This is a genomic window from Pseudarthrobacter sp. NPDC058329 (assembly GCF_042879835.1).
Taxonomy (GTDB): Bacteria; Actinomycetota; Actinomycetes; order Actinomycetales; family Micrococcaceae; genus Arthrobacter.
In genome coordinates this window covers 1-56,009 of sequence record NZ_JBHVZR010000019.1, presented here as the reverse complement: position 1 = coordinate 56,009, position 56,009 = coordinate 1, and the positions used below count along the sequence as shown (strand labels likewise).

At 66.0% G+C, this 56,009-nt stretch carries 49 protein-coding genes; 31 read left to right on the top strand and 18 right to left on the bottom strand.

Annotation, left to right across the window (positions count from 1 at the left end):
* Positions 1-113: 113 nt before the first annotated feature.
* On the bottom strand, positions 114-1,331 hold the full coding sequence (locus ACFVYC_RS19345; RefSeq protein ID WP_387553305.1) for an MFS transporter: 1,218 nt from the start codon (positions 1,329-1,331) through the stop codon (positions 114-116).
* A gap of 186 nt (positions 1,332-1,517) precedes the next feature.
* On the opposite strand from ACFVYC_RS19345, the gene ACFVYC_RS19340 reads away from it, so the two are divergent.
* Positions 1,518-2,900 (top strand): amidase, encoded by a 1,383-nt coding sequence (locus ACFVYC_RS19340; protein WP_387553303.1) that lies wholly within the window; start codon positions 1,518-1,520, stop codon positions 2,898-2,900.
* A gap of 90 nt (positions 2,901-2,990) precedes the next feature.
* Here the strand turns inward: ACFVYC_RS19340 and ACFVYC_RS19335 are convergent, their stop codons facing one another.
* Positions 2,991-3,764, bottom strand: coding sequence for a DeoR/GlpR family DNA-binding transcription regulator (locus ACFVYC_RS19335; RefSeq protein ID WP_387553301.1), 774 nt, complete (start codon positions 3,762-3,764; stop codon positions 2,991-2,993).
* 70 nt (positions 3,765-3,834) lie between these two features.
* A complete protein-coding gene (gene pdxA / locus ACFVYC_RS19330) occupies positions 3,835-6,198 on the bottom strand; it encodes a 4-hydroxythreonine-4-phosphate dehydrogenase PdxA (RefSeq protein ID WP_387553299.1) in 2,364 nt (787 codons plus the stop codon).
* Positions 6,199-6,340: 142 nt separating this feature from the next.
* Between pdxA and ACFVYC_RS19325 the strand changes: the two genes are divergently transcribed.
* The 11 genes from ACFVYC_RS19325 (at position 6,341) to ACFVYC_RS19275 (ending at position 18,785) form a co-directional block, all read left to right on the top strand.
* Positions 6,341-7,981, top strand: a complete 1,641-nt coding sequence (locus tag ACFVYC_RS19325; RefSeq protein ID WP_387553366.1) for an ABC transporter substrate-binding protein — start codon at positions 6,341-6,343, stop codon at positions 7,979-7,981.
* Positions 7,982-7,984: 3 nt separating this feature from the next.
* Positions 7,985-8,920, top strand: a complete 936-nt coding sequence (locus ACFVYC_RS19320) for an ABC transporter permease (RefSeq protein ID WP_387553297.1) — start codon at positions 7,985-7,987, stop codon at positions 8,918-8,920.
* A complete protein-coding gene (locus ACFVYC_RS19315; protein WP_387553295.1) occupies positions 8,917-9,849 on the top strand; it encodes an ABC transporter permease in 933 nt (310 codons plus the stop codon). The genes ACFVYC_RS19320 and ACFVYC_RS19315 overlap by 4 nt, the downstream gene beginning before the upstream one ends.
* A 1-nt stretch (position 9,850) precedes the next feature.
* The gene (locus ACFVYC_RS19310; protein WP_387553293.1) at positions 9,851-10,795 is read left to right on the top strand and encodes an ABC transporter ATP-binding protein; all 945 of its coding nucleotides are present in this window, start codon (positions 9,851-9,853) and stop codon (positions 10,793-10,795) included.
* Positions 10,788-11,618 (top strand): ATP-binding cassette domain-containing protein, encoded by an 831-nt coding sequence (locus ACFVYC_RS19305; RefSeq protein ID WP_104045890.1) that lies wholly within the window; start codon positions 10,788-10,790, stop codon positions 11,616-11,618. Before ACFVYC_RS19310 ends, ACFVYC_RS19305 begins: the two co-directional genes overlap by 8 nt.
* A gap of 36 nt (positions 11,619-11,654) precedes the next feature.
* Positions 11,655-12,644, top strand: a complete 990-nt coding sequence (locus ACFVYC_RS19300; RefSeq protein ID WP_387553291.1) for an aldo/keto reductase — start codon at positions 11,655-11,657, stop codon at positions 12,642-12,644.
* A gap of 56 nt (positions 12,645-12,700) precedes the next feature.
* The gene (locus tag ACFVYC_RS19295; RefSeq protein WP_387553289.1) at positions 12,701-13,492 is read left to right on the top strand and encodes an HpcH/HpaI aldolase/citrate lyase family protein; all 792 of its coding nucleotides are present in this window, start codon (positions 12,701-12,703) and stop codon (positions 13,490-13,492) included.
* Between the two features lie 5 nt (positions 13,493-13,497).
* Entirely contained in the window at positions 13,498-14,742 is a 1,245-nt protein-coding gene (locus ACFVYC_RS19290; RefSeq protein ID WP_387553287.1) for an exo-alpha-sialidase, read from the top strand.
* On the top strand, positions 14,739-15,419 hold the full coding sequence (locus ACFVYC_RS19285; protein ID WP_387553284.1) for an SDR family NAD(P)-dependent oxidoreductase: 681 nt from the start codon (positions 14,739-14,741) through the stop codon (positions 15,417-15,419). Before ACFVYC_RS19290 ends, ACFVYC_RS19285 begins: the two co-directional genes overlap by 4 nt.
* Before the next feature lie 204 nt (positions 15,420-15,623).
* Complete coding sequence (locus ACFVYC_RS19280; protein WP_387553282.1) at positions 15,624-16,862, top strand: S8 family serine peptidase; 1,239 nt, start codon at positions 15,624-15,626, stop codon at positions 16,860-16,862.
* Between the two features lie 156 nt (positions 16,863-17,018).
* Entirely contained in the window at positions 17,019-18,785 is a 1,767-nt protein-coding gene (locus ACFVYC_RS19275) for a gamma-glutamyltransferase family protein (RefSeq protein WP_387553364.1), read from the top strand.
* A 54-nt stretch (positions 18,786-18,839) separates the two neighbouring features.
* Here ACFVYC_RS19275 and ACFVYC_RS19270 read toward each other — a convergent pair whose 3' ends face one another.
* Both ACFVYC_RS19270 and ACFVYC_RS19265 read right to left on the bottom strand, forming a co-directional pair.
* Positions 18,840-19,118 carry a hypothetical protein gene (locus tag ACFVYC_RS19270; RefSeq protein WP_387553280.1) on the bottom strand — a complete coding sequence of 93 codons (279 nt, stop codon included), beginning with the start codon at positions 19,116-19,118 and terminating at the stop codon, positions 18,840-18,842.
* Positions 19,119-19,266: 148 nt separating this feature from the next.
* Entirely contained in the window at positions 19,267-20,205 is a 939-nt protein-coding gene (locus ACFVYC_RS19265) for a LysR substrate-binding domain-containing protein (protein WP_387553278.1), read from the bottom strand.
* A 239-nt stretch (positions 20,206-20,444) separates the two neighbouring features.
* Here ACFVYC_RS19265 and ACFVYC_RS19260 point away from each other — a divergent pair, with 239 nt between their 5' ends.
* Together ACFVYC_RS19260 and ACFVYC_RS19255 are read left to right on the top strand one after the other, a co-directional pair.
* Positions 20,445-21,563, top strand: coding sequence for a PrpF domain-containing protein (locus ACFVYC_RS19260; protein ID WP_387553276.1), 1,119 nt, complete (start codon positions 20,445-20,447; stop codon positions 21,561-21,563).
* A 12-nt stretch (positions 21,564-21,575) separates the two neighbouring features.
* Positions 21,576-23,021, top strand: a complete 1,446-nt coding sequence (locus ACFVYC_RS19255; RefSeq protein ID WP_387553274.1) for an SLC13 family permease — start codon at positions 21,576-21,578, stop codon at positions 23,019-23,021.
* A gap of 94 nt (positions 23,022-23,115) precedes the next feature.
* On the opposite strand, the gene ACFVYC_RS19250 is transcribed toward ACFVYC_RS19255, so the two are convergent.
* Positions 23,116-23,568: a DUF4383 domain-containing protein gene (locus ACFVYC_RS19250; RefSeq protein ID WP_387553272.1), complete on the bottom strand. Its 453-nt coding sequence runs from the start codon at positions 23,566-23,568 to the stop codon at positions 23,116-23,118.
* A 663-nt stretch (positions 23,569-24,231) separates the two neighbouring features.
* Between ACFVYC_RS19250 and ACFVYC_RS19245 the strand changes: the two genes are divergently transcribed.
* Complete coding sequence (locus ACFVYC_RS19245; protein WP_066274236.1) at positions 24,232-24,435, top strand: cold-shock protein; 204 nt, start codon at positions 24,232-24,234, stop codon at positions 24,433-24,435.
* Positions 24,436-24,487: 52 nt separating this feature from the next.
* On the opposite strand, the gene ACFVYC_RS19240 is transcribed toward ACFVYC_RS19245, so the two are convergent.
* Both ACFVYC_RS19240 and ACFVYC_RS19235 read right to left on the bottom strand, forming a co-directional pair.
* The gene (locus ACFVYC_RS19240; protein ID WP_387553269.1) at positions 24,488-26,341 is read right to left on the bottom strand and encodes an SARP family transcriptional regulator; all 1,854 of its coding nucleotides are present in this window, start codon (positions 26,339-26,341) and stop codon (positions 24,488-24,490) included.
* 544 nt (positions 26,342-26,885) lie between these two features.
* A complete protein-coding gene (locus ACFVYC_RS19235; protein WP_387553267.1) occupies positions 26,886-27,620 on the bottom strand; it encodes a FadR/GntR family transcriptional regulator in 735 nt (244 codons plus the stop codon).
* Between the two features lie 192 nt (positions 27,621-27,812).
* Between ACFVYC_RS19235 and ACFVYC_RS19230 the strand changes: the two genes are divergently transcribed.
* Together ACFVYC_RS19230 and ACFVYC_RS19225 are read left to right on the top strand one after the other, a co-directional pair.
* Positions 27,813-28,349: a gluconokinase gene (locus ACFVYC_RS19230; RefSeq protein WP_387553265.1), complete on the top strand. Its 537-nt coding sequence runs from the start codon at positions 27,813-27,815 to the stop codon at positions 28,347-28,349.
* A 50-nt stretch (positions 28,350-28,399) separates the two neighbouring features.
* Positions 28,400-29,803: a GntP family permease gene (locus ACFVYC_RS19225; protein ID WP_387553263.1), complete on the top strand. Its 1,404-nt coding sequence runs from the start codon at positions 28,400-28,402 to the stop codon at positions 29,801-29,803.
* Between the two features lie 79 nt (positions 29,804-29,882).
* Here the strand turns inward: ACFVYC_RS19225 and ACFVYC_RS19220 are convergent, their stop codons facing one another.
* Together ACFVYC_RS19220 and ACFVYC_RS19215 are read right to left on the bottom strand one after the other, a co-directional pair.
* Positions 29,883-31,469, bottom strand: coding sequence for an alkaline phosphatase D family protein (locus tag ACFVYC_RS19220; RefSeq protein WP_387553261.1), 1,587 nt, complete (start codon positions 31,467-31,469; stop codon positions 29,883-29,885).
* An 85-nt stretch (positions 31,470-31,554) separates the two neighbouring features.
* On the bottom strand, positions 31,555-31,941 hold the full coding sequence (locus tag ACFVYC_RS19215) for a TfoX/Sxy family protein (protein WP_387553259.1): 387 nt from the start codon (positions 31,939-31,941) through the stop codon (positions 31,555-31,557).
* A 176-nt stretch (positions 31,942-32,117) separates the two neighbouring features.
* On the opposite strand from ACFVYC_RS19215, the gene ACFVYC_RS19210 reads away from it, so the two are divergent.
* From ACFVYC_RS19210 to ACFVYC_RS19200, 3 genes are all read left to right on the top strand, one after another.
* Positions 32,118-32,942: an SDR family NAD(P)-dependent oxidoreductase gene (locus ACFVYC_RS19210; protein ID WP_387553257.1), complete on the top strand. Its 825-nt coding sequence runs from the start codon at positions 32,118-32,120 to the stop codon at positions 32,940-32,942.
* Positions 32,943-33,028: 86 nt separating this feature from the next.
* A complete protein-coding gene (locus tag ACFVYC_RS19205) occupies positions 33,029-34,138 on the top strand; it encodes a glycosyltransferase (RefSeq protein WP_387553255.1) in 1,110 nt (369 codons plus the stop codon).
* Positions 34,139-34,149: 11 nt separating this feature from the next.
* On the top strand, positions 34,150-34,773 hold the full coding sequence (locus ACFVYC_RS19200; protein WP_387553253.1) for an FMN-binding negative transcriptional regulator: 624 nt from the start codon (positions 34,150-34,152) through the stop codon (positions 34,771-34,773).
* A 3-nt stretch (positions 34,774-34,776) separates the two neighbouring features.
* On the opposite strand, the gene ACFVYC_RS19195 is transcribed toward ACFVYC_RS19200, so the two are convergent.
* Complete coding sequence (locus ACFVYC_RS19195; protein WP_387553251.1) at positions 34,777-35,328, bottom strand: dihydrofolate reductase family protein; 552 nt, start codon at positions 35,326-35,328, stop codon at positions 34,777-34,779.
* A 230-nt stretch (positions 35,329-35,558) separates the two neighbouring features.
* Here ACFVYC_RS19195 and ACFVYC_RS19190 point away from each other — a divergent pair, with 230 nt between their 5' ends.
* Complete coding sequence (locus ACFVYC_RS19190) at positions 35,559-35,984, top strand: hypothetical protein (protein WP_387553249.1); 426 nt, start codon at positions 35,559-35,561, stop codon at positions 35,982-35,984.
* 18 nt (positions 35,985-36,002) lie between these two features.
* On the opposite strand, the gene ACFVYC_RS19185 is transcribed toward ACFVYC_RS19190, so the two are convergent.
* On the bottom strand, positions 36,003-38,147 hold the full coding sequence (locus ACFVYC_RS19185) for a putative bifunctional diguanylate cyclase/phosphodiesterase (protein WP_387553247.1): 2,145 nt from the start codon (positions 38,145-38,147) through the stop codon (positions 36,003-36,005).
* Between the two features lie 176 nt (positions 38,148-38,323).
* Positions 38,324-38,593: a GlsB/YeaQ/YmgE family stress response membrane protein gene (locus ACFVYC_RS19180; protein ID WP_387553245.1), complete on the bottom strand. Its 270-nt coding sequence runs from the start codon at positions 38,591-38,593 to the stop codon at positions 38,324-38,326.
* Between the two features lie 233 nt (positions 38,594-38,826).
* Between ACFVYC_RS19180 and ACFVYC_RS19175 the strand changes: the two genes are divergently transcribed.
* Complete coding sequence (locus ACFVYC_RS19175) at positions 38,827-39,693, top strand: HAD family hydrolase (protein WP_387553243.1); 867 nt, start codon at positions 38,827-38,829, stop codon at positions 39,691-39,693.
* Here ACFVYC_RS19175 and ACFVYC_RS19170 read toward each other — a convergent pair.
* Both ACFVYC_RS19170 and ACFVYC_RS19165 read right to left on the bottom strand, forming a co-directional pair.
* On the bottom strand, positions 39,690-41,069 hold the full coding sequence (locus ACFVYC_RS19170; RefSeq protein WP_387553241.1) for a UDP-glucose dehydrogenase family protein: 1,380 nt from the start codon (positions 41,067-41,069) through the stop codon (positions 39,690-39,692). The two genes, ACFVYC_RS19175 and ACFVYC_RS19170, sit on opposite strands and share 4 nt — an antisense overlap.
* Entirely contained in the window at positions 41,066-42,223 is a 1,158-nt protein-coding gene (locus ACFVYC_RS19165; RefSeq protein ID WP_387553239.1) for a glycosyltransferase family 4 protein, read from the bottom strand. Before ACFVYC_RS19165 ends, ACFVYC_RS19170 begins: the two co-directional genes overlap by 4 nt.
* Before the next feature lie 249 nt (positions 42,224-42,472).
* On the opposite strand from ACFVYC_RS19165, the gene ACFVYC_RS19160 reads away from it, so the two are divergent.
* The 6 genes from ACFVYC_RS19160 (at position 42,473) to ACFVYC_RS19135 (ending at position 49,896) form a co-directional block, all read left to right on the top strand.
* Positions 42,473-44,023, top strand: coding sequence for a sugar ABC transporter ATP-binding protein (locus ACFVYC_RS19160; RefSeq protein ID WP_387553237.1), 1,551 nt, complete (start codon positions 42,473-42,475; stop codon positions 44,021-44,023).
* Complete coding sequence (locus ACFVYC_RS19155) at positions 44,020-45,069, top strand: ABC transporter permease (RefSeq protein ID WP_387553235.1); 1,050 nt, start codon at positions 44,020-44,022, stop codon at positions 45,067-45,069. The genes ACFVYC_RS19160 and ACFVYC_RS19155 overlap by 4 nt, the downstream gene beginning before the upstream one ends.
* A complete protein-coding gene (locus ACFVYC_RS19150; RefSeq protein WP_387553233.1) occupies positions 45,062-46,171 on the top strand; it encodes an ABC transporter permease in 1,110 nt (369 codons plus the stop codon). The genes ACFVYC_RS19155 and ACFVYC_RS19150 overlap by 8 nt, the downstream gene beginning before the upstream one ends.
* Before the next feature lie 30 nt (positions 46,172-46,201).
* On the top strand, positions 46,202-47,260 hold the full coding sequence (rhaS, locus tag ACFVYC_RS19145; protein WP_387553231.1) for a rhamnose ABC transporter substrate-binding protein: 1,059 nt from the start codon (positions 46,202-46,204) through the stop codon (positions 47,258-47,260).
* Positions 47,261-47,341: 81 nt separating this feature from the next.
* Complete coding sequence (locus ACFVYC_RS19140) at positions 47,342-48,799, top strand: arabinose isomerase (RefSeq protein ID WP_387553229.1); 1,458 nt, start codon at positions 47,342-47,344, stop codon at positions 48,797-48,799.
* 218 nt (positions 48,800-49,017) lie between these two features.
* Positions 49,018-49,896: a DUF2382 domain-containing protein gene (locus ACFVYC_RS19135; RefSeq protein ID WP_387553227.1), complete on the top strand. Its 879-nt coding sequence runs from the start codon at positions 49,018-49,020 to the stop codon at positions 49,894-49,896.
* A gap of 281 nt (positions 49,897-50,177) precedes the next feature.
* Here ACFVYC_RS19135 and ACFVYC_RS19130 read toward each other — a convergent pair whose 3' ends face one another.
* Positions 50,178-50,639 carry a DUF4383 domain-containing protein gene (locus tag ACFVYC_RS19130; RefSeq protein WP_387553225.1) on the bottom strand — a complete coding sequence of 154 codons (462 nt, stop codon included), beginning with the start codon at positions 50,637-50,639 and terminating at the stop codon, positions 50,178-50,180.
* Between the two features lie 155 nt (positions 50,640-50,794).
* Between ACFVYC_RS19130 and ACFVYC_RS19125 the strand changes: the two genes are divergently transcribed.
* The gene (locus ACFVYC_RS19125) at positions 50,795-52,108 is read left to right on the top strand and encodes a DUF6350 family protein (RefSeq protein WP_387553223.1); all 1,314 of its coding nucleotides are present in this window, start codon (positions 50,795-50,797) and stop codon (positions 52,106-52,108) included.
* Between the two features lie 50 nt (positions 52,109-52,158).
* On the opposite strand, the gene ACFVYC_RS19120 is transcribed toward ACFVYC_RS19125, so the two are convergent.
* On the bottom strand, positions 52,159-52,590 hold the full coding sequence (locus ACFVYC_RS19120; protein ID WP_387553221.1) for a hypothetical protein: 432 nt from the start codon (positions 52,588-52,590) through the stop codon (positions 52,159-52,161).
* A 39-nt stretch (positions 52,591-52,629) separates the two neighbouring features.
* Between ACFVYC_RS19120 and purN the strand changes: the two genes are divergently transcribed.
* Positions 52,630-53,202: a phosphoribosylglycinamide formyltransferase gene (purN, locus tag ACFVYC_RS19115; protein ID WP_387553219.1), complete on the top strand. Its 573-nt coding sequence runs from the start codon at positions 52,630-52,632 to the stop codon at positions 53,200-53,202.
* 75 nt (positions 53,203-53,277) lie between these two features.
* On the top strand, positions 53,278-54,276 hold the full coding sequence (locus tag ACFVYC_RS19110) for an endonuclease domain-containing protein (RefSeq protein ID WP_387553217.1): 999 nt from the start codon (positions 53,278-53,280) through the stop codon (positions 54,274-54,276).
* 43 nt (positions 54,277-54,319) lie between these two features.
* On the opposite strand, the gene ACFVYC_RS19105 is transcribed toward ACFVYC_RS19110, so the two are convergent.
* Positions 54,320-55,495, bottom strand: coding sequence for an exodeoxyribonuclease VII large subunit (locus ACFVYC_RS19105; RefSeq protein ID WP_387553215.1), 1,176 nt, complete (start codon positions 55,493-55,495; stop codon positions 54,320-54,322).
* Positions 55,496-56,009 lie beyond the last annotated feature (514 nt).

Here is a 56,009-nt window from a genome sequence, read left to right as displayed (position 1 = left end):
CCGTTTCGTTGAGGGTTCACTCGTTGTAGAAGTAGCGTACCCACCGGGACTTAGCCCCTAACCCGAGCCATCTGGACCTGTACCCCAGCGTCTTGCGACTTCTGCAGGGTTAGCTAGACGCGTTCCTGGGCGGGATTGGTGTTTGCAATGGCGTGGGGCACTGCCACCAGGGCCACCACGGCGAGGGCGCCGGCTGCTGCGAAGATGTAGAACCCCCAGGGGTAGGCGATGCCGGCTGCCACCAGCCCGCCCGTCACGGCGGGCCCGGCGATGGCGCCCACGCGGCCCACCCCGGCAGCGAATCCGAGGGCAGTTGCACGCAGGCGGGCCGGGAACAGCTGGCTCACCCAGGCGTAAACGAGCACCTGCGAACTGAAGACAAATACACCAGTGACGAAAACGAGGGCGTTGAGCAGGATTGCGTTGTCGACCTTGATGCTCAGCAGGGCAAGGCAGGCCGCGGACAGGCCGAACCAGAGCAGCACGATGGGTTTGGTACCGTGCTTGTCCGCCAGGATGCCGGCAATGATGAGGCCGGCGACGGCGCCAAGATTCAGGACCAGGAGCAGGGAAAGCCCTGCGCTGACAGGGTATCCGGCGGACGCCATGAGCTGCGGAAGCCAGGTGTTCAGGCCGTAGACGAGCAGGAGTCCCATAAAGGAAGCGGCCGCGATCGCCACGGCGACCAAAGGGTAGGGCTTCTTGGCCAGGTCCCGGAACCCCGTTTGCTCCTCCGTCTTTGCGGCCCGTGCGGCCGGCAGGGTTTCCGGCAGCTTGAACCAAAGGAACGGCAGGAGGACAAGGCCTGCAAGACCTCCGACGACGAACATGGTGCGCCAGTCGGGGATGACCATCAAGGCCAGGAAGGCCGTTGCCACCGCACCGACGTGGTAACCGGTCATGGTGCGGGTGGTCGACTTGCCTGCGGATCCCGCCGGCGCATAGTCGTTCATGTAGGCAAGAGCGACCGGAAGGCAGGCGCCCAGACCCACTCCGGCCAGGAAGCGGAAAACGCCGAACACGGCCACGCTGGGCGCCCACGCTACCGCGAGGGTGAAAAGCGAGAACCAGAGCACGCAGGCAACCATCAGTTTCCGGCGCCCGAAGCGGTCCGACAACGGGGCGATGAACAATGCTCCTGCGCCGACGCCGACGAGGGAAACAGTTGCCACCAAAGTTGCGCCCACCGCGTCGAAGCCCAGTTCGCCGGTCTTGATAAGGGTGGGGATGACAGTGCCGAGCACCACCAGGTCAAAGCCGTCCAAAACCATGGCCAGCCAGCAGAGCCAGACCGGCCATCGTGATGCGCGCGGGGAAGGAGAAGTTGTCATGTAATCCTCATTGATCAGGGAAGGAGATGGACGCACGCCCAGGCTAAGAGCCCTATCACCAGATGTGATGCGCGGCATACGATCTTTCCTTCAGAATACCTGTAGTTCACTTCACGCACAAAAGTTCGCACAGCGAACATGGGAAGGGCGGTCCTTCGGTCGAGTTCCCCCTGATACATTCGGCTCATGGAGACTGCCCCTCGCGATGCCACGGCGCTTGCCTCCGCAGTCCGCACCGGTGAGATCTCCGCCGAGGACGTTTTGGGGGAGTCTCGGTCACGGGCCGATGCAGCCCGCGATCTGTGCGCGTTTATCCAGGAGGACTGGGACAGGGCCGCCATTGCCGCAAGGGAGGTGGACCGCCGTCGGGCCCGCGGGAAGGATCCCGGGCCGCTGGCAGGTGTTCCACTCAGCGTCAAAGACGTCATCGCCGTAGCCGGGTTGCGGCTGACCGGCGGCAGTGCCGCCTACGCCGGAAACGTTGCCACCTTCACCGCCACTGCTGTGGGGCGCCTGCAGGAGGCGGGCGCCGTGGTGATTGGCAAAACGAACTGCCCCGAGTTTGCGTTCGGTGCCATCACCGAGAGTGCCGTCGGGGGCCGGGCGCTCAACCCCCGGTTTCCCGGCGCGACGGCGGGCGGCTCGAGCGGGGGAGAAGCCGCCGCCGTCGCTGCCGGCATATCGGCACTCGGGTTGGGCACCGATTACGGCGGATCATTGCGGTGGCCGGGGCAATGCGTGGGCATCACCGCCCTGCGGCCCACTCCGCGTACAGTTCCGGACCTGGGCATCGTCCCGGGAGCTGGCGGCTGGTACGGAGGCGGCAACCCGGCCCCGCCTGGTGCCCGCCTGCAAGCCGCCACTCAAGTCATTGGCCCGCTCGCACGGTCAGTGCGGGACCTAAGAGCTGCGCTCGCAGTGCTTTCGGAGACGCGTCCCGGCGTTCGCACCCTGCCTGCGGTTCCCGGCAACGTTGCGGTGGCTTGGAGTGACGGTTCAGCACTGGGGCCGGTACGGCGTGAAGTGTCAGCGATGATCGCCTCATTGGCGGAGCAGATCGCGCCGGAGCTCCGGACATTGACGCACGTACCGGATCTGTTTGCGGGATCACTGGCAGCCTATAACCGACTCCGCCCTATGGATCCGATGATTGATCATGCCGCGGCTGTCGCCGGCCGTGAGCACCTGGTTCTCCCGGCGAACCTCGACTCAATCCAGCGCTCCATGGAGACTGGCGCACGGGAACTTGACGCGGCTGTTGCCGAATCCGAGCAGGCACGACGACGGGACCTGGCGGTCTTCGCTACCGCTGACATCGTCCTCCTGCCGGTGGCTGGCGGTCCTGCTTGCGACGTGTCCGGAAAGCTGGACATTGACGGACACTCCATTTTTGGCTGGGACATCATGGGCCAATGCAGGGCTTTGACGATGGTTGGCGCGCCCGTTGTTTCGCTGCCGGTCGCGTTGTCATCCGAGGGCCTGCCCCTGTCCGTCCAGGTTGTCGCACGCCCGGGTGCGGATGCGCTGGCACTGGACTTCGCCGAATGGCTCGAGGACTTCATTCGGTGAGGCCTGCCGGTTTCGTGTAGGTAGGTGGCAGTCACAGCCTTGGTGCTCGAGGTCCAGAGTGTCTACCGTCACCTGGTCGGCGGGCCGTACTTATCCCTGAACCGCAGCCACCTCAACCTGTACCCCCGCGTCCCGGAACTTCTGCACCTGCTCGGAGTCGGCGCCGTCGTCCGTCACCAGGGTCCACGGCAACGCAAGCCGGGCCCACGCGTGGAACGGCCGCAGGCCGAGCTTGGACGAGTCCGCCAGCACGTAGACTTCCCGGCCCCGCCGGGCCATGAGCTCCTTGAGGCGGGTCTGCTCGTGACTGGCCTCGCAGATGCCGTCCTCGGCAGTGACCGCGTCGGCGCCCAGGAACACCCGGTCAAAGCTCATACGCTCCAGCGCCGCCTCGGCCAGGGGCCCTACAAAACTTTGCGAAACGCTCCGCAGCCGGCCGCCCAAGCAGTCCACCTCTATGCCCTCGGAATCAGCCAACTCCTGCATGGTGTTGATGCCCGGCGTGGTCACCGACAGCTTGTCGAAGCCGCGCAGTTCGTGGGCCAGGGCACCCACGGTGGAGCCGGCGTCGAGCAGGACGTTCTCCCCGGGCACGATCACGGACGCCGCCCAGCGTGCGATCGCATGCTTCTGCTCGAACGCCTCACCCGTGCGCTGCCGCAGCGACGCCTCGGGGTGCGCGCCCAGGGCCATGGCCCCGCCGTAGGTGCGGGCCAGCCGGCCCTGCCCGTTCAGCAGCGCCAGGTCCCGGCGGATAGTGGACGCGGTCACCTCGAACCGGGCGGATAACTCTTCCACGGAGGCGAGGCCGGTGGTCACGGCAAGGTGGTAGATCTCCTCGCGCCGCGCGTTTGCGCTGAGCATTCCCGGTCTCCTTCCCGTGGCAGTGGTAACCATGCTAGTTCCGGCCCCCGCCAAGTCCCCGCAGCGACGCCTACGCGGCGACGGAGGGCCGGGTGGCCATCTCCGCCGCCTGGTGCAGCGCCTCCACCATGGACCGGGAATCCGCGATCGCCTTGCCGGCGATGTCGAACGCGGTGCCGTGGTCCACGGACGTGCGGATCACCGGCAGGCCCACCGTGATGTTCACCCCGGCCTCGATGCCCAGGACCTTCACCGGCCCGTGGCCCTGGTCGTGGTACATGGCCACCACCAGGTCGTAATCGCCCCGGCCTGCCAGGAAGAACAGCGTGTCCGCCGGCAGCGGACCCACGGCGTTGATCCCGGCAGCCTGCGCAGCCTTCACGCCGGGTTCAATCTTTTCGGCTTCCTCGCCCTGGCCGAACAGTCCGCCCTCGCCGGCGTGCGGGTTGATGGCGCACACGCCGATCTTCGGGTTCGGGATGCCCGCCCGGACCAGGGCTTCGTGGCCGCGGCGGATGGTGCGCTCCACCAGGTTCGGGTTGATCTTACGGACGGCATCCATCAGCCCGATGTGCGTGGTCACGTGGATCACCCGGATCTTCGGCGTGGAGAGCATCATGGACACTTCCTCCGTGCCCGTCAGGTGCGCAAGCAGCTCGGTGTGCCCGGGGAAGATGTGCCCGGCCGAGTGCAGCGCCTCCTTGTTCAGCGGCGCCGTGCAGATAGCCTGCACCTTCCCGGCCATCGCCAGCTCGCTGGCCACCCGGATGTACTCGTACGCCGCGTGCCCGGCCACAGGCGAGAGCTGGCCCCACGGCAGGTCCTCCGGCAGCAGAGCCAGGTCGATCACGTTCACCCGGCCCGGCGTGAACACCGCGTCCTCCACGTTCCCAATGCTCTGGATGTCCGCCTCGATCCCGAGGACCTCCGCGGCCTGGCGCAGGCGCAGCGCGTCGCCCACCACCACGGGCCGGCACTCGGCGTTGCTCTGCGGATCCAGCACGGCGGCCACCACCACCTCCGGCCCCACCCCGGCGCCGTCGCCCATGGTCACGGCCACGTAGGGGAGTTCGTTCTGCTCGGTCTTGGCTGCTGCTTCGGTGGTCATGTCTGCTCCAGATGGTTGGTCTAGCGGGGGAAGGATAGTGGTGGGAGCCGGTGCGGACTGGCCGCGGCGCTCCCGGATTTCGTCGTAAAGCTGAAGGAGGGCCAGGTCGTCGCCGAAGCTGCCGGGCTTGGTGCCCACCAGCGTCCCGTCATCCGCACGGCTGAGCACCGCCCCGTGCTGCACGGCCGCGAGCGGCACCAGGCTGTGGAGTCCGACGGCGTCCAGGACTTCCCGCGCCGTCTCACCCCCGGTGAGGATCAGGTCAGCTGTGGTTGCCTTCGCTGCCTCGGCGGCGAAGGTGGACAGGGCCCGGACAATGCTTTGGGCCCGTGCCGGGTCTACTTTGCCCGCGGCCAGGGTGACGGCCACGTTGGTGCCGGCCTTCAGCGCCTGCTTGGTTTCCTCGAGCTGCGGCCCGTAGGCTCCGGCCGCACCGGCGTACTGCGGGTGCAGCCTGACCACCGTGAAGCCGCGCGCCTCCAGTTGGGCCAGCTGCGCCTGCGCGGTACCGGATGCGGAGCCGACGACGGCGAGCACCGGCCTGGCGGTCTGCTGCGGTTCTGCGGTGGGCTGTACAGTCCGTGTCCCGGTTTGCGTGTTTCGCGCAGTTTGTGCGGCGAGGCGCTGCGCGAGGACGTCCGCCGTTCCACCGGTACCGACCAGCACGATGCGGCGGTTTCCGGCCTGGAAGTCCAACTCCAGCAGGGCGTCCACCACGTGCCGGAGGTCCTGGACGGTTTCGCCGTCGGCCACCACCAGGGTGGGACGTGCGGACTCGAGCAGCCCGGCCAGTTTCTCGGCCAGTGAGCCTTGCCGGACCACGGCCAGATCGAGTGTGCGGACGGAGGACGGATCCTCCGGGTGAAGCAGCGACGGAACGTCAGCAGGCGGAGCCGAAAGCTCGGCCTGCCACAGGTCCGTCTGAGCCAAGGGAGTTCCTGCCACCAGCGGCCGGCCGTTTACTACCGAACGCTGCAGCTGGGGGAGTGCCCCCGCGACAACAGCGTGGAAACCCAGGGAGGTCAGCCCGGCCACCTCGGCGCGGACGTTCCCGCGCCACAGTGAGTCGATCTTCTTGAACGCCACCTGCGCGCCGGACGCCTCAGGACCGGAGAAGGCGTCCTTGGCAAGCACTTCGGCGGCGGATTCAAGTAGTCCGCGGGAGTGGGTATCGGCCACCACCACGTTGGTGACGGGTCCCGCGAAGGAGGTGCCGGCGTCGTGCGTCCCCAGCAGAACCTGCGCGGACAGGCCGTGCTGCACAAAGCAGTAGCCAACCTCGGCGGCGCCGGAGAAATCGTCGGCCTGCACAAATACGGAAGCCACGTTGCTCCTCTCGCGTCATTGTTGGCTGATATCCCATATGGGTTTGTTGTGCTCCATATGGGAACTGGATTGAATTCATCATGACACGATTGCGCGAATCGCGCTAGAGGGGTTGCGCAAATTGCGCAGGAGTGGCAAAGTGATGGACACAACATTCGGCGCAGCCAACCGGCCGGCAGCCGTCCCCCGATCTACCGAGAGGTCAACGATGACCGTTCTTCCTCAAGGAAGTGAGATTTCCCGCCGCCGCCTGCTGCAGTTTGGCGCCGCCGCCGGGTTTCTGCTGGGCACCGGCAGCCTCGCCGGCTGCGCCGGCCCCACCGGCCTGCCCGGACCCAGCACCCTGACCCTGGCGCTCAACCGCTCCCTGGTCAGCCTGGACAACAAGCTCAACCAGTTCGATGCCGCCGTCACCGTGCAGCGCTCGGTCCGCCAGGGCCTCACCGCCATCGGTCCCGAAACCAAGCCCATCCTGGTCCTGGCCGAACGCTTCGAGATGACCGGCCCCACCGAGTGGACCGTCACCCTCCGCGAAGGCATCCGCTACTCGGACGGCAGCCCCGTCCAGATCCAGGACGTGGCCACCGCCCTGCAGATGTACAAGCAGGTGCAGGGCTCGTTCGTGGCCGGCTTCTTCCCCGAATTCCCCGAGGTGGTGCCGGTGGATGACCGCACCTTCAAGATGGTGTCCAAGAACCCCGTCCCCATCCTCGACTCGCTGATGAGCATGATCCTGATTACCCCCGCCGCGCAGAACAAGCCGGAGGAACTCCAGGAAGGCGTGGGCACCGGCCCGTACGTGGTCACCAAGTTCAACCGCGGCGCCGGCACCTACAGCCTGGCCCGCAACGAGAACTACTGGGGCCCGGCGCCCGAGGTGGAGAACGTGGAAGTCCGGTTCCTCCCCGAGGAGTCCAGCCGCGTGATCGCCCTGCGCAGCGGCGAGGTGGACATCATCGATTCCATCACCCCGGATTCCCGCGAACAGCTCGCCGGCCTCCCCGGCGTCCAGCTCAAGGAAGCATCCAGCCTCCGCCTGAACCAGATCTTCTACAACTTCCGCAAGCCCGCCGGCCACCCTTTGGCCGACGTCCGCGTCCGCGAAGCCCTCAGCTGGGCCATCGACGGCGAGGCACTGGTGAAGGACGTGCTGGTGGACTCCGTCAGCGCGGCCGAGGGCGTTACCCCGGGCAGCCTCACCGGCTACCACAAGACCGGCACCTACACCTTTGATCCGGAGAAGGCCAAGGCCCGCCTGGCCGAGCTCGGCGTCACGGACCTCACCCTGAAGATCATCTGGGAGACCGGCGAGTTCGCCTCCGACACCTCGGTGATGGAAGCCCTGGTGGAGATGTTCGGCAACATCGGCGTGAAGACCGAGCTGCAGCAGTTCGAACCCGGCGGCAACATCTTGGCCTGGCGCCAGGGCAAGCAGGGCGACTGGGACCTGCTGGGCAACGGCTTCAGCAGCCCCACCGGCTTGGCCATCACCATGATGCAGGGCATGTACGCCGGCACCCCGGAAAAGGAAGCCACCCGCGACACCTACCAGGGCTACGTCTTCCCGGACGTGCAGGCAAAAATCCCGGCCGCTTCCTCCGAGGTGGATGCCACCAGGCGGCAGGAACTGCTGGCCGATGCGCAGCAGGCCATCTGGGACACCTGGCCCTGCGCCTGGGCGTTTGTGCCCAAGTCAGTCCTCGCCCAGCGCGACAGGGTGTCCGGCATCAACCTGGCACCCACTAACTCCTACCCGCTCGTTGACGCACGGCTGGAGGCCTAAGCCATGACGAACTACATCCTGAAGCGCCTGGGACAGGGCCTGCTGACCGTGTTCCTCACGGTGTCCACCGTGTTCATCCTCATCCGCATGGCACCGGGCGATCCCGCCGTGTCCTACGCCGGGCCGCTGGCCACCACCGAACAGCTCGACGCCGTCCGTGAACAGTTCGGCCTGAACAAGCCCCTGCTGGAGCAGTACTGGATCTTCCTCCAGCAGCTGCTCACCGGCAACCTGGGCCAGTCCTACTCCTTCCAGGCCCCCGCCATGCAGGTAGTCGCGGAACGGATGCCCTACACCCTGACCCTCGCGACGGCGGCCATCCTCCTCACCGCCGTGGTGGCCATCCCGCTGGGCGTGTGGATGTCCCGCCGCCCGGACACCGGCCAGGAACTCGGCGTCAACGTGCTCACCATCGCCGGGCAGTCCATGCCCGACTTCTGGACCGGCATCATGCTCCTCACCGGCTTCGCCGTGCTGATCCCCATCTTCCCGGCCTCCGGCTTCGCCACCTGGGGCGGGCTGGTCCTGCCCACCATCACCATCGCCATCCTGCAGATCGCCCTGATCTCCCGGATGGTCCGGCGGGAAATGACCAACAACTTCGCCGCCCCGTACCTCACGGTGGCCCGCTCCCGCGGCGTCAAGAACTCGGTGCTCACCTGGCGCTACGCCATGGGCAACTCCGCCATCCCCGTGTTCACCGCGCTCGGCACCCGGTTCGCCGCGATGCTCAACGGCGTGGTCGTCGTCGAGGTGGTGTTCGCCTGGCCGGGCGTCGGCTCCCTGATCGTCCGGGCCCTCGAAACCCGCGACTACCCCCTCATCCAGGCCACTGTCCTCCTCACCGCGCTCCTCGCAGTGGGCGTCCAGCTGCTCATCGACCTCGCCTACCCGCTTCTTGATCCCCGCGTTCGTCTTGGAAAGGCGGCAACAGCATGAGCCTCGACACCGCAACACCCGCCGCCGGCAGCGCCGGCACCCCGGCCCGGCAACCGAGCCCCAGCGCCGTCACCAAGGCGGACATCGCCAGGGCAGGCGCCACCCGCCGTCGTAATGCCGCCAAGTGGAAGCTCATTGTGGGCACCATCTGCACCCTGCTGGTGATCATCCCCATCATCCTGGCCCAGGTGCTGCCACTGCCGGACGCAAACTTCCAGGACCTCGGCGCCCGGCGCCTGCCGCCGTTCACGGACGGGCACCTGTTCGGCACCGACCAGCTGGGCCGAGACCTCCTCTCCCGCGTGCTGCACGGCGGCCAGGTCTCGCTCACCATCGGCCTGCTGGCAGTGCTGGTTTCCGGCGCCATCGGCATCATCCTCGGCGCAGCCGCCGGTTACTACGGCGGCTGGGTAGACACAGTTGTCTCCCGCGTCCTCGAAGCCCAGATGTCCCTGCCGCTGCTCATGATGCTGCTGCTGGTGGTGGCCTTGTTCGGCCCCTCCATCCCGGTGATCACCTTCGTCATCGCCATCGCCCAATGGCCAGAAGTTGCCCGCCTTACCCGCTCCATGGTGCTGGTGGAACGCGAAAAGCCGTACGTCTCCGCCGCCAGGATCCTGGGCCTGCACAAGATCCAGATCCTGATCCAGCACATCATCCCCAACGTCATCAAGCAGGCAACCCTGGTGGTCCTGCTCCTGCTGGCCCAGGCCGTGCTGCTCGAATCCGCTTTGTCCTTCCTGGGCGCCGGTCCGCAGCGCCCCTTCGCCACCTGGGGCCGCATCATCTCCGACGGCCAGGACTACATCACCACCTCCTGGTGGATGGTCACCCTGCCCGGCCTGGTAATTGTGCTCATGGTGGTGGGCGTCAACCTGCTGGGCGACGGCCTCCGCGACCGTCCCCGCCGCAAGAAGAAGGGTGCCTGACATGACCGCCTCCACTGAAACCAAATTCAAGGAGCAGCCGCTGCTGGAGGTCCGCGACTTCCAGGTGGAACTAATCACCGCCGGCGGCATCATCCGCGCCGTGGACTCCGTCAGCTTCAGCATCCACCGCGGCGAGACGGTTACCATCATCGGTGAGTCCGGCTCAGGCAAGTCGACGACGGCGATGGGCATCCTCCGCCTGCTGCCCGAGGACCTTGCGGTACTGTCCGGCACCGTGATGATTGACGGCGTCGACATCAGCGCCGATCCCAAGGCCATCAACAAGGTGCGCGGCAAGACCCTCGCCCTGATCCCGCAGGACCCCATGACGGCGCTGAGCCCGGTCCACTCGATCGGGAACCAGCTGTTCGAGGCCATCCGGATTGCCGGTGCCGCCTCCGCCAAGGACAAGGGCGCGCTGCAGGCCCGGGCCATCCGGCTGCTGGAGCAGGTGCACATCCCCACCCCGGAGAAGCAGCTGAAGAAGTACCCGCACCAGCTCTCCGGCGGCATGCTCCAGCGTGTGCTGATCGCCATCGCGTTGGCTTCCGAGCCGCAGCTGCTGGTGGCGGACGAGCCGACGTCGGCCCTGGACGTCACCGTGCAGGGAGGCATTTTGGACCTGCTGCTGGAACTGCAGGAACAGCGCGGCATCGGCATCCTGATGATCACGCACGATCTTGGCGTGGCCAGGCTGATCTCGGACCGCATCCACGTGATGAAGGACGGCTCGTTCGTTGAGTCCGGTGAGGTCCAGCAGATTGTGGACCACCCCGCCACCGAGTACACCCGCAACCTGCTGGCCGCAGTGCCCGTGCTGGGGCCGTGGGACGAGACGCCTGCTGCTGGCGACGGAGGCACCCGGGGAGCGCACGCCGTCGGACGCCATGCTGACCCAACCACCACTGACCCAGCCCTGACCCAGACCGGAGCAACCCATGAGTAAGCCGTTCCTCGCCGTCGAAAACCTGGTGGTGGACTACCACGTGCCGGGCGGGACCTTCCGGGCCGTTGACGACGTGTCCTTCTCCGTGGACAAAGGCAAGACCATCGCCGTGGTGGGTGAATCCGGCTGCGGCAAGTCCACCATCGCCAAGGCACTGATGCGGCTGGTGACCCCCACCAGCGGGCGGATCGACCTGGACGGCACCGACATCGCGTCCATGAGCGAGGCCAAGCTGCGGCCCATGCGCTCCAAGTTCCAGATGGTGTTCCAGGACCCGTACGGTTCGCTGGACCCGCACATGACCGCGCAGGAGATCGTGGCCGAGCCGCTGAAGCTGCAGGGCGTCCGGTCCAAGGCGGAACGGCACAAGGCGGCCGCGAAGCTGATCGACCAGGTGGGCCTGCCCGTCCGGTCCCTGGACAAGCACCCGGGGGAGTTCTCCGGCGGCCAGCGCCAGCGCATCGGGATCGCCCGGGCGCTCGCGTCCAAACCCGAACTGCTGGTCTGCGACGAGGCCACCAGCGCGCTGGACGTGTCCGTGCAGGCGCAGGTGCTGCGGCTGCTGAAGTCCATCCAGGACGAAACCGGCATCACCTACGTTTTCATCTCGCACAACCTTGGAGTGGTGCAGGAAATCAGCGATAGCGTCATGGTGATGCAGAAGGGCAAGCTGGTGGAACACGGCACCACCGCGTCCGTGCTGACCGCCCCCAAGGAGGACTACACCCGCAAACTCCGCCGCGCGGCACTGGACCCCTCCACCATGACGGGCCTGAAGCCGCGGCACCTGGTCCGGTCCCTGGCGCTCGCCAACCAGGCCTAATCCCTTTTGAACCACGCAACCACGAGGAATCAACGCATGAGCAAGCAGCCCGAAGGCGCCACGGTGGACGGCCTGAAACTTCCCATCTCCCGGCTGGTCCTGGGGACCATGACGTTCGGTGACACTGCCGATGAGGCCACCGCGGGCCGGATGGTGGAGGAGGCGCTCGACGCCGGCATCACCACCATCGACACCGCCAATGCCTACGTGGGCGGTGTCACCGAGGAGATGCTCGCGCGGCTTCTAAAGGGAAAGCGCGACGGCGTCATCCTGGCGTCCAAGGCCGGCATGCCCCATGCGGACCACGGCTCCAATACGCCGCTCTCACCGGCCGGGCTGCGTGCCAGCGTGGAGGGGAGCCTGCGCCGGCTGGGTACGGACAGCCTCGACCTGTTCTACCTGCACCAGCCGGACCGGGCCACGCCGTTGGCTTCCACGCTTTCCACGGTTGCCGAGCTGGTGGCCGAAGGAAAGATCGGCGCGCTGGGCGTGTCCAACTTCGCGGCCTGGCAGATCGCCGACGTGGTCCACACGGCGCGCGAAGTGGGTGCGCCGCAGCCCGTCGTCGCTCAGCAGCTCTACAACCTGGTGGCACGCCGGCTGGAGGAGGAATACCTCGAGTTCGCCGCCACGCACAACGTGCACACCATGGTCTACAACCCGTTGGGCGGCGGGTTGCTCACCGGCAAGCACAGCTTCGACGCCAAACCCACCGAGGGCCGCTACGGCGATTCCAAGCTGGCGGCCATGTACACGCAGCGGTACTGGGACAAGCAGCTGTTCGAGGCGATCGGGGAGCTGTCCGGCATCGCTTCCGGTCTTGGTGTTCCGCTGGCCGAGCTGTCGCTGCGCTGGCTGGCCTACCGTGACGGGGTGGGGTCGATGCTGCTGGGCGGGTCCAAGGTGGAGCAGCTCCGCGCCAACATCGCCGCCGTGGCCAACGGGCCGCTGCCGGCCGACGTGGTGGAAGCCTGCGACGCCGTGGGCACCTCGCTGCGCGGCCCGATGCCCGCCTACAACCGCTGATACTTTCCTTACTTATTGACCGACTTTCTGTACTGAATCGACACTGAAGGACTCTGATGACTTCCGAACTGGCCACCGAATTCGCCCGCAAGATCCGCGCCCGTGAGCAGGCGGTGGGCTACTGGGCGGTGCTGGACGCACCCGTGGCCACCGAACGCATCGGCCGCCTGGGCTACGACTACGTTGCCCTGGACGCGCAGCACGGCCTGCTCGGCTACTCGGGGGTGCTGAACGGGCTGATGGCCATCGACGCCGGGCACACCGCCCTCGGCATGGTCCGGGTGGAAGCCAACGACTTCACCGCGATCGGCAAGGCACTGGACGCCGGCGCCGTGGGCGTCATCGTCCCGCTGATCAACAACGCCGACGACGCAGCCGCCGCGGTGGCCGCGGCGAAGTACCCGCCGATGGGCGGCCGCTCCTACGGGCCCATGCGCTCGGCGCTGCGGATCGGGCCGAAGCCTGCCGACGCCAACGGCACCACGCTGGTGTTCGCCATGATCGAGACGCCCGAGGGGCTGGCCAACGTCAAGGAAATCTGTGCCACCCCGGGGCTCGACGGCATTTACGTGGGACCATCGGACCTCAGCATCGCCGTGGGCGGTGCCTTCCCCGGTGATCCCCAGGTTGAAGCGGAATTCACCGCCGCCCTGGAAACCATCGCCGAGGCCGCCGCCTCCGCAGGCATCGCCGCCGGCATCCACACCCCTGCCGGCACGGTCGCGGCGCAGCGGCTGACGCAGGGCTACACGTTCACCACCGTTGCTTCGGACCTCACGCACCTGGAACAGATCGCGAAGTCCCACCTCGACGCCGCGCGCTCCGCTGCTGGAACCAAGGAGAACTGATTCCCATGCCGAACACCACCACCAACGAGTACAGCACCATCACCCCGGACGGGGCCGTGAAGCGGGCCGACGGCGCCCACTTCGCCTACCTGCCGGCACCCACCGTGCAGAGCCACGCCGCGAACCTGCTCACCCTTCCCGACGGCCGGCTTGGTTGCGTCTGGTTCGGCGGCACCCAGGAAGGCGTGCCGGACATCTCCATCTGGTTCTCCGCGCTGGAACCGGGCAGCACCCAGTGGTCCGCGCCCGAGCAACTGTCGGATGATTCCGCCCGCTCCGAGCAGAACCCCATCCTGTTCACCGCGCCGGACCAGACGCTCTGGCTGCTGTACACCGCACAGAAGGCGGGCAACCAGGACACCGCCGAGGTCCGCCGTCGTATTTCCACGGACAGCGGCCGCACCTGGGGGCCCGTTGAAACCCTGTTTGCCGCGAACGAAACCGGCGGCGTGTTTGTCCGCCAACTGCCGGTGGTGCTGCCGTCCGGCCGCCTGATCGTGCCGATCTTCCGCTGCATCACCACGCCGGGGGAGAAGTGGGTGGGCAACAGCGACGACAGCGCCGTGATGATCTCCGACGACGCCGGCGCCACCTGGTCCGAACACGTCCTGCCCGGCAGCCTGGGCTGTGTCCACATGAACATCCAGCCCGTGGCTGACGGCTCCCTGCTGGCCCTGTTCCGCAGCCGCTGGGCGGACTCGATCTACGAATCCCGCTCCACCGACAGCGGGTCCACCTGGAGCGAGCCGGTCCCCACCGAGCTGCCCAACAACAATTCGTCCATCCAGTTTGTTGCGCTCGCCGACGGCCGCCTGGCCCTGGTGTACAACCACAGCCGGGCGGAGGCTTCCACTGAGCGGCGCCTCTCGCTCTACGACGAGATTGACGACGACGGCCTGGCCGAGGAACAGGGCCAGGTCGCGGAGCCGGACGCTGCAGCTTTCTCCGGGGACGACGGCGTCAAGCGCGCCTTCTGGGGCACGCCGCGCTCGCCGATGACGCTGGCGATCTCCGAGGACTCCGGCCGTTCCTGGCCCATCCGGCGGAACCTGGACGTGGGGGACGGGTACTGCCTGTCCAACAACTCCCGCGACGGGCTCAACCGCGAGTACTCCTACCCGTCCATCCACCAGGGCCCGGACGGTGCCTTGAACATCGCGTACACGTACTTTCGCCAGGCCATCAAGTTCGTCCGGGTGGACCCGCAATGGGCGTACGAGGGTAAGTCCACGCCTGGCGGGGCCGAATGACGGGACCGAAGCATGCCGTTGTCACCGGGACGAGCTCGGGGATCGGCAAGGCCATAGCTGAACGCCTGCTCGCCGACGGGTGGCGGGTGACCGGGCTGAGCCGGACCGAGTCCTCCCTGGGAGAGGGCTTCCAGTGGCTGCAGGCCGATCTGTCGGAGCCGGAGTCGTTGGGGAGCGTGGTCGAGGCGATCGGGCCCGCGGATGCTTTGGTGCATGCGGCCGGGTTCCAGCGGACGGCGCCGCTGGGGGAGCTTGATCCCTCGGCGTTGGCCGGGATGTTCACGGTTCACGTCGCTGCGGCGTCCGTGCTGGCCAATGGTTTGGTGCCGTCCATGCCCGACGGCAGCCGGATCGTTCTGCTGGGCAGCCGCACCTCCACGGGGTCGCCGGGCAAGAGCCAGTACGCGGCGACGAAGGCTGCGCTGATGGGGCTGGGCCGGACGTGGGCGCAGGAGCTCGCGCCGCGGGGGATCACGGTGAACGTGCTCTCCCCGGGCCCTACCGACACCCCGATGCTGAACGACCCCGGCCGCGCCGCCACCCCGGTGCGCCTGCCGGCCCTCGGTGCCCTAGTGGACCCGGACGACGTGGCAGCCCTGGCCGCATTCCTCCTGGGCCCGCACGGCAAGTCGATCACCGGCCAGAACTACGTGATCTGCGGAGGCGCCTCCCTCTAACCCCAACGCTCTATCACTTGATGCGCCTTTTCCCGGCACCCTCTATCACCTGATGCGCCTTCCCCGGCCACCCTCTATCAGCTCCTGCCGCATCCTTGACCCGGGAAGAACCGACAGCGGCGGCCCCCGCAACCCCACGCACCGCCGTCGGGTTTTATCCGAAAGCCCCTATCCAGACCGTGAAGTTCGGCGCACTATGTCTGGATGAGGAACAACCTGGCAGCTGGCCTTTCAGCACTCTTCATCGCGCTTGGCGGAATCACGGTGGCGGCCCCCGGCGCCGCAGCAGAATCGGAACACACCAAAGGCCAGATCCTCGTGAAATTTCGCGACGACCGCGCGGCCGCAGATGTGCTGAAACAGCATGGCCTGAGTGACGGTCCCGCTGTGGGCAGCACCGCAGCGCACCTGATCAAAGTGCCTTCCGGTAAGGAACTTCAGCTCGTCGACGCCCTGAGCCGGGACTCCATGGTTGAGTATGCCGAGCCGGACCATGTGGCCACTGCAACTACAGCTGACCAGTATTTCCCCCGCCAGTATGCTCTGCAGAACGATGGCCAGTCGTTCACCAACACCAATGGCGACATCACAATTGCCGCCGGCAAAGAGGACGCCGACGTTGACGCCGTGGAAGCCTGGAGTGTCACCACCGGCAGCGGTATCAAGGTTGCTGTCATCGATTCAGGGGTCGCAACTGACAACCCTGACATCACTCCAAAGGTTATTGCCCGCGCCAACTTCAGCACTGCACCAACCAGCGAGGACCACTACGGCCACGGCACCCATGTAGCGGGCATTATCGCCGCCGCCGCGGACAACACGATTGGTGTCGCCGGCGTGTGCCCGGGCTGCACCATCCTGTCTGGCAAAGTCCTCAACGACAACGGTGTCGGATCCGCATCGAGTGTTGTCAGTGGAATCAACTGGGCCGTGTTCAGTGGTGCCAAGGTCATCAACATGAGCATCGGTGCACCCGCATCACGGACCCTCGAAACTGCCATCAACAACGCCTGGAGGAGGGGCGTTGTGCTGGTGGCAGCCGCAGGCAACGGAAATAGTGAGGCCAAGAATTATCCAGCGGCTTACCCCAACGTCATTGCGGTCGCTGCCACCGACAACACCGATGCAAGAGCCCCGTTCTCAACCTTCGGAGCCGACTGGGTGGACATCGCAGCGCCGGGCGTCGATGTTTACGCGACCTTTCCGAACCACGCCTTCGTCCTGGGTGTGCAGAATAACCGCTCCCAGGGTTATGACGTGGCCAGCGGTACATCCATGTCTTCGCCGATAGTTGCTGCCACTGCCGCACTGGTCTGGAGCTCCGATCCGGATGCCTCGCCCGGGTCAGTCCGGGCAAGAGTGGAGTCCACCGCTGACAGTGTCGCCGGCACCGGCACGTACTGGGCCAACGGCCGCGTCAACGCGAACAACGCCGTCCGGTAGCCAAGCCCGAGACCCCGCCAGCCTGGCGCACCCATAACCAGCGACACACCGCGCAATAGCTGTGGACCTCGCGCCCGCCAGCCGAAAGAATCAAGCGTGACCTACACGCCTGCGCAGAGCTTCACCAGCCGTCCCACCCTTCAAGGCACGTTCGGCATGACCGCCTCCACCCACTGGCTGGCTACCGCCTCAGCCCAGGCCGTACTGGAGCGCGGCGGAAACGCCTTCGATGCCGCCGTCGCCGGAGCGTTCGTCCTGCACGTCGTCGAACCGCACCTGAACGGTCCGGGCGGGGACATGACCGCTGTGTTCGTTACTGCCGGCAACCCCTCGGAGCCGGTGGTGCTGATGGGGCAGGGCCCCGCCCCGGCCGCGGCGACCCGGGAGCATTACCTGGCCGAAGGGCTGGACCTGGTGCCCGGCGCCGGTGCGCTCGCCGCCGCCGTTCCCGCCGCCGTCGACGCCTGGCTGCTGCTCCTGCGGGACCACGGCACCTGGGAACTGGCCGACGTCCTGTCCTTCGCGATCGGCTACGCCCGCGACGGCCACCCCGTCCTGGACCGCGTCTGCAGCACCATCGCCTCGGTGGCGGGGCTCTTCACCGAGCATTGGCCGACGTCGGCAGCACTTTGGATGCCGGACGGGCAAGTCCCAGCGGGCGGAGACCTCGTGAAGAACCCCGCCTACGCCGGTGTCCTCGAGCGTCTTATCGCCGCCGGGGAGCCGGGAGCGGGGGAGGAGACCGGGACGCGGGAGGCGCGGATCGACGCCGCCCGGCTGGAATGGCGCGGGGGCTTCGTGGCCAAGGCCGCCGTTGAATTCCTGGCCAAGCCGCACCGCCACTCCTCCGGCACGGACCATGCAGGCGTCATCACGGAAGCGGACTTCGCCGCGTTCTCGGCCGGTTACGAACCCGCTGCCACCCTCGAGTTCCGTGGTTTCACCATTGCCAAGACCGGGCCCTGGGGGCAGGGGCCCGCGCTGCTGCAGACCCTCGCGATCCTGGATGGGTTCGGCGACGACTTCCTGGACCCGTCCACCGCCCTCGGCGCGCACACCATCCTGGAGGCGCAGAAGCTGGCCATCGCCGACCGTGAGGCGTACTACGGGGATGCTTCGGTTCCGCTGGACTACCTGCTGAGCCAGTGTTACGCAGCCGAGCGCCGGCAGCTGATGGGCGAGCAGGCCTCGCATGAGTTCCGTCCCGGCCTGGTGCCGGGCCACAAACCCTTCCTGCCGCCGCTGCGCACGGAGTACCTCCCGCCGTCGGCCGCTGAACGCGGTCCCGCCTTCGCCGGCGTTGGCGAGCCCACCGTGATGCCCACCGGGGAGACACGCGGGGACACGTGCCACATCGACGTGGTGGACCAGTGGGGGAACATGGTGTCCGCCACGCCGTCCGGCGGCTGGCTCCAGTCGTCCCCTGCCATCCCCGGGCTTGGCTTCTGCCTGGGCACCCGGCTGCAGATGACGTGGCTCGAGGACAACGCGCCCTCCGCGCTGACCCCCGGCAGGCGGCCGCGCACCACACTGTCTCCCACGCTGGTGCTGAAGGACGGCAAGGCGGTGGTGGCCCTCGGTTCTCCGGGCGGGGACCAGCAGGACCAGTGGCAGTTGCTGTACCTGCTCCGCACCATCGTGGGCGGCTACGAGCCCCAGCAGGCCATCGACGCGCCCGCCTTCCACACCACCTCCGTCCCCGGCTCCTTCTGGCCGCGCACGTGGACGCCGGGCGGTGCCGTTGTTGAGGACCGCCTGGGGGAGGACGTGATCACCGAACTTCAAGAGCGCGGGCACGTGGTCACGCGCGCCGGGGACTGGGCGTTGGGCCGGCTGTCAGCGGTGGTGCGGAAGCCTGGCACTGGCGTGCTGATCGCCGCCGCGAACCCCAGGGGAGCGCAGGGCTACGCGGCGGGACGGTAGCGAGGCAGAAAACCCACCGACAAATTCTGCGGAAGAAGCGCGATCACTTCGCCGTTACGTGCCGGGCCCCGGGGACAGGACGTTAAGCCCGGAGTTCACCGCTGCTGCCAGGAGTTCCTGGTCGTAGGCCACTAGGACGTCGGCCTGCAGGCGGATCGCGGCCGCCAGGTGGATGGCGTCAGCACTTTGGAGCCTACCTGGCAGGGCTGCGGCGTACGTGAGGTCCGAGCGTGCAACATCCACCAGGTTGATGCCGCCCAGAACCGAACTCACCAGTTCGCTGGAGATGCCGTGGCGGTGCCCCGCGCAGAGGAGCTCGGTATAGAGCAGCATGGACGCCGCCAGCGCGACTTCACCGTTGTTGGTGACTTAGATCGTCTCCCCGTTTCTCACGCGCTCAAGGATCTTGCTGCTCTGGTTGCGGAGTTCTCGGTGCGGAATTGTTGTCATATGTGCCTCCGGAGCAAGGGTACGTCAGGCTCTAGAGGTACTCGCCGGCCCGTTCACTCGCGATTTCCAGCAGGGTGGACTGGAAGGCGACCTCGGCCGGGGCGTAGACCTTGTCCTGGCGCTGCGCCAGGAGCACCCGCCGCAACGGCGCCGCAGGGCCGAGGCTGAGCACCCTCACATCGGGATGCTGCAACGACACGGCGGTCTTGGGCACCATGGCCACGCCCATTCCCACGCTGACCATCGCCTGGGCCTCCTGGTAATCGTTGGCCAGGAAGCCGATGGCGGGTTCGAACCCGGCGTCGTGGGCCGACCGCTGCAGGACTTCCACCACCGGGTGCGCCTCCGCGCGCACAATCCACGACTCGCCGCGGAGATCCTCCATGCTGACCTGCTCCCTGCCGGCCAGCGGATGGCCCCGGGCCACGAGGATCACGGTGCTCTCCTTAAACACTTCCGTCACCCGGATGGACTCGTCCTGGAACGGATTCCACGGGTAGTCCCACAGCAGGCACAAGCCGGTGACCCCCGACTCCAGGTCCCCGACAAGTTCGTCGAAGCGGGCACTGCGCAACGAGAGGCCGATGGCGGGGTAGCGCTTCTTGAAGGTCCGGATGACGAGGGGCATAAAGGACCCGGCCAGGGTGGGAAAGGTGCCAACAGTCAGGGACCCCCGCTTCAGGCCGCCGATCTCGCCCAGGTCGGACTGGGCCGCCTTCATCTGCCGGACAATCTTTCGCGCATGCCCTGCGAGGACCTGGCCAGCCTCGGTAGGCACTACCCCGCGGGAGCGGCGGTTGAGCAGGGGCTGGCCCACCTCCTGCTCGAGCTTTCGCAGCTGCTGGGAAACCGCCGACGGCGTGTACATCATCAGCTCGGCTGCGGCGGTGATCGATCCCTGTTCCACTACCTCCAGCAGCAAGGCCAGCCGGCGGATATCGAACAACGGCTGCTCCTCTTCGTTAAGCATCGCTTTACCCTTCCGCTATTTTCGTTGATTCCCTGCACGGGGACCGGCAGGCCGCCTCAGCCCAAGGCCCTCACAGCGTCCCCCGCGAGCCGCCAGTCATGCACCAAGCCTTCTGGCGCCAGTGATTGAAGCAATGCTACATACCATCTCACAAATCGAACATTGTCCTAAAGTGTGATCTGGCTCAATCTTTTCCCAGGCCCTCAACAAACTTTGAGGCGAAGGAGAGGTGGAAGTCGATGAAGATCGAAGCGGAATGGATGCGCGGAGGCACCAGCAAGTGCTGGGTGTTCGAGGCAAAGCATCTTCAGGAAGGCGGCACCAGCCTTGACGTGCTGCTGCCGCGGCTGTTCGGCAGCCCCGACGCACGGCAGATCGACGGCGTTGGCGGTGGCACCTCGACCACCAGCAAGGCGATCATCGTGCACCGGCCCGTCGGCGCGGACGTCGACGTCGAGTACACCTTCGCCCAGGTGGGCATCGAGGAAGCCGGCGTGGACTGGGGCAGCAACTGCGGGAACGGCTCCGCGGTTGTAGGCCTGTACGCGATCGAGAAGGGGTGGGTGGTCCCCACCGGCGACGTCACCAGGATCGTCACCCGCAACACCAACACCAACCAGGTCATCGTCCAGCGCGTGCCTACCCCGGCAGGTGCCCTGCCCATCGTTCCGGACGGACAGATGCCCGGAGTGCCGTTCCCCGGCTACCCCGTGGGACTCGGGTTCCAGGACCCCGCCGGCAAGACCACCGGGGCCCTGCTCCCCACCGGCGCGGCAACGGACACCATCACCGCCGGTGGGTCCCTCTGGACAGTGTCAATGGTCGACGCCGGCGCTCCCGTTGTGATGGTCCGCGCCGAGGAGCTGGGCCTGGACCCCGCCCGCTACGACACCTGGCGCGCAGGTGTGGAGCTGCAGCTGGAGACGCTGGAGCAGGTCCGGCGGCAGGCTGCCGTGCTGATGGGGCTGGCCGCCACGGCAGACGGTGCCGCGCGGGCAATCCCCAAGCTCGCCGTCGTCGCCGCCCCCGCCCCGGGAAACGCCGGCTGCGACGTCAACGTCATGATGCTCTCCATGGGCAAGCCCCACCCGGCCCTGGCCATCACCGGCAGCATCGCCCTGACCCTTGCCGCCCGCACTCCGGGCACCGTGCTGCACGCCATCACGGGCGGGGCCGTGGGAAGCACCCTTCGGCTGCGTACCCCCGCCGGGGTGATCGAGACCTGGAGCGAGGAGCACAACGGAACCCTGCTCGTCGGCGTCGACCGCACCGCCCGCACCATCGCCACCACCATCATCCACCTCCCCGAGGTTTCGGGCAGCTGCGCAGCTGCCGCCCTCGCGGGAACCACTCAATGAGGAGTAAGCACCATGACCAGCACCTTGAACCGTACCGCTGCCCCAAAGGGTGACACCGAAGACAAGCGCCCTGAGCGTGCCAACCGCCGCCGCCGTATCCTACTCTTGGCGGTGGCCGGTCTAACGATCCTGGGTCTGGCTGCCCTCGTTCTGGGGGGTGGCATCCTCAACCCGGCGGCCACCGCGGAACCGGAGCAGAGCATGACCGCTATCCAGATCATCCCGCTCGTCATCCTCGTGGTGATGTTCGTCGTCGCCACAAAGTGGCCGCTGAACATCGGCGTGATGGGGCTGGTGGCGTCGTTCGGCGTCGGCTACTTCATGCTCGGGATGACGGACAAGCAGATCCTCGAAGAGTTCCCGGCCAGCATCGTCCTGACCATCATCGGCGTCACCTACTTCTTCAGCATGGCCCAGCGGAACGGCACCATCGACATCATCGTCCAGACCTGCGTGCGCCTTGTCAGGGGCAAGACCCTGCTGCTGCCGTGGGTGTTCTTCCTGATGGCCGCCGCGCTCACGGCACTGGGCACCTTCTCTCCCGCCGCCGTCGCGCTGCTGGCACCCGCGGCAATCGGCTTCGCCTACGAGTCACGCATCCACCCCGTTGTAATGGGCGCCTTCATTATCAACGGCGCCCACGCCGGCGGCTTTTCGCCCCTGTCCGTGGCCGGCGTGCTGGTGCACAACATCGCGGTTGATAACGGCTTTCCCATCTCCCAGGGCTCACTGTTCATTGCCAGCTTCGCCCTGAACCTCATCCTCTCCGTGCTGACCATTGTGGTGTTTGCCCTCCTGGGCAAGCTGCGCGACGGCGAGGGCGGCCAGCTTGCCGACGTCGACACCGCCCGCGCCGGCCGTCCCCATGGCCAGCAGATCCTCACGCTGGTCCTGATCGCCGCGATGCTGGTGTGCACCCTGGGCTTCCATATGCCCATCGGTTTTGTTGCCCTGTCCGCCGGCCTCGTGCTGGCGCTGATCAACATCAAGGAACACCAGACGTTTATCGGCGGCGTCTCCTGGTCAACGGTCCTGCTGGTGGCCGGCATGATCACCTACGTTTCCCTGCTCCAGCACGTGGGCGTCATCGACACCCTCGCCGAGCACGCCCTCGCACTCGGTGCTCCGCTGCTGGTGGCGCTGGTCCTCTGCTACGTCATCGGCGTGGGATCCGCTTTCGCCTCTTCCACGGCTTTGCTGACGGCGTTCATCCCGCTGGCCGGGCCGCTGCTGGCCACGAGCACCCTGAGCGCTTCCGGAACGGTCGCGGCTCTGGCCATCGCCGCCACCGTGGTGGATGTCTCGCCCTTCTCCACCGATGGTGCCCTGGTGGTTGCCAACGCCCGCGAGAACGACCGCCAGCGTGTCTACAAGCAACTGATGGCGTACGCCGGGGGAGTGGTGCTGGTGGCTCCGGCCCTGGCCTGGGCCATGCTGGTGCCCACCGGCATCATGTAAACCCGGTTCCACCCCCGCACAACAATGGCCCCGACCGCAGCGGACGCTGCAGTCGGGGCCATTTGGCGCGGCGGGGTGGCGCGCGGCAACTGTCTTAAGCGCGTGCCTTGGCGTCGCCCTTGGTCAGGATCAGAGCCAGTGCCACCATGCCGACGCCGAGCAGCAGGTGCAGGATGTTGTCAGCACCGTTCACCGGAACGAAGTTGCCGGCGGTGTCCTGGGGGATCACCAGGCCATAGACGAAGAGGACCAGGTAGATGATGCCGCCGTAGAGGAGGAAGGAGCGGGCTCCGGATGTGGTCTTCGCCAGGACGATGCCGGCCACGCCGAAGAGCAGGTGGACGATGTTGTGCAGGGCCGAGACCTGGAAGAGGCCCAGCAGCATGGCCTCGGAGTGGTGGCCGGCGAGGTGCAGCTGGTCGTAGTTGCCCGTGATCCCCGGTATGAAGCCCAGGACGCCGACCAGCAGGAACACTGCCCCCACGGCCATCGACGCCTTTTGCACGTTGGTGCGGGTTGCCACACCGGTGTTCGTGTGTGTTGCCATGGTGATCTCCTGTATGCGATGTCTGTTTATGAGCCAGCTGGTTTTGCCTGCCAACCCAAGGGGTTACGCCTGCTATTCGCTCTGTACCGCATCGCGGATGGGTTTGTTGCGGAAACAAAAGTGAAGGGCTGGACGGAGGCAAACGGCGCGTCCCGCCGTCGCGCTACATTTCGAAGCCATACCGCACCCGGTGTTGGTGAATCCACAATCCAGTCTCGATTGCTGCGGCCAGGAGGTCCGCGTCGTAAGTGACCAGGTGGGTAGCAAGTGGAGTGTGCGGAGAAACGTTGCCCCGGGCTCTGCCGCGAAGTCGCTGACAGGATTCCCGGCGCATTATTCGAAGTGCTGGAAGGTCAGGGCCATCAGCCCTTCCAAGAGGTTCCGGATCAGTGGAACGCCCGGGTAGGTGCCTTTTGGGAGAGCGTCGATCCGGCCCCTGAACTGTGAACTCCTGGGGCAGTAAGGGCCCTGCATCGGCCGGTGGTAATCGCTGCCCGAAATGTCCTGTAGTGTTGATCCTGTTGTTGTGTTTATGCAGTTGGTAGTTCAGGCAGTACGCGCGGTCGAAAGTCCGCGTTCTTCTGAAGTAGCGGTTTTGAACACCCCACACCGGAGGACCCGAAAGTCGGGACTTTTCCTCCACCTTCACGAAGGACAAAAATAATGGCTACTGGTACCGTCAAATGGTTTAACGCTGAAAAGGGCTTCGGCTTCATTTCCCCCGATGACTCCTCACAGGACGTTTTCGCACACTACTCTGCGATCGCTTCCTCCGGCTTCCGCTCACTCGAAGAGAACCAGAAGGTTTCCTTCGAAACCGAGCAGGGCCCCAAGGGTCCCCAGGCCGTAAACATCCAGTCCCTCTAATTTCTTAGGGAAACTGGGGCCTCAGGGTTTCAAAGTTTGAAAGCAGGGCCGGTCACTGACCGGCCCTGCTTTTTGTTAACCCAGGTGTTTGGTTCGGCCTGTTCAGCCATTGGTGCCGCTGCGCCAGGAAGGCCGCCAGCGCAGGGTTGTCGATCTCCTTCGCCAGCCAGGGAACTGCCTGTGCTGCCCCTTCATCACCGAGCATGGCCCGATGGGACTGCCCGCGCACCACGAACTCCCGCATCCCGCTTCGGCTCGCCAGCTCTACCAGCCGCTCTACGAAGGCAGCAGCACGCGGTGACCGGCTGGCAACGGACACTTCCGCCGCCGTATCCGGCAGCCGGGCCGAATACCAGAGGTACCACGGTTTGGGTTTGAGGCCCCGGTCTATCCAGTGCTCGGCAGCTGTGAGATCGCCGTGCTCCACGAAGAGCCGAGCCTCGGCACCGGCTGCCAAGGCCATGTAGCAGTGATCGCCGGCCAGTTCGGCCATCACCCAGGAGCGGTCGATCAGGCCCGCTGCCTGCTCCAGCTGCCCGGCGGCCAGGTAGGTCTCTCCGCGCACCCCGGCCACGAACGGCTCGAAGGCCGTCCAGTGTTCCTCCGCGATCCAGACCAGTGCCCGGTCCAGGGAGATGGCCGCCTGCTCGAGCTCTCCGCGGAGCAACCGAACACGGCCCAGCAGCGCCTCGCTGAATGCCTGCTGCCGGCGGTTCCCCACAGCCTTGGCCAGTCTTCCGGACTCCGTCAGCGCGGTCACGGCGGCTTCATACCGTGCGGTGTCTGAGGCCAACATGCCCTGGATCGCGAGCACTCTCGCCTGTTCGTCCGGGAATCCCTCGGCCGCCAGCATCGCCCGGTCCAGCCAGCCGGCAGCGCGGTCCGGAACACCCCGCTGCACGGACAGGTAGCCCAGCTCGCGGTACGCGGCAGCGGCAGTCCGGGAAGCGCCGTCGGGCCCTTCCGCCTGCAGTGCACGGTGCAGGAAGTCCGCCACCTCAGCGCCGCGGCCGCCCGCCTGATGGATCAGCGCCGCGGACAACGTCACCAGGGACTCGGCGAGCAGATGGGTGTTGCCGGTGCGCTGGGCCAGCACCACTGCGAGCCGCAGCTGCTCCAGCCCCCGGTCCACGGCTCCCGCCCAAAGTGAAGCACCGCCGGCGTCGAGATAGGACCGCACTGTCGCTTCGGTTGCCGGCATTCCGGGATCCGCCTCCGGAGCGGCAGCGGAAAGTGCCCGACGGATTTCCGAGGGCAGCGGCAAGCCGAGCTCCTGCCGGTAGAGGTTGCCGCACTTGGAGACGTGCTCGTGGGCCCGGCGGTGCTCACCCAAAGCCACGAGCGCCTTGACCAGGACGGCGTTGCTGTCTGCGTGGAAGGGATTTCTTTCCAAAGCCAGGGTTGCAAGCTCGGCCGCCTCCCCGGGAGCGCCGGAAGCCAGAGCCGCCAGGGCTGCCTCGTAGAGCAGTGACTGGACCACGTTATCGAGGCGGTAGCGCTGGTCCGCCAGCCACGAATCGAAGACGGGGCAGTCTGCGAAGGACAACCCCTCCAGTAACTGGCCGGTGAAGCCGCGGGGCTCAAGAGCAGGATTGGCGGCTGAATCCACCACTTCCAGTGCATCGCAGTGCCATGGCGGCAGCAGCTCCAGCTGCAAAGGATCTCCAGCCACCGTGACGCCGTCGAGGGCACGCCGCAACTCGGACAGATTCCAGCGCAGGGCACCGAGGGGATCGGCGGCATCCGGAAACAGCAGCGATGCCGTGCGGGATCTGCTGGTTCCATCGGCCTGCAGCGCGAGGTAGGCAAACACAGCCCATGCTTTGCGGCCTCTGGGCTGGACGGGAGTTGTGCCGGGTGACTCGATGGCGGGGGGACCGAGGAGCCGAATCCAATTCTCGGCCATACGGTTCATGGTACCGCCGGTGGCTCCCGGCGTCTTCGGCGTTCACACGCTTGCTCACACGCCCGCCGCACACACTCAAATCACCAAATCCGCCCACACTCACAAGAGGCACAAAACAATGGAACTGATCGGCTTGCTGCTATTTGTTCTCTGGGTTCTCATCGTTACCATTTGCACCGTCCTGACAGACGGCCGGAGACACCGGGGACACACACCCGACCTCCGCTCCACGAAGCAGTGGTCGGCAGGCAACCTTCCCAGTGAGTCCTATGCATCGCTGCTATGACTGTTGCGTCCGGCAGGTGTAGGCATCGGATGGAACGACGGCGGGAAGCCGGCTAACCTGCCGGCTGCAGCCACGCGCCAAGCAGCAGGGATGGGCCGGTCACAGACCGGCCCATCCCTCTGTTAGCCCTTCCGTTGCTTTCTTGAGCGGGCCCATTGCCCAACTGACTGCGGCATTGGCGGCCGTGGCCCGCTCGGACGCAGCCGGCCAGCACCGTTCCTGCGGGCCCGGCCGACCTCACCGGGAAGCCAGCCACTGCTAGTGCAGCCCCATCGCGTTCCGGACCTCGTCGAGGATGTGGTGCATCCCGGCCTCCGCAGCGACGGCGTCCCCGCCCGCCACGGCAGCAGCAACATCCTCGTGCGCCTGCAAAGCCTCATTCCGCGGCTTGAACGGCATGAGCCCCTGCTGGGTGCGGCTGGTGAGCACCTCGGCCACCATGCCTTCGAGCGCGAGGAACATCTCGTTGCCGCAGCTCTCCAGCAGCAGGCAGTGGAACTCGATGTCGGCCGCCAGGAACGCCTCCAGCTCGCCGGCCTCACCCAGGCGGCGCAGGTCGGCGGCCAGGGACGTCAGCTTTGCCCGCTCGGCCGCACTTGCCCGCCGTGCTGCCCCGGCCGCGGCAATGGGCTCGACGGCGATGCGCAGCTCCGTGAGGCTGCTGTACTGGATCTCGCGCCGGTCCGAGGCCAGCCGCCAGCGCACCAGCTTGGGATCAAAGACGTTCCAGAACCGGCGCTCCTGCACCACGATCCCCACCCGCCGGCGCGAGTAGACCAGGTTCATGGATTCCAGGACCTTCATGGTGTCCCGGGCAACCGTGCGGGAGATCCCGTACTCCTGCTGAAGCCCCTCCAGCGTGAGCCGGCTTCCGGGTGGCAGATCGCCTGAGGCGATGGCGACGCCAACCGCCTCCAGGACGCGTCCCTGCATCGCGGGGGAGGGCCCGCCGTCGTGCGCGTTCTCTGGGTCCAGTGGTGTCGCCGTCGACATCTTTCCTGCCTTCCTCTGCGCCTGCGCGCTGCACCAGCTTAGCGAAAGAAGCCGCAAAGGTATGACTTGTGGCCCGAAAAGATAGTATCTATCGTCACAAATGGTGATACCTTATCTCCAGCGCACTTCCTGAAGCTGCGCACAACGAGCTTCTTCACTAAGCCAACGGCGTCTTCTTCGGAGGTAATACACATGCAGTATCCAGCCACACACCTGGTGGTGATGGGCGTTGCCGGTTCCGGCAAGTCCACCATAGCGGCGGCTCTCTCCCGGCAGCTTGGCTGGGCCTGTGCCGAAGCGGACGAGTTCCACCCGCAGGCCAACATCCAGAAGATGACCCAGGGCACCCCGCTGCAGGATGAGGACCGCTGGCCGTGGCTGCAGGAAATCCAGAACTGGATGACTGCCAAGGCGCAGGCGGGAGACAGCACAGTCCTCACCTGCTCCGCCCTCAAGCAGAGCTACCGGCAGCTGCTGGCCCAGGCGGAGGGCAGGGTCCTGTTCCTCCACCTTCACGGCGAAGCGGACCTGATCGGCCAGCGCATGCAGGGGCGGGAAGGCCACTTCATGCCGCCCACGCTCCTGCCCAGCCAGCTGGCAACTTTGGAACCCCTGAGTGATGACGAACTGGCTGCCGGAAGCCTCCGCCTGGACATCTCGAAGTCCCCGGAAGAGCTGGTCAGGACCATCATCGCATCGCTGCAGCTTTCCGAAGACCCCACTTCCTAGAGCCGTTCGGCTTCACATTTCCCCAATAAATTCTGTTTCAAAGGAGAACCATGGTCATCGAAGGATGGACCCAAACGCTGGGCGCAGGCCCCCTGCTGCTCATCGCTGCGGCCGCGATTGTCGCGCTGCTGTTCCTTATCATCAGGTTGCGGATGCACGCGCTGATCGCCCTGATCGTCATCAGCCTCGCCACTGCCTTTGCAACGGGAATCCCCGCCAACCAGGTGGTGCCGGTGCTGATCAACGGCTTTGGAACAACGCTGGGCACTGTTGCCCTGCTCGTCGGCCTGGGCGCGATGCTCGGCCGCATCGTCGAAACCAGCGGCGGCGCCAAGGTCCTCGCTGATTACCTGATCGGCGTCTTCGGCGAAAAGCGGGCGCCCTTCGCATTGGGCCTGGCGTCCCTGATCTTCGGCTTCCCCATCTTCTTCGACGCCGGCCTGGTGGTTATGCTGCCCGTCGTCTTCGCAGTTGCCCATCGCCTCGGCGGGGGAGTGCTCCGCTACGGCCTGCCCGCCGCCGGCGCGTTCTCCGTGATGCACATCTTCCTGCCGCCGCACCCGGGCCCGGTGTCCGCCGCAGCCTTCTTTGACGCGAACGTGGGCCTGGTGATGATCGCCGGCCTCATCGTGGCCATCCCCACGTGGTATGTCACGGCCTACCTCTTCGGCCTCTACACCGGCAAGAAGCTTGTCCTGCCCGTGCCGGAACTGCTGGGCCACGCCAGCGCCGAAGCCGAGTCCCACCCGCCGCGCTTCCGCACGATTGTTGGCCTGCTGCTCCTGCCGCTCCTGCTGATCTTCATGAACACCGGCCTCAACACGCTGGCCTCCTCCAACGTCCTGCCCGAAGGCGTCAAGGACGAACAGTGGTACCAGATCCTGCGCACCATCGGTGAAACCCCGGTGGCCCTGCTGATTGCCGTCCTGGTGGCGGTGTACGTCCTGGGCAAGCGCCGAGGAACTGATGGCGGTGCCATCGAGAAACTGCTCGAGTCCTCCCTGGGGCCGGTCTGCTCCGTCATCCTCATCACCGGCGCCGGCGGCATGTTCGGTGGTGTCCTGCGCACCTCCGGCATCGGCGCCGCACTGGCCGACGTCCTGGGCGACCTGGGCATCCCGCTGATCCTGGCCGGCTTCCTGATCTCCTCGATCCTCCGTATCGCCCAGGGCTCCGCCACCGTGGCACTCACCACCACCGCCGGCCTCATCGCCCCCGCCGTGGCGCTGGCCGGACTGAACGGGATGCAGGTGGCCGCGCTGGTCATCGCCGTGGCCGCCGGCTCCGTAGTGGTTTCCCACGTCAACGACTCCGGCTTCTGGCTGGTGGGCCGCTTCTTCGGCATGGATGTCAAGACCACACTGAAGACCTGGACCGTGATGGAAACCCTCATCGGCGTCATGGGCTTTGCCATCGCCGCCGTGATCTTCCTGCTCGCCGGACTGGCGGGCTAGTTTCCCCCAACTGACTCGCAGTTGACGTCGTGAAAACGGATATTCACGACGTCAACTGCGGGCTCTTTCGTTTAAGGGGTTACGCCTGCAGGCCGGGGACGCCGTCCTCGATCTTGAAGGAGCGCAGGGTCCTGACCGGGGAGCCCGGCGTCGTGACATGGTCCAGCACACGGAAGTCGGCGGTCATCGCGTCCTTGGTAATCTTCGTGTTCACGTAGCCGCGGGAATCGTTGTAGAACTTCAGATGCGGGTTCCAGGCCATCGTCGGATCCGTGGTAGAGCCCGTGCCGTTGCCGGTGGACGTGATGGACGTGCACACGAGCTCTGAACCGACCACCGGCGACGCGGGGTCCTTGTAGTCCACCTTCAGGTCGTTGGCCCAGTTGCGGTGCACGTCGCCGGTCAGTACGACGGCGTTACGCACCTTCGCATCCACCCAGCCCTGGGTGATGCGGCGGCGGGAGGCAGCGTACCCGTCCCAGCCGTCCATGGAGACATCGTCCACCTCGAGGGCCTGCGCGCGGTCCCGCTCGGCGAAGAACACCTGCTGGCCCAGGATGTCCCAGCGCTGGGTAGAATCCCGGAACCCGTCCAACAGCCACTTTTCCTGCTCGGCGCCGGTGATGGTGCGGTTCTCCGCGAGGCGCTCGGCCACGTTCTTCCGCCAGCCGTCGCCCGCGAGCTGGTCGTCGCGGTACTGCCGGGTGTCCATCATGTGGAAGTTGGCCAGCTGGCCCCACTGGATGGTGCGGTAGATCTTCATGTCGAATCCGGCCGGGACGGACGAGGTACGCAGCGGCATGTTCTCGTAGTACGCCTGGAACGCGGCGGCGCGGCGCTGGCGGAAACGCTCGGTGGTGTCGTTGAGCTGGCCGGCATCCCGGTTCTCGGGGATCTCGTCCGCCCAGTTGTTGTCCACCTCGTGGTCATCCCACACCACCAGCCACGGCGCGATGGCGTGGGCGGCCTGCAGGTCGGCGTCGGACTTGTACTGGGCGTGCCGCTGGCGGTAGCCCTGCAGGGTGGTGGTCTCGGGGCCCTGGTGGTCGCGCGGGTTGCCGCCGCCGATCACGTAACTGTCCTTCTTGTACTCGTACAGGTAGTCGCCCAGGTGCAGCACCAGGTCCGGGTGGTCCTGGGCGGCGAGGCGGCTGTAGGCGGTGAAGTAGCCGTGCTCGTACTGCGAACAGCTGGCGAACGCCATGGCCAGTGCGGCCGGCGTCTCGTGCAAGGCCGGGGCGGTCAGTGTGCGGCCCACCGGGCTGATGTGACGGCCGCTGCGGAACCTGTAGAAGTATTCACGGCCCGGCTTGAGGCCCTTGAGCTCCACGTGGACGGAGTGGGCGGTTTCGATCCGGGCATGTTCGACGCCGCGGGCTACTACCCTGCGCATACTTGGGTCTTCGGAAACCTCCCAGGCCACGGGGACCTGGCGCGACGGCATGCCGCCCAGGCCGTCCTCGGCCAGGGGGTCCAGCGCGAGGCGGGTCCAGATGACGAAGCCATCAGGCCACGGCTCACCGGAGGCGATGCCGAGCAGGAAGGGATCGGTGCGGAGGCCGGCGTCGTCAGCGATTGAGGTGGCGACGGCGGCACCCGGCAGGGCGCCGACGAGGCCGGCCCCGAGGCCGGCGGAAATCAGGGATCTGCGTGAGATGTTGTCCATGCGTTCGACCGTAGGGAGGCCGGTTGGACAGGTTCTGAGGAGGACGTGAATGACCGGTTAATTACGTGACAAAAGCTGTCGTGAACTACTTCCCCGCTGTCCGGGCTTTTGAAGCCTTCGGCTCCTTCGGCGGAAGCTCCGCCACATACTCGAAGGCTTTGTGGATCCAGGCCTTCGCCCGGGCGTCGTCGCCGTCACCTTCCTCATTCCACATCTCCGGGAGGCCGGTGTAGCCGCCCATCGGGCGCCCGGCAGGCCCAAAGGGGACGGTCCGCTCAGAACCTTCGAGTTCCTGCCGGTCCTCCGGGGAAAGCTTGATGCCGACCGTAGGCCCGAACAGTCCCGCGAACATGTTGCCGTTCACGAACGCGCCCAGGTTGCGGAACATCGGCTTGACGGTGACGTCCGGGTGGTCCGGAACCAGGGACCGGAAGCGTTCCTTGTCCTCATCTGTTGCTTTTGGCATCTCCATGGCGGTTCCTCCCCGAGGTTTGGCTGTTGTGTGCAGGATATGCCGTGGCGAGGCTGGCGGTACAGCAACCGGGCACTCAGGCGCGTGAGGGGAACACCCGGCGCGCCGCCGTCGTTGTGCCAAAGGCAGTGCGCACCATCCGGGCGCTGACGCCTTCCCCGACCAAAGGACATCCCTTGACTCCTCGCACCATCGTGATCACCGGCGCCAGCGACGGCATCGGCGCAGCAGCCGCCCGGACGCTGGCGGAGGCAGGGGAGCAGGTGGTGATCGTTGGGCGTTCCGCGGAAAAGACCCGGACCATTGCCAAGGAGCTCAACGCCGACTACTTTGTCAGCGACTTCTCCGAGCTCGAGCAGGTCCGCACGCTCGCCGCGCAGCTGAAGTCCGACTACCCGCGCATCGACGTCCTAGCCAACAACGCCGGCGGCATCATGGGCAGGCGCACGCTCACCGTGGACGGCAACGAGTCCACGTTCCAGGTCAACCACCTCGCGCCGTTCCTGCTCACCGGCCTGCTGATGGACAAGCTCACCGCCAGCAACGCCAAGGTCATCAACACCTCCAGCGCCGCCAACGGCTTCGGCAAACTCGACCTGTCCGACCTCACCGCCGAGCGCAGCTACTCCACCAACCGCGCCTACGGCACCGGCAAGCTCGCCAACATCCTTTTCACCTCCGAGCTGGACCGCCGCTACGGGGACCAGGGCGTCACGACGGCGGCGTTCCACCCGGGCGTGGTCCGCACCAATTTCGCGGCCGAGTCCACCAGCCCCTTCCGGCACGCGTACAAAACCGTGCTCAACCGGTTTATGCTCACCCCGGACCAGGGTGCCGACACCCTGCTCTGGCTCATCAACGGCATGCCGGGCAAGGACTGGTTCTCCGGGGCCTTCTACACCAAGCGCGCCTTGGCCAAGGCGAACCCCCAGGCGTACGACGCCGGGCTGGCGCGCGGGCTGTGGGAGAAGAGCGAAGAGTTGGTTGGAGCTACTTCCTAGACGTCAAGAGCCGTAGCCCAGAGGCGGCGGGGAGGACTACACTTCTGCCCACCGGTCAGTAGCGTCGCTGAGGGCAGGAGAATCAAGTGCGGAACTTCCTCTTTGCAACCCTCGACGCCGGCGGGAACGTGCCACCCGCGGTGGGCATTGCCCGCGAACTGATAAGTCTGGGGCACCGGGTGCGTTTTCTGGGTGAACCCCGGCAGGCTGCTGCGATAGAGGCATCGGGCGCCGAGTTTCTGGCGTACCACCGTTCGCCGGGGATGGACCCGACAGAGCAAATGACCGCACTGCGTGAAATGTCGATGATGCTGACCGTGTTTGCGAGCGCCGGAGTCGCACAGGACGTGGTGGAAGAAGCGCGGAAGGAACCCCCGGATGTGGTGATCGTGGACTGCCTGCTGCTGGGCGCGGTGGCCGCCGCGGTGAAGGCCGGGTTCCGCACAGTGCCCCTGGTGCACAGCTTCTACGCATTTTTCAATGGCCCCTTCCGGCGGAATCCCCTCACGCCTGCGCTGGCCCTTCGCGGCTTGGGCCCGGGCAGGGTCATGAAACAGAGCCACCGGATTCTGGTGGCCGCGGATCCGCACCTGGACCCGGCAAGCAGGCTGAACGGGCACGGCAAGGTGGTCTGGTCCGGTGCGGTGGTGGACGTCGACAGGCCGGCGCAGCAGCTCATGCCCGGTGCCACGCCACGCGTCCTGGTCAGCTTGTCCACCACGGCCTTCAACGGGCAGGAGGCCTTCCTGCAGAAGGCCATGAACGCGGTGGCCGGTTTGCCGGTGGAGGTGATCCTGACAACCGGGCCTGCCATTGCTCCGGCGTCGATCCAGGCACCGAAAAACGTTACAGTCCACCGGTACCTTCCGCACAAGGAGGTGATGCCTGACTGCGTTGCCGTGCTTGGACATGGCGGGCATGCCACCACGATGCTCGCCCTGGCGCACGGACTGCCCCTGGTGATCGCGCCGATGCACCCGATGCTCGATCAGCGGATGGTGGGCCAGGTGGTGCAGGATGCCGGAGCCGGACTGCTGATCAAGCCTTCGGCCTCCGCAGATGAGATCGCCAGCGCCGTTGAAAAGGTCGTTAGCCTGCCGGCCTTCGGTGCGGCGGCGGAAAGTGTGGGACGGCGGCTCCGCGAAAGCCGCGGAGCCCGGACCGGTGCGCGTACGCTGATAGAAATGGCCACCTGAAGGACCCACCCTTGTATATTCCCGCGCACTTCGCCGCAGACCCGCACGCCGTGCAGCAACTCCTGGCCCGGCCGGGTGCGGCCAATCTGGTCACGATGACGGACCAGGGCTTGCTGGCCACGCTGCTGCCCTTCGTCTATGAGCCGTCGGCGGGGGAGCTCGGCGCACTGCACGGCCACCTGGCCCGGAACAATCCACAGTGGTCCAGCGCCCCTATCGGCGAAGCGCTGGTGATCATTGAGGGACCGGATGCCTATATCTCGCCGTCCTGGTACGCGTCCAAAGCAGAGCACGGGCGGGTGGTGCCCACCTGGAACTACACCACGGCTCACGTCTATGGGGAACTCAAGATCTATGACGACGCCGAATGGCTGGCCCGGCACGTCCGGCGCCTGACAGGCCTGCACGAGGGGGAACGGGAGCACCCCTGGTCGGTGGATGACGCGCCGGAGCGGTTTATCGCCGGACAGTTGCGTGCGATCGTGGGCGTGGAACTGGTGATCAGTAGGGTCGAGGCGAAGGAGAAACTCAGCCAGAACCGCTCAGACTCTGACGTGCAGAGTGTAGTTGCCGGTCTCCGCGCCACTGGGCAGGAAGCCAGCGCAGCCGCCGTCGAGCGGGTGCGCCGGGGCTGATCCCTACCCGTCCAGCCGCCCGTAAGTGCTGATCACGTTGCCCTTGCTGGTGCGGGACTGGTCCTGCAGGACGAGCCGGGTGGTGGGGTCGCCGTCCTCGAAGAGGCGGCGGCCGCTCCCGGCCACTACGGGGTGGGTCATCAGAGTAAGGGAATCCAAAAGTCCAGCGAACAGCAGCTGCCGGGTCACTGAGATGCTGCCGCACACGGCGATCTCGCCGCCGTCGCGCTCCTTCAGCTTCCCCACAAACTCCTCCAGTGGGGCATCCATCAGCTGCGAGTTCTGCCACTCCAGCGGCTCCTTCAACGAACGTGATGCCACAAACTTCTCCACCGGGTTGATGAAGGCGGCAAAGTCCTCGTCCACCGAGGCGTTGGGCCAGTAGGCCGCCCACTCCTGGTAGCTGACGCGGCCCAGCACCACCGTGTCCACGGTTTCCATCATCCGGGTCAGGCCCACGCCGAGTTCGTCATCGAAGCTGTCGAACTGGAACTTGTACGGATCCGACACCACCCCGTCCACGGAATGAAACAGGCCGGCAGTGACTTTACGCATGAGGACCTCCAGGGTGGCGCCAACGGTACGGGCAGGCCGGCGGCGGGGCCGGACAGCACCACCGTAATGGGTGGTTCACCGGCAGGGAAGAGGGCCTCCATCGGCGCCACGGGGCAGACACGCGTTAGGTTCGTCACCACCCCCTGCGTGTTGCCGGAATTCGCGGCCCGGCAGCCCCATACTTGTCATGAGCGGCTGTTGCCGTGCCCCGGCCAGGCAGGAGGAAGTGCATGGAAACCCTGAAGAAAATCGTGTCCAACCAGTATTTCCCGGCCGGTGCCGTACTCACCGCCGTGGTCCTTTTCTGGGCCGTGGGACTTTTGGGCGGGTTGTCCCTCCTGCACAACAACCAGCCCCCGCTGACCACCCTTACGTGGATACTGTTCGTCTACGGAGCGGCGGTGCTCACCCCGCTGGCCGGCGTGGTGGCAGCCCTGGACCTGGTCCGGCGCTGGAAGCGGAACCGGGCTGCCGCCGAAGCAGGCGCTGTGGATGCACTCGAGGCCTTCGAGGAACCGGAAGCAGCTTATGTTGAGCCAGCACCCGGGACAGAACAGGCCACTGCCCCGGCAACCACGCCATCCCCGGCACAGCAAGCCGCGCCCGTTGCACCCAAGAAGAGCGCGAAACAGCCCGGACGCAAGCAGGCAGCCTAAAGCGACCCTGAAGGCCCGCTACCTGGCCTTCACTGCGTTAAGGGCTTCCTCGGCGTGGCGCAGGGCGTACTCCAGCCGATCACCGGGCTCCGGCAGTGAGAACAGATATCCCTGCAGGGAATCACACTCCAGTGCCGTGAGGTAGTCGGCCTGCGCTGTGGTCTCCACTCCTTCGGCCGTCACCGTCAGGCCCAGGCTGTGGGCCATGTTGATCATCGAGCTGAGGATGGGCAGCCGCTCGGCGCCCGTGCGGACCATCGACACAAACGTCTTGTCGATCTTCACCGTGTCCACCGGCAGGTCCTGCAGCCGGCCCAGCGAGGAATAGCCGGTTCCGAAGTCGTCCAGGGCAACCCGGGCTCCCGAGTCCCGCAAGGTGCTGAGCTGCCTGATCAGGTTGCAGTCGGCGTCGAAAAAAACGCTCTCGGTCACCTCAATCACCAACTGGTAGGCGGCCACTCCGCTGGCCTGGGCAAGGCGGAGCACCTGGTCGGCGAAATCCGGTTCCTGCAGCTGGACGCCGGAAACGTTCACGGACAGGGACCGGGACGGGTCCTCACTGAGCCAGGACGCCAGCTGCACCATGCCAAGGGCCATCACCTCCGCGCCGATCTCGCCGATCAGCCCCGTGCGTTCAGCCAGCGGGATAAAGATCGACGGCGGTACCCGCTCGCCGCCCCTGTCCCACCTCGCCAGCGCCTCGAACATCACAACCTGGCCCATGCGGTGTGAGACAATCGGCTGAAAGTCCACCGTGATCTCGCCCTGCGCTACGGCCAGCTGCAGCCCGCCTTCCATGTCCGTCCGCTGCACCAGGGCCGCCATCATGTCCGGGTGGAACCTCAGGAAGCGGTTCTTGCCGGCGGCCTTCGCTGCGTACATGGCGATGTCAGCCCGGCGCAGGAGTTCGGAGGCCCCCACGTTTTCCTGGCCCAGGGACGCGAGCCCCAGGCTGAGGCTTGGCCGGAGCACGGTGCCGTTGATGGTCACCGGCACATGCAGGCAGCGGACAATGCAGGCGGCAATGGCATCCGCGTCCGGGCAGGCCGTCAGCAGCACCACGAATTCATCGCCGCCGAGCCGGGCCACCACGTCCGCGGAGGGGACGCAGCCCCGCAGCCGGCGGGCCACCTCAACCAGCATCTCGTCGCCGGCCTGGTGCCCCAGGATGTCGTTGACTTCCTTGAAGTCGTCCAGGTCCAGCAGGAGGACGTCCACAGCCTTCAGCCGTGGCTCAGCGACTGCTTCCGCCAGTCCGTCATTGAAGACAGACCTGTTGGCCAGCCCGGTGAGTGGATCCTGGAAGGCCATGGTGCGCAGCTTCTCCGCCTGGGCGGCGAGGTCGAGCATCGCCTGGTGCGCCTGCTCCTGGGCTTTGCGCCGGGGAGTCACATCCCGGAAGCTCCACACCCGGCCAACGATCTTCTCGCCCACCCGTTGAGGACGCGAGTACCGCTCGAAGGTGCGGCCGTCCTTAAAGTCCAGTACGTCGTGGCTTTCGGCCGCCGGGTTATCCTCCAACTCGCCGATCCTGCCCATAAACGCCACCGGATCCACCAGCTGTGCGACGACGAGACGCATGACGGGTTCCTCGCTGTCGCCTTCCATAAGCTCCGGCGGGATATTCCACATGGTCACGAACTGATCGTTGTACCCGGCCACGTGTCCCTGGGTACTCATCACCAGAATGCCGTCGGCCGTGGACTCCAGGGTGGCCGTCAGCAGGGACATCGCCTCGCGCAGGTCGTCGTCCGCAGCCTTCCGGTGCGAGGTGCCGCGGACGGACAGCAGTAGGGCCGTTTGGGTGCCGGGGCCTTCATGGTCGGAGTCCGGGACCAGTGATGCGGCCACCTCCGCCGAAAACTCGGTTCCGCTGCTGTGTACGCCGTAAATCTCCCGCGGCTGGGGGTGTTCTCCGGGTTGCTCCAGGAGCTGGCGGAAGAGCCCGTCCACTTCGTCGCGGAAGCCCTCCGCGAGCAGCGTCTGATGTTTCCGGCCCGCCAGGTCTTCCCGGCTGGCCCCGAAAAGCCTTTCGGCGGCGGCGTTGGCCATGGTAATGGTGCCGTCCGGCGCCAGGGCGAGGAGCGCGTCGGGGCTGGCGTCCAGCATCGCGCTGAATGCCTGCACTGTAAGACCGCTGCCGTGGCTTTGCGGATTGGCCATGTCACTACCCCCTCGCACATCATAAAGTGCCGATGCCGGAAAATGGCGGGTCCTGCCGAAGCAGTTTTCCTGCGGCGGTTGCAAGGCCGGGGACCTGCCGGTGCGGAGGCACGCAAAAGCGCCGCCCTCCGCATGCGGAGAACGGCGCCTGGCTCTTGAGGAAATTTGTTTCGCGGCTACACGCGGCGGTGGCTGCGGTTGGTGACTGCCCCGTAAATAAGCAGTACGACAATGGACCCCAGAATTGCCAGGAGCCAGGTGCGGATATCGAAGAATTCAGCCAGCCCGCCACCGAAAATCAGCGAGCCGATCCAGCCGCCCAGAATGGCGCCTACAACGCCGAGGACCATGGTGATCACCCAGCCTCCGCCCTGACGGCCCGGCAGGATGGCCTTTGCAATAGCTCCGGCGATCAGGCCCAAAATGAGAAATCCTAGAATGCCCATGCTGTCACTCCTTAATCAGTTAAGTTGTGCCGGGCCCCCATTTCCGGTTCCATAATTCAAGCAGTGTGCCTACTACACTTCAAGACTTATTTATCACGGGATGACTGTCAGTTTGGCCGGCCGGAATGCGCCTTTCCCCGGGCCGGCAGGGCAGCGCGGGGATCAGGGACTCCGGCGGCTTGGGCGCTCTTCGATAGAGTGGATTGTCCCGCCACCTACCTAGGAGCTCCGGCATGTCCAGCCAGCGAACCGTCCGTCCCCGCGCCGTCTTCCTTGACATCGACGGCACCTACGCGGACCACGGAGTGGTCCCGGAGCCCCACGTGGAAGCCGTACGGGCAGCGCGCCGCCGCGGCCACCTGGTCTTCGTCTGCACCGGGCGGCCGCTGTCCATGGTCCCGGAACATCTCCTCGACGCCGGGTTTGACGGAATCATCACCGGCGCCGGTGCCCGAGTGGACCTGGACGGGGTGGTGCTGAAGGACACCCGGTTCAGCCAGGACCTGGCGGCACGCATCGTGGACACGCTGGACGCCAACAACGTTGCCTACATCCTCGAGGCGCCGGAAGCGCTGCATGGAAGGACCGGTGTGGACGAACGCCTGCGGCGGGTGCTCACGCCCGTGTTCGCCGGCAGGTCCCAGCACGACGGCGTCCTCAGCACGGACGTTGATCCCGTGGAAGACATCCTGGGCCCGGTGCAGTACAGCGACAACCTGCGGGGCGCCTCCTTTGCCAAGATCTCCTGCTTTGACTCCCCGGTTCCGCTGACCAGGCTGATGGGCGCAATCGGCCCGGCGGTGGGACTCATTCCAAGTTCGCTGTCTGCGCTGGGCGACTCCGCGGGGGAGATCTTTATGGCCGGAACCCACAAAGCGGTGGGAATCCAGGTGGTGGAGAAGCACCTGGGCCTGAAGCGGGAAGACATCGTGGCCATCGGCGACAGCGCCAATGACATCGAGATGCTTGAGTATGCGGGCGTCGGCATTGCGGTGGAGGACGGCCACCCCAAGGTGCTGGACGTCGCCGACCGGTTCACGCCGGGCCCGGCCGGCAACGGTGTGGCGCTCGCCTTCGCTGGGCTCGGACTCCTGAACTAGCGCTGGGAAACGGCCCCCTCCACAGCCTGCACCCCGGCGCTTCCTGTCCCGAGGCCGCGCACCACCCAGCCTTCAGCCTGCCAGGACGCAGCGTCCAGCGCGTTCCGTGCGTCCAGCACCACCCGTCGTCGTACCAGCCCGCCCGCGACGGCGGGGGAGAGCTGGCGGTACTCGTCCCATTCGGTGAGGAGCAGGACCAGTTCGGCGCCCTCGAGTGCCCGCCCGGTCGAGGCCTCAAACCGGAGGCGGGGGTAGCGCCGCCAGGCGTGGTTGACGGCCTTGGGGTCGGTGACCGTCACGTGTGCACCGGCAGCGGCCAGGCGGTCGGCAACGTCAAGGGCCGGGGAGTCGCGTATGTCGTCCGTGTCGGGCTTGAACGACGCCCCCAGCACGGTGATTGAGCGCCCAGCCAGGCTGCCGCCGCACAGTTCCTGGGCGAGGTCGACGGTCCGCCCGCGCTGGCCCAGGTTCACGGTGTCCACCAGCCGCATCCAGTCATCCACGGCAGCGACGCCGAGGGTTGAGGCCTGGGACCGGAAACTGCGGATGTCCTTGGGCAGGCAGCCGCCGCCGAACCCCAGCCCGGCGTGCAGGTACCGCCCGCCGATCCGGGGGTCCATGCCCATCGCCTCGCTCAGCTCCGCCACGTCCGCGCCGGACGCGTCGCACAGCTCGGCCATGGCGTTGATGAAGCTGACCTTGGTGGCCAGGTAGGCGTTTGCCGCCGACTTGATGAGTTCCGCAGTGGCGAAGTTGCAGACCAGCCGCGGAATCCCGGCCGCAAGCAGCGGCTCATAGACGGCGTCCAGGGCGGCCGTCACGCCGAGCGGCGCGCCGGTCCGGAGGTTGAACGCGGCGGCGCGGCCGCCGTCAACGCCGTACACCAGCCGGTCCGGCACCAGCGAATCCTTCACCGCGGTGCCCTGCCGGAGGAATTCAGGGTTCCAGCCCAGCAGCACGTCCGGGCGTGCGGCCAGCACGCCGCGGAGCATGTCCACAGTGCCCACCGGGACCGTGGATTTTCCGACGACGACGGCGCCTGCCGCCAGATGCGGCAGCAGGGCTTCCGCTGCGGAGACCAGGTAGGTGAGGTCGGCTGCGTCGGACGTTTTGTGCTGCGGGGTGCCCACGCACAGGAAGTGAACCTGTGCGCCCTTGGCGGCGGCCGCCGCCGTGGAGAACGTGAGCCGGCCCGTTGCCAGCCCGTCCTGCAGCAGCTCGTCCAGCCCGGGTTCGTGGAAGGGGGCCGCACCGCGCGCCAGCTGGGCAACTTTGCCGGGATCGACGTCGATTCCTACCCCCGTGTGGCCCATGGACGCCAGGGTGGCGGCGTGCACCGCGCCGAGGTAGCCGCAGCCGATGACGGAAATTTTCATAGTTCCGCTCCTGCCCGGGCATCGGTGGACGGTTCCGCTGCCTCCAGCGCCATCACTTGTTCGTAGTGGCGGACCAGCTGACCGCAGAGTGCGGGCCACGTTTTGTCCTGCACCGACGCGTGGGCTGTTGCTGCGAACGCGCGGCGTTTGGCGTCGTCGCCCATTAGGTCCAGGACGTGGGCGCGCATGGCGGAGAGGTCCCCGGGTTCGTAAAGCCAGCCTGTCCGGGAGTTCTCCACCAGGTCCAGGGGACCGCCGCGGCCCGTGGCCACCACCGGAACCCCCGAGGCCATGGCCTCCTGGATGGTCTGGCAGAACGTTTCGAACTCGCCGGGATGGACGAACAGGTCAAAGGACGCCACAGCGCGCGCCAGCTCGTCGCCGCCCAGGAATCCGGTGAATACCGCGTCCGGCAAGGCATCTTCCAGTATTGCCCGCTGGGGTCCGTCGCCCACAATGACCAACCTCGTGTTGGGGATTCCGGCCAGGGCAGCCAGGTCCTCCACCTGCTTCTCCACGGCCAGCCTGCCCACGTAGCCGATGATCCTCTTCCCGCCGGGGGCCACGGAAGCCCGCCACCCGTCGTCACGCTTCTCCGGCGAAAACCGCGCCGTATCCACGCCACGCCGCCACATCTGCACCCTCGGGATGCCGCGGCCGCGCAACTGGTTCAGCGCGAACGTGGAAGGCACCAGGGTGCGGGTGGCGAGAAGGTGAATGTTTTCCACGCGGTTCCAGGCCCAGTTCTCCAGGAACGGCACCCCGTACCGGGCCGCATAGCTGGGAACTTCGGTCTGGTAGATGGCCACGGTGGGGATACCCAGCTGGTGGGCGGCCTGTGCCGCCCGCCAGCCGAGGACGAACGGCGAGGCCAGGTGGACGACGTCCGGTGCGTAGTCGGCAAGGATTCGCTTGACCCGGTACACACCACCCATCGCCACCCGGACGTTTGTGTAGCCCGCCAGAGGCACCGCCGGCAACCGGTGGATCTCAGCGCCCCTCACGCGGTCCGGCGCTTCCCCGTCCAGCGTGGAGGGCGCGATGACCAGGACGTCGTCGCCCCGGTCCTCGAGGTGCTCCAGCACGCGCAGGATGGAATGCGTAACGCCATTCATCAGTGGCAGGAATGATTCAGCAACTATTGCGATCCTCACCCCTTCACGGTGGGCGCGCGGTGTTGCCGCGCGGGGGACCGGATGTGACGCCGGGGGAAAGGTTTGGGAAACAACAGGACTGCCGCCGTCGCTGTTTGAACTCCTGTTTGAACACGGATCAATCACGAATGCTCCGGCAGCGGCGGATTCTATTGACCCTGCCGTTTGGGCGGACTTATGATTCAGGTCACGTGGATGTTGTGAAACGATTCATTAGCGAAGCATAGACCTCAGAGACGCGGTTCATTTATGCAGCAAGATCGCACTAACCTTCCGGAGCCCGGACAGGGAATCCAGCGCGGCGAGCCGGTGCTCTCGCTGACCGGGGCCGCCAAGACCTTCGGCCCCGTGGTGGCCCTTGCAGACGGCACAGTGGAAATCCGGGCCGGGGAGATCCACGCGCTCGTGGGGGAGAACGGCGCCGGCAAGTCCACCCTCGTGAAGATCCTCGCGGGCCTGTATCACCCGGACTCGGGGGACTTCCGGCTCAGCGGCGAGCCGGTGCACTTTCGGAGCGTCGCGGAGAGCAAGGCCGCCGGGATCTCCGTTATCTACCAGGAACCCACCCTGTTCCCGGACCTCACGGTGGCGGAAAACATCTTCATCGGCCGGCAGCCCAAGGGCCGGTCGCGCCTGATCAGCCGTGCGGAGATGCGGCGGCAGGCCACCGAACTGTTCGAACGGCTGGGAGTGCCCATCGATCCGTCCCGCGTGGCGGAAGGGCTTTCCATTGCGGACCAGCAGATCATCGAGATCGCCAAGGCCATTTCGCTGGATGCCACGGTGCTGGTGATGGACGAGCCCACCGCCGCGCTCAGCGGGGTGGAGGTGGACCGGCTCTTTGCCGTGGCCCGCGCGTTGCGGGACAAGGGGACCGGCATCCTGTTCATCTCCCACCGTTTCGATGAGGTGTTTGACCTCTGCGACCGGATCACCGTGATGCGGGACGGCCGCTACATCGCAACGCACCGGACCGCCGAAGCCACCGTGGAAAAGATCGTCCGCGAGATGGTTGGCCGGGACATCGGCACGCTGTTCCCCAAGGCCGAGGCGGAGATCGGCCACACGGTCCTGAAAGTTGACGGGCTCAGCAGGTCCGGGGTTTTCCGGGACATCAGCTTTGAGGTCCGGGCCGGTGAAATTGTTGCCCTCGCCGGCCTGGTGGGCGCCGGCAGGACCGAGGTGGCCCGCGCAGTCTTTGGCATCGACCCCTACGACTCGGGGCAGATCCGGGTGGAGGATAAACCGCTGAAGGCCCGGAACCCCCAGGCTGCCATCGCCGCCGGCCTCGGCTTTGTGCCGGAGGACCGCCGCAAGCAGGGCCTGGTGATGAACCTGTCGGTGGCCCGGAACGTGACGCTCACGCTGCGGAACAAGTTTGTGACGGCCGGGCTCATCAATGGCGGCAAGGAACGCGCGGCCGCCAAGGACTGGAGCAAACGCCTGCAGGTCAAGGCAGGGTCCCAGGAGCACGCCGTCTCCACGCTCTCGGGTGGCAACCAGCAAAAGGTGGTGCTGGCCAAGTGGCTGGCCACAGATCCCAAGCTGCTCATCATCGACGAACCGACCCGCGGCATCGACGTAGGCACCAAAAGCGAAGTGCACCGCCTCATCTCAGACCTCGCCGGCCGCGGCATTGCCATCCTGATGATTTCCTCCGAGCTCCCCGAGGTCCTGGGCATGGCGGACCGGGTCCTCGTGATGCGCGAGGGACGGATTACCGCCCGGCTGGACAGGGCGGACGCGGACCCCGAGTCAGTGATGCACGCGGCCACCTCCCAGGCAGGAGTTACGGAATGAGTGCCACCGTCAAGCACGAGGAAAAGCGCACGACGGCGGGCCGCGCCGGCGGCGGCAGCGGCGGGGTCGGTGCACTGCTGCGGCTGCGTGAACTCCCCGTCCTGATTGCCCTGGTCCTGCTGGTGCTCATCACCTTCCTGAACAATCCGCTGTTCCTTTCCCCGCAGGGAATCAAGGACCTGCTCCTCAACGCCACCATCATCGTGATCCTCGCAGCCGGACAGACCCTGCTCATCATCACCCGCAACATCGATTTGTCCGTCGGCTCCATGCTGGGGCTCGTGGCTTTCGGCACGGGATCGATCTTCGCCGCACTGCCCAACCTTCCCATCCTTGCGGTCCTGCTGCTCGGGATGGCTTTCGGCGCCCTGCTCGGCATGGTCAACGGCTTCCTGGTGACGGTGGCCAAGGTGCCGGCATTGGTCATCACCCTGGGCACCCTGTACGTGTTCCGCGGCTTGAACAACGCCTGGGCCGGCGGAAAGCAGTACTTCGCCGGGGACAGGCCGGAGGCCTTCGGGGCACTGTCCGTGGACACTGTGCTGGGTTTCCCCATCATCACCCTGCTGGCCATTGCGGTGGTGGCGGCGGTTGCGGTGTACATGGCCGGCACCCGTCCCGGCCGTGACCTGTACGCCATCGGCTCCGACCCGGAGGCGGCGAAGGTCCTCGGCATCAAGGTGTCCCAACGGGTGTTCCTGGCCTTCCTGGCCAACGGGGCGCTCGCCGGCCTCGCCGGGGTGCTCTACGCCAGCCGCTTCAACTCCGTGGGCGCCACCACCGGGACCGGGATGGAGCTCGATGTGGTGGCGGCCGCGGTGGTGGGAGGGGTGGCGATTTTCGGCGGCAGCGGGACCGTCGCCGGTGCGGCGCTGGGCGCCCTGCTGCTGACCACCATCACCAGTTCCCTGACCGCCCTTCGGGTGGACAAATTCTGGCAGCAGGCCATCGTGGGCATCCTGATCCTCACCGCCATCGTTATTGACCGCCTGGCCAGCCTGCGGACGGCCAGGAAACTGCGGATAAGCGAGGCACGGAATGTCTGAGACCACCACTCCCGGCGGCACGCCCGCAGCCGTGCCCGTGGCGGACAGTACCAAGCCGCTGGCCACCGAGCCGAAAGGCAGGACTGGAGCTGCACGGATCCTGGCCAGCCGGGACGCGATCACCATCTACGTGCTCCTGGCCTTCCTTATCTATGCCGCTATCGCTATTCCGCGCTTTGCCTCGCCGGTGACCACGGGCTTCCTGCTCCTGGATGTCATCCCCGTCCTGCTGATCGCCATGCCCATGACACTCATCATCGTCACCGGAGAGATCGACCTTTCGGTGGCAAGCATCGCCGGGCTGACCAGCGCCTTGATGGGCGTACTCTGGGCGGGCGGACTGGACATCTGGCTGGTCCTGGCCCTCTGCCTGCTGGCGGGGATAGGTGCCGGCATGTTCAACGGCTTCCTGATCGCCGTCCTGGGCCTGCCCTCGCTGGCGGTCACCATTGGCACGCTGGCCCTTTTCCGCGGCCTTGCCCTGGTGGTCATCGGGGACAATGCGGTAGCCAACTTCCCCCGCCCCCTCACAGCCTTCTTCACCTCCAAGCTCGGTGCCACCGGCATCCCCACGGTGATGATCGGCGTCGTGCTCATCATGGTGTTCTTCGGCGTCCTGCTCCACTTCACGCCCTTCGGGCGCGGGCTGTACGCCATGGGCTACAGCAAGGAGGCCGCCAACTTCGTGGGCATCAACGTGGGGCGCAGCAAGTTCTGGCTGTATGTGGCCTCCGGCGCAGTCTCGGCCCTGGCCGGAATCTACTGGACGCTGCGATACACCAGCGCCAGGAGCGACAACGCCTCGGGGCTGGAACTGGCCGTCATCGCTGCCGTGCTCCTTGGCGGTGTCTCGATTTTCGGCGGCAAGGGCACCATACCCGGCGTGGTTGCCGGTGTCCTGCTGATCGGCAGCCTGAACTACGCCCTGCGCCTGGGGCGGGTGTCCGACGTCGTACTCATCACCGTGACCGGCCTGCTGCTCATTTTCTCCGTGGTGGCGCCGAGCATCGGTGCTGCCGTCCGGGAATGGCAGCACAACCGGCGGGTCCGCCGGAGCTTCAGCCGGGGCATGCCCGCCGGCAGCGCGCCTGATCGAACCTAGAACCGACCGCACAAACGGAAAAGGAAAACAATGATGTTGAACCGAAAAAACACCGGCAGGCGAGCACACCTGGCCCCGCTGGTGGCCATCACTGCGGCCGCAGCCATGGCCCTGACGGCGTGCAGCGGCGGCTCCGGAACAACGGGGGAGACCTCCGCGGCTGTGCAGGAGCAGAAGATCACGTTCATCCCCAAACAGCTGAACAACCCCTACACCGACGTCGTCCTCGGCGGCGGCAAGGACGGCGCCCAGGAAGCAGGGTTCGCCTCCTCCCAAGTGGTGGGCCCCCTCGAAGCCTCGGCGTCCAGCCAGGTCTCGTTCATCAACGCCGAAACCCAGGCGGGCACCAACGTGATCGTCATCGCCGCCAATGATCCCGACGCCGTCTGCACGGCCTTGGGTGAGGCCCGCTCCGCCGGTGCCAAAATTGTAGCGTTCGACTCTGACGCCAACCCTGACTGCCGTGACGTGTTCATCAGCCAGGTGGTGGCCAAGGAAGTGGCGCTGATCCAGACCAAGCTGATCGCCGAGCAAATCGGCGGTTCCGGTGAAATAGCCATTCTTTCCGCCACGGCAAACGCCACCAACCAGAACGAGTGGATCAAGTTCATAGAGGAGGACCTGGCCTCCAACCCGGCCTACAAGGACATCAAGCTGGTGGCCAAAGTCTACGGCGACGACGACGACACCAAGTCGTTCCAGGAAGCCCAGGGCCTGCTGCAGGCACACCCTAACCTGAAGGGCATCATTTCGCCCACCACCGTGGGTATCGCCGCCACCGCCCGGTACCTCTCCACCTCGGCCTACAAGGGCAAAGTGGCGCTGACCGGACTGGGTCTGCCCAACGAGATGCGGCCGTTCGTCAAGGACGGGACCGTCAAGGAGTTTGCGCTCTGGGATCCCGCCCAGCTCGGCTACATCGCGGCGTTCGCCGGCAAGGCCCTCGTGGAGGGGAAGATCACCGGCGCCCCGGGCGAGACATTCACCGCAGGGGAGCTGGGTGACCGGACGGTTGAAGAAGGCGGCCTGGTTATTGTTGGCCCGCCGACGGTTTTCAACGCCCAGAACATCGACCAGTACAACTTCTAGCATTGCGGGGGACGGGCGGGCTCCTACAGCCGCCCGTCCTGCCGCGCCCGCACCGGACCAGACGCGGAATGGAAGGACAGCATGCCCACCAAAAGGAACGCTGCCGCCCTGCTGAAGCCCCATCGGCGGCGGCCCACCCGCATTGGTCTGGTGTCTGGAGGTTTGGGTGCCTACTGGCCTCAGTTCCCGGGACTCCTGCCGCAATTGGAGAATTCAGCCCGGTACGTCACCTCGCGCTTCCGTGGTCTGGACGCGGAGGTTGTTGATGCGGGATTCGTCTCCGATGCCACCCAGGCGGCTGCCGCGGGGGAGAAGCTTCGGCAGGCTGACTGCGACCTGATCGTCATCTTCCTCGCCACCTACCTGACCTCCTCCATGGTGCTGCCCGTGGCCCAGCGCTCCGGAAGCCCGGTGCTGGTCATCGACCTTCAGCCCACGGAGGCGATGGATCACGCGAACTTCGATACCGGCGCGTGGCTCGCCTACTGCGGCCAGTGCCCGGTTCCGGAGGTGGCCAACGTCTTCCGCCGGGCAGGGATCGAATTCCGGTCCGTCTCCGGGCATTTGAAGCAGGAGTCCGCCTGGGAACGGATCAACCAGTGGGTCCATGCCGCGGGCGTGCGCGCCAGGCTGCGGAACGCGCGGCACGGCCTGATGGGGCACCTGTATCCGGGCATGCTGGACGTCGCCACCGACCCTACCACCGTCTCCACCACCTTCGGATCGCACGTGGAAGTGCTCGAATTCGATGACCTGCGCGAGCGCGTCACTGCGGTGACCGACGCCGAGGTGTCCGGGCGGCTCGCCCTGGCGCGGGAACTGTTTGTGCTTGATGAGTCCGTCAACGGGGACGAGTTCGCCTGGGGCGCCAGGGTGTCGGTGGGCCTGGACCGGCTGGTGGAGGACTTCGACCTGGACTCGGTGGCCTACTACCACCGGGGACTTGCCGGGGAGCAGCATGAGCGGTTGGGCGCCGGAATGATCCTGGGCTCCTCCATCCTCACCGCCCGCGGAATCCCCATGGCGGGGGAGTATGAGCTGCGGACCTCCATCGCCATGCTGGCCGCCCAGGCCATCGGTGCGGGCGGTTCCTTTACCGAGATCCAGGCCCTGAACTTTTTCGACAACGTGGTGGAGATGGGGCACGACGGGCCCGCACACCTCGCCGTCTCGTCAAGGGATCCACTCCTGCGCGGCCTCGGCGTCTACCATGGCAAGCGCGGCTGGGGGGTTTCCGTGGAGTTCGACGTCCAGCCCGGTCCGGTCACCACCTTCGCGGTGGGCCAGGACCCCGACGGCAGCTACGTCTTTGTCACCTCGGAAGGGACAGTAGTTCCGGGCCCGTTGCTTGCCATCGGGAACACCACCTCACGGGTGGACTTCGGCGGCGATCCCGGCCTTTGGGTGGACCAGTGGAGCCAGTCCGGAACCGGCCACCACTGGGCGCTCTGCCTGGGTCACAGGGCGGCCGACATCAAGGCTGCCGCCTCCCTTCTGGGCATCGAGCACCGGCACGTTTCACTCCGCCCGGAGCCGTGACTTTTTTCCGGCAAAACGGCTCGTCAGGACCTTTTTGCTGCGTCCATCACAAAAAAATTACTAAGTAGACTTCCCTTTTGATGCTAAGCATGCTTACGGTATGGGGGCAGTCAGCGGAAAGCCTTCAGCAGAGGGGGCGGAGGCCGAGTACCGGAAATTCGGTGCCGGACATCCATTGCTGGCTAGACCCAGCGCAACGACACATCCAAGGAGACGTCATGCTCAACAGGGAAAACATTGAAAGCCTGCTCAACAAGGGCGGCAACGTGATCGGTTCAGATGGCGAGAAGATCGGTCCGATCGGACAGCTTTACGCAGATGACGACACGGGCGAGCCCACATGGGTGACGGTCAAGACGGGGCTTTTTGGCACTTCCCAGTCATTCGTTCCCGTCGAAGGCGCCCACAACCAGGGCGACGACCTGGTGGTTCCGTACAGCAAGGAGCACGTCAAGGACGCCCCGCGCGTCGACGTCGACGGACACCTCACCCCCGAGGAAGAGGACCGCCTGTACTCGTACTACGACCGCGGTGCCCGGACGTATTCCGACGCCCGTGACGACACCCGGAACGACGTGGATCTGCAGGGCGACGCTGACCTGAACGCCGGCACCCCCAACGCGGGCACCGCGGGCTACGCATCAGGCACCGGCGCCGCCGGTCACGCGTCCGACCGCGACACGGTGGGCCACGACACCTCCGGGCCCACCACCGATGACGCCATGACCCGCTCCGAAGAGCAGCTCCACGTCGGCACCGAGCGTGAAGCTGCCGGCCGGGCCAGGCTCCGGAAGTACGTCACCACGGAAAACGTCACCAAGACGGTTCCCGTGCAGCGCGAAGAGGTCCGCCTGGAGCGGGAGCCCATCACGGACGCCAACCGCGGAGCGGCCCTTGACGGCCCGGACATCAGCGAAGAGGAACACGAGGTGATCCTTCACGAGGAGCGCCCCGTGGTGCAGAAGGAAACGGTTCCGGTTGAGCGCGTCCGCCTGGACAAGGACGTTGTCCAGGAAGACGTGACGGTCAACGAGGAAGTCCGCAAGGAGCACATCGAAGCCGACGGCGACGGCGTCGACCGCGACCTGCGGCGCTGACGCTCACCGCCAGCCTGCTGAAGCGCCGTTGAACGGACCGGCGCTGACGCAACCGCACAGCGCAAGGCGCCGGGAGTCCACTTGGGGGCTCCCGGCGTCGTTGTGCATGCGGAACTTTCCATTTTTGCCGGGCCAGCCTGCTGCTGGTGCGGGCCGGCCGCGGAATGCTGGCGCAGCCGCACATACAGCGGCGACTGCACCAGCCAGTAGGACGAATATCTTCAGAACTTAGGGTTCTTCTCTCATTCGCGGCTCCTGTTTCCCGGTTTACGGATTCCGGGCTATGCCCTGTTGGCGGCCGAATTCCGCGAGAACAGCCAGCCAGCACCAATCATCACGATGCCCAGCACCAGGTGGGTCCAGTTGTCCATCATGTTCAGCGACAGGAAATTAGCCGCTGAATCCACTCCGACAATGAGCCCGAAGATAGCCAGGACGATGTACAGCGCGCCTGCTCCCAGAAGGAAGTTCCGTGCACCGTGTTCTGTGCGGGACATGGCCCAGCCGGTTGCGCCGATGGCCAGCTGCACGATGTTGAGCAGCATGGACACCTGGAACAGCCCAAGGAACATGGCATGCGAAGCCGGTCCGAGGAACATCAGTTCGCTGTACTGTGTGGTGACCCCGGGGATGAAGCCCAGGACACCCACCAGCATCAAAACAATACCCACACCCATACCCGCGTTTTGGACGTCTGCCCGCCCAAAGTGAACGCCGTGTGCATGTGGGGATGCGGTAGTCATTATTTTGCCTCCAACCACTAATGTGGACGGTTAAATTTTACGGCGGTCCTCAGGGAAAAGCGCCGGTGCAAGGCCCCATTGCCCACGCAGCCGGCTCCGGGGTTGCGCCTGTCGGTCACGGGCCGGGCCGGGCCGGCGTGACACCATGGACAACGATGAAACTGCGCGCTGATCAGACCGGAGACCGTGGCCTTCCCATGCCCTTGTGGCTGCAGGGTGCCCTCGAAACGGCCCAGGCAGCCATCATTTCCGCGCTGGTGGTGCTTGCTCCGATTCTTGCCGTCTGGGCAACCGCCGGATTCCAGGACAGCGCCGTCGACTTCCTCGCGCGCCTGGCCGGGCAGTCCTGGCTGCTGGTCCACGGCGTTCCCCTGGAACTCACCGCCGCCGGATCGGACACCGCCGCCGCTTCCGGGGCCGGGCTGCTCACGCTCATCCCACTCGGCCTGACGCTGATCCCTTTCCTGCTGGCCTGGCGCGCCGGCCGCCGGCTGGCCCGGGCCTCCTACACGGACCAGCTCTGGCAGGCACTCCTCGGGTCCTGGGTGGTGTACTCGGCCTTTGGAACGGCGACAGGCTTTATTTGCCGCACGCCCGACGTCGGCATCAATGCATGGCACGCGATGTTCATCCCCCTCATTCCCTACGCCCTGGGCATGGTGATCGGCGCCCGGCGTGAAGCAGGGTCCTGGAGCCGGCTGATCGGCGTCGACGCTGTGGACTGGATCTCCCGGACCAGCCAGCACTCGCGCTGGGCAGGCTCCTACCTCGCCTCGGCGGGAAAGGCCGGTTGCGTGGCGGTGCTTTCGGCCCTGGCGCTGGCCGCGCTCCTGCTCGCCGTTGATCTTTTTATCCACTGGAACCTGGTCCTTGCGGTCTATGAAGCGCTCGACGCCGGCGCGGTGGGAGGTGCCGCCCTCACCATCGCGCAGCTGGGCTTCCTGCCCAACCTCGTGGTGTTTGCGTTGGCCTGGACGTCGGGCTCCGGCCTGGCCATGGGCGTCGGTTCCCAGGTGGGCCCGTTGGGCACTGCCGTGGGTCCGCTGCCCTCGATTCCGGTGCTGGCCGCCATCCCGTCCGGCTCCCTGGAGTACGCCTTCGTTGCCCTGATCGTCCCGGTCCTGGCCGGTGTCCTGGCGGGCTGGTGGTTCCTCCGTGAAGGAGAGAACCACTTCGACGAGTGGCTCGCCATCAAGATCCGGGCCCGCTGGTTCACAGCCACCGTTTCAACCCTGGTGCTCGGCGCGCTGTGCGGACTGGCCGCCGGGCTGCTGACCGCCTGCCTGGCGTGGCTTGCTGGCGGCTCGGCGGGCATCGGGCGCCTCACGGACATCGGTCCCGACCCGTTTTGGACGGGAGTCTGGCTGGCCGCCGAAGTGGGCGCCGGCGTCGTGATTGGCTACGCGGCCGGACCGTGGCTGGAACGGGAGCAGGCGGCAACGGAAGAGGACGCAGAACTGGTCCGGTAGTTGCCGCTGCGGTTCCGCTGGGCGGCGGGGAATTGTCTTAGGCGACTGCCCTAGGGGAGCTGCGAGGGAAGTGATTCTTCCAGCTGTATCCGGCATGCCGACTGCGCCTGGTCCGTCAGCGCCCGGCCAACACAGGCCTGGTACTCGCGAACGTCGTTGAAGAACAGGGCTGTGACCAGGATCAGAAGCACCATGATCGCGGACACCACCAGTCCCGATATGGTGCCGATCAGGACGAGCCGGGACTCCTTCCGCCGTGCCGCCCGGACCAGCAGCACCACGCCGAGGGCAATGCTGGCGACTGTCAGCAGTGCCGTGAGCCACAAGTAGCTGACGTCCAGCTGGTAGACGAAGAAGGCCCCGAGCACGGCCACCACGAAAATCCGGAACAGGGTGTGGGTCTTTGCGAGCGAGGCCTTCGCTTCCTCGCTGAGCGGCTGTTTTGTGCGCTGCCGCCCAGCCGGTTCCGGTGTGGTGTTCATGTTTTCCAGCCTACGCGAGCCTGCCCATAAGCTAGTGCCATGCGTATCGTCGTCCTCGTTTCGGGAACCGGGTCCAACCTCCAGGCAGTAATTGACGCGGTTAAGGCAGGGGAACTCGACGTCGAAATCGCCGCCGTCGGCGCCGACCGGCCGGGTACCTTCGGGGTGGAACGGTCCGCGGCAGCAGGCATCCCAACGTTCGTGGTGGACTTCAAGGCCTACCCGGACCGGGCTGAATGGAACGCCGCGCTGACCGAGGCCGTCGCCGGGTTCGAGCCGGACGTGGTGGTTTCCTCAGGATTCATGCGGATCGTCAGCCCGGAATTCATTAACGCGTTCGGCGGCAGGTACCTCAACACGCATCCTGCGTTGCTGCCCGCGTTTCCGGGCGCCCACGGTGTGCGGGACGCGATGGCGTACGGCGTGAAGGTCACCGGCTGCACCGTGCACTGGGCCGACGCCGGGGTGGACACCGGGCCAATCATTGCCCAGGAAGCCGTGGTCATCGAGGAGTCCGACACCGAGGAAAGCCTGCACGAGCGCATCAAGGTGGTGGAGCGCAGGCTGCTGGTGTCCACCCTGGGATCCCTCGCCGCCGCCCCGCCCAACTAGCTCGCACTTGTTGTCGTTTTGACCCCCGAAAACGACAACAACTGCCAGTCAGTTGACGTAGGGTGCTCTTGGCCTGTGGATAACCGCCGCAAGGGGGTGCAGGTTTGCAACGATATGTTCGTGAAAACCCCACGTCGGCTTCCAGAACCGCTCGCGAGCGTGCCATTCACCTTTCGAGAAGCGCTCGACGCCGGCGTGAGCTTCAGGAGGCTGCGTCACCGCGAGCTTCATGCACCCAGCCGCGGCATAAGGGTTCCGGATTTAGGTGCTTTGGCCTGTCCGGAGGTTACAGCTGTGCCCGAGGTCGTGCGCCCTTTCACTAGGATCACGGCATTTTGCGCTGCGTCACACGCAACGGTTTTCACTTTCTGGCAGTTTCCGGGTTATCTGCCCGGACTGGATGATTCCCGTATTCACATCACCCGTCCTGACACGATGGCGATACCGCGCCGCAGGGGCGTCGTCGGCCACGTGGGGCAGTTCTTTGACGACGAGATCGTATGCGTGGACGGGTTGCTGGTGACGAGCAGGCCACGGACCTGGCTGGACAACGCCAGAAGGATGAGCGTCGAGGAGCTGACCGTAGTTGCGGACCACCTTGTGCGGATTCCGAGGGCTGCATTCGAATTCAGGACGCAGCCTCACTGCACACTTGAGGAACTAGCTGACATGCTGGACCGGCACAAGGGAACTCCCGGAATCCGGAAAGCCCGTTTAGCACTCGACCAGGCGCGCGTGGGCGCCGACTCTGCGCCTGAAACGCGTTTGAGGCTTGCGCTTGAGGACGCAGGCCTCCCTGAACCTCAACTGAACCTGCCCACCGAGCTGTTTGCCGGCGTGGTACGGCAACCCGACTTGAGCTATCCGGAATACAAGGTTGCCGTGGAGTACGACGGCGACGGGCACTCCTCCGCCGGACAGATCGTCCGCGACATCGCGCGTGAGGAGGACTTCAGCCGTACAGGCTGGCTCCTCGTCAGGATTTCCAAACGTCATATGCAAAACGAAGCCCGTGGCGCCGTGTCGAAAGTCCGGGCTGCACTGTCAAATAGAGAATGGTCACCTGACTGCTAGGGGCCGGTGCCGGCTCATGCAACATCGGTGAGTCCAGTGGGAGTCAGCGAGGCATATGGTATCGGAGCTGCCGGAGCTTCCGAATTGTTCGTACCGTCTTGACGGCAAATCGCCAGGAGTCCAAGTCCCCGGGCGGTTTTTTCATTCCCGACACGGATGGCAGTCCTATAGCCCTTCTTGCCCGCCGGTGCCACACGAGTAGCCCAACACCCGTTACGACAGCTGCCCCAGTGACGAGCCAATCCGGGACCGTATCGTGGCTGGACTGAAATTGGGCCAGGACCGTGTCACCGAACAGCACGAGCCCGGCGATGGCCACGAGAATTGCCGCCGACGCCATACGCGAGATGAGTTTTACTCGGGCCTCCGCCGTTTCCAAGAGGTCCTGTGTGTGAAGTCGAAATGCCACATGCAATCCGGCATCTGTTTTCGCTTGCTTTCGTTGCGCCGCGTCAACGGCTTCCCACGCGTCGGCGCAGCTCTTTTCGAGAATCCTGATTTTGTTCTCCAGCAAGACACTAGCGGCATCTCTGGCCGTCAGTTCTGCTTTTCGACGCTCCCTTGCGGCTGTGTCCCGGGCAACTTTCTTCTGCTGCCATTGGTGAAAGTTCAGATCGTTAGCTATTGCTTCAGCCGCGGCGGTCGGCGTGGTGAAGGACAGCTTGGCAGCCCGATCGGCCACTGAAATATTGGCGTCATGCCCCACCGCTGTTGCAACAGGGACGGGCGACTTTTGAATTGCCAGGGCCAGGTCCGCACGCTGATAGCCGCGGAGCCAGCTCCAATGGCCGCCACCCTGCACCAGAAGAACCAAGTCCAATTTCAGACGCCGTGCCTCTTGGAGGTGCGCCTGAAACGCAGCTATGTTCGGACCCGAGGTCCAAGAAATGCTTCGGTAAATGACCTCAGGCGTGGAACCTGCATTGTGGGAAAGTCGACGTTTCAGATCTCCAATTCCTTGCGCGTTGGAAGGGCCCAGAACCATGACGCGTTCTGGACTGACGCCAATATCCCTGAACGCATTCTGCGGATTGTCATGCGAAAATTTCTTGCTGAGACGGCTGCTGGGAACACCAGCCGACCGAAGCGCGGCCATTGCCCTTTTGTCCTCCCCATAGATTTCACCCCGACGGGAGAAATCGGGTTCGATCTGGGTAACCCTCACGCCGACAGTGCCTTCGGCGTTTACCCACAGGGTTCCTTCGATGGTGAGCACCATGCCCTCCGACATTGCTTGTTCCAATGACGAACCGCTGCGTCGTAACCTCGTGTCGAGTCGCGGGACCACATCCTCCCAGACGACGCAGGGGAGATACTCCACCCCTTTGGGAGACACGGATGCGAGGTCGAATTTCCACCTGTTTCCCGACACACGTGGAGCCATACACTCACCCTGCATCGCGAACTCACCGCGCCGAATACGGTCGCTTACCCAGCCACGGACTTCGCTGACAGAACGTTGAGCTGAACTTGAGACAAGTGATGTTTCGTATGGACTCACGGGACCCCCCGGTTTGGCCGGAGACGGCCTCCGGCGTTCGTGCCGGAGCTTACCGACCTCCCCCGACATCCACGAGTCAACTGTCCAGGCGATGAGCAAAGTAGCCCGCAGTTGTTGTCGTTTTGGTGGGCCGCAAAAACAACAAAATCGAGCGAGGTGGGGGGGGGGGGGGGTGGTGGTGGGGGGGGGGGTGTTTGTGCGGGGGGGGGAATGGCAAAAACACCCACCCCCC

Excerpts from the sequence above, each read along its gene's own strand:
- ACFVYC_RS19155 (WP_387553235.1), top strand. The coding sequence starts at position 44,020 with ATGAGTGCCACCGTCAAGCACGAGGAAAAGCGCACGACGGCGGGCCGC.
- ACFVYC_RS19285 (WP_387553284.1), top strand. The coding sequence starts at position 14,739 with ATGACGGGACCGAAGCATGCCGTTGTCACCGGGACGAGCTCGGGGATC.
- ACFVYC_RS19310 (WP_387553293.1), top strand. The coding sequence starts at position 9,851 with ATGACCGCCTCCACTGAAACCAAATTCAAGGAGCAGCCGCTGCTGGAG.
- ACFVYC_RS19140 (WP_387553229.1), top strand. The coding sequence starts at position 47,342 with ATGCCCACCAAAAGGAACGCTGCCGCCCTGCTGAAGCCCCATCGGCGG.
- ACFVYC_RS19240 (WP_387553269.1), bottom strand. The coding sequence starts at position 26,341 with ATGGCCGAGAATTGGATTCGGCTCCTCGGTCCCCCCGCCATCGAGTCA.
- ACFVYC_RS19270 (WP_387553280.1), bottom strand. The coding sequence starts at position 19,118 with ATGCTGCTCTATACCGAGCTCCTCTGCGCGGGGCACCGCCACGGCATC.
- ACFVYC_RS19190 (WP_387553249.1), top strand. The coding sequence starts at position 35,559 with ATGGAAACCCTGAAGAAAATCGTGTCCAACCAGTATTTCCCGGCCGGT.
- ACFVYC_RS19245 (WP_066274236.1), top strand. The coding sequence starts at position 24,232 with ATGGCTACTGGTACCGTCAAATGGTTTAACGCTGAAAAGGGCTTCGGC.
- ACFVYC_RS19160 (WP_387553237.1), top strand. The coding sequence starts at position 42,473 with ATGCAGCAAGATCGCACTAACCTTCCGGAGCCCGGACAGGGAATCCAG.
- ACFVYC_RS19220 (WP_387553261.1), bottom strand. The coding sequence starts at position 31,469 with ATGGACAACATCTCACGCAGATCCCTGATTTCCGCCGGCCTCGGGGCC.
- ACFVYC_RS19230 (WP_387553265.1), top strand. The coding sequence starts at position 27,813 with ATGCAGTATCCAGCCACACACCTGGTGGTGATGGGCGTTGCCGGTTCC.
- ACFVYC_RS19290 (WP_387553287.1), top strand. The coding sequence starts at position 13,498 with ATGCCGAACACCACCACCAACGAGTACAGCACCATCACCCCGGACGGG.
- ACFVYC_RS19120 (WP_387553221.1), bottom strand. The coding sequence starts at position 52,590 with ATGAACACCACACCGGAACCGGCTGGGCGGCAGCGCACAAAACAGCCG.
- ACFVYC_RS19320 (WP_387553297.1), top strand. The coding sequence starts at position 7,985 with ATGACGAACTACATCCTGAAGCGCCTGGGACAGGGCCTGCTGACCGTG.
- ACFVYC_RS19175 (WP_387553243.1), top strand. The coding sequence starts at position 38,827 with ATGTCCAGCCAGCGAACCGTCCGTCCCCGCGCCGTCTTCCTTGACATC.
- ACFVYC_RS19130 (WP_387553225.1), bottom strand. The coding sequence starts at position 50,639 with ATGACTACCGCATCCCCACATGCACACGGCGTTCACTTTGGGCGGGCA.
- ACFVYC_RS19300 (WP_387553291.1), top strand. The coding sequence starts at position 11,655 with ATGAGCAAGCAGCCCGAAGGCGCCACGGTGGACGGCCTGAAACTTCCC.
- purN (WP_387553219.1), top strand. The coding sequence starts at position 52,630 with ATGCGTATCGTCGTCCTCGTTTCGGGAACCGGGTCCAACCTCCAGGCA.
- ACFVYC_RS19275 (WP_387553364.1), top strand. The coding sequence starts at position 17,019 with ATGACCGCCTCCACCCACTGGCTGGCTACCGCCTCAGCCCAGGCCGTA.
- ACFVYC_RS19345 (WP_387553305.1), bottom strand. The coding sequence starts at position 1,331 with ATGACAACTTCTCCTTCCCCGCGCGCATCACGATGGCCGGTCTGGCTC.
- rhaS (WP_387553231.1), top strand. The coding sequence starts at position 46,202 with ATGATGTTGAACCGAAAAAACACCGGCAGGCGAGCACACCTGGCCCCG.
- ACFVYC_RS19295 (WP_387553289.1), top strand. The coding sequence starts at position 12,701 with ATGACTTCCGAACTGGCCACCGAATTCGCCCGCAAGATCCGCGCCCGT.
- ACFVYC_RS19260 (WP_387553276.1), top strand. The coding sequence starts at position 20,445 with ATGAAGATCGAAGCGGAATGGATGCGCGGAGGCACCAGCAAGTGCTGG.
- ACFVYC_RS19170 (WP_387553241.1), bottom strand. The coding sequence starts at position 41,069 with ATGAAAATTTCCGTCATCGGCTGCGGCTACCTCGGCGCGGTGCACGCC.
- ACFVYC_RS19105 (WP_387553215.1), bottom strand. The coding sequence starts at position 55,495 with ATGGTGCTCACCATCGAAGGAACCCTGTGGGTAAACGCCGAAGGCACT.
- ACFVYC_RS19135 (WP_387553227.1), top strand. The coding sequence starts at position 49,018 with ATGCTCAACAGGGAAAACATTGAAAGCCTGCTCAACAAGGGCGGCAAC.
- ACFVYC_RS19195 (WP_387553251.1), bottom strand. The coding sequence starts at position 35,328 with ATGCGTAAAGTCACTGCCGGCCTGTTTCATTCCGTGGACGGGGTGGTG.
- ACFVYC_RS19325 (WP_387553366.1), top strand. The coding sequence starts at position 6,341 with ATGGACACAACATTCGGCGCAGCCAACCGGCCGGCAGCCGTCCCCCGA.
- ACFVYC_RS19315 (WP_387553295.1), top strand. The coding sequence starts at position 8,917 with ATGAGCCTCGACACCGCAACACCCGCCGCCGGCAGCGCCGGCACCCCG.
- ACFVYC_RS19250 (WP_387553272.1), bottom strand. The coding sequence starts at position 23,568 with ATGGCAACACACACGAACACCGGTGTGGCAACCCGCACCAACGTGCAA.
- ACFVYC_RS19180 (WP_387553245.1), bottom strand. The coding sequence starts at position 38,593 with ATGGGCATTCTAGGATTTCTCATTTTGGGCCTGATCGCCGGAGCTATT.
- ACFVYC_RS19225 (WP_387553263.1), top strand. The coding sequence starts at position 28,400 with ATGGTCATCGAAGGATGGACCCAAACGCTGGGCGCAGGCCCCCTGCTG.
- ACFVYC_RS19215 (WP_387553259.1), bottom strand. The coding sequence starts at position 31,941 with ATGGAGATGCCAAAAGCAACAGATGAGGACAAGGAACGCTTCCGGTCC.
- ACFVYC_RS19265 (WP_387553278.1), bottom strand. The coding sequence starts at position 20,205 with ATGCTTAACGAAGAGGAGCAGCCGTTGTTCGATATCCGCCGGCTGGCC.
- ACFVYC_RS19340 (WP_387553303.1), top strand. The coding sequence starts at position 1,518 with ATGGAGACTGCCCCTCGCGATGCCACGGCGCTTGCCTCCGCAGTCCGC.
- ACFVYC_RS19150 (WP_387553233.1), top strand. The coding sequence starts at position 45,062 with ATGTCTGAGACCACCACTCCCGGCGGCACGCCCGCAGCCGTGCCCGTG.
- ACFVYC_RS19280 (WP_387553282.1), top strand. The coding sequence starts at position 15,624 with ATGAGGAACAACCTGGCAGCTGGCCTTTCAGCACTCTTCATCGCGCTT.
- ACFVYC_RS19185 (WP_387553247.1), bottom strand. The coding sequence starts at position 38,147 with ATGGCCAATCCGCAAAGCCACGGCAGCGGTCTTACAGTGCAGGCATTC.
- ACFVYC_RS19125 (WP_387553223.1), top strand. The coding sequence starts at position 50,795 with ATGAAACTGCGCGCTGATCAGACCGGAGACCGTGGCCTTCCCATGCCC.
- ACFVYC_RS19255 (WP_387553274.1), top strand. The coding sequence starts at position 21,576 with ATGACCAGCACCTTGAACCGTACCGCTGCCCCAAAGGGTGACACCGAA.
- ACFVYC_RS19235 (WP_387553267.1), bottom strand. The coding sequence starts at position 27,620 with ATGTCGACGGCGACACCACTGGACCCAGAGAACGCGCACGACGGCGGG.
- ACFVYC_RS19335 (WP_387553301.1), bottom strand. The coding sequence starts at position 3,764 with ATGCTCAGCGCAAACGCGCGGCGCGAGGAGATCTACCACCTTGCCGTG.
- ACFVYC_RS19305 (WP_104045890.1), top strand. The coding sequence starts at position 10,788 with ATGAGTAAGCCGTTCCTCGCCGTCGAAAACCTGGTGGTGGACTACCAC.